Genomic DNA, 56,467 nt, shown 5'->3' on the forward strand with positions numbered 1-56,467 from the left:
GGGGTGGCGGCGTCGCTCGCCTGAGCGAACGCGGACACCGATGCGGATGCTGCAACCCCGGCGCATGCGAGCGCCGCGGCAACGACGATGAAACGTTTCTTCATGTCAGGCTCCAGTCTGGAATGAGGTCGTCGACGGCCGGCGAACGGCGCCGCCGCGGGCGCGCGTCGCCAGGCCCGCACATCGCATCAGTGCGCGGCCGCGTTGTAGAAAGTCACGAGGTCGGCTTTCTCCTGCGGACGCGACGTATCGTCGAGATAGACCATGTGTCCACCCTGATAGTCCTTGATCGTCAGGTTCGGTTGCGTGCCGAGCCGCGCGAGGTCGAGCTCGGTCTGGTAGAACGGCGTCGCGATGTCGTGATACCCGTTCAGCGACAGCACCTTCAGCGACGGATTCAGCGTCAGCGCAGCCGCGAGATCGGGAATCGTGTCGGGCATCGCGAGGCCGTCGTGCGTCCAGTCCCAGGTCTCGATCGCATTGCTGCTGAGCGAATACGCCGACTGCGCGCTGTACTTCAGCACGTTCGGCAGGTAGTTGCCGATCGTGTCGGTGAACGGCTTCGTGATGAACGTGCTCGACGGGTCCCCGTCCGCCGCGAGCGGGCTCGACGACGGCACGTTCACGCGTGCGTCGTAGCGGCCGATCAGCGTGCCCGGGATCAGCGCCACCTGGAAGCTGTTGTCGAAGAAGGTCGGGACCACGTTGAAGTCAGCATTCCACAGCGACTGCTTCACGCCGGTCGAATTCACCATCGTCGTGACGAGCGCAGGCGCAGGCGGCGTGTGGCTCGCGAGATAGGCGTTCACGGCGGGCGTGTAGCTGCCGGCCGTCAGCCGGCGCATCTGGTCCGCGTACTGCGGCAGGCTCGACGGGTTCGGATTGTCGAGCTGGTAGTACGCGCCGACGGTGCCGTAGGACGGCACGAAGCCCGCGCAGCTCACCGGGCTCGCCCCGTTGTTCGAGTTGCCGACATAGTCGCTCGCCATGTCGCAGTTCGCGTTGTAGTTCAGGATCGACGACTGCAGCACGATGCCGTCGAGCTTCACGCCGGCCGTCTCGAGCAGGTTCGCGAGCACGTCGGTGCGCGGCGTGCCGTACGACTCGCCGAACAGGTATTTCGGCGAATCGTTGCGCTGGTTCACGGCGATGTAGCGCATCACGAAGTCGCGGAACGCGCCGCCGTCCTGGTCGACACCCCAGAACGTCTGGTTCGTGTTCGGCGCGATCGCCTCCGAGAAGCCGGTCCCGATCGCATCGACGAACACGAGGTCGGTCGTATCGAGCAGGCTTTCCGCGTTGTCGACGAACGGGAACGTCGAGGTATTCGCGTTCGGGTCGCCCGTCTGGATCCGCTTCGGACCGAACGAGCCGAGATGCAGCCACACCGATGCGGAACCGGGGCCGCCGTTGTACAGGAACGTGACGGGCCGCTTCGCCGCGGGCTGGTTGTCCGCGGTGTACGCGATGTAGAAGAACGAGGCTTCGGGCGCGCCCGTCTGCGGATTGCGCGCGACGAGATGGCCGGCGGTGGCCGTGTAGCGAATCGTCTTGCCGTTCAGCGTGATCTGGTGATGGGTGACGGCGGCCTTTTCGACCGCGGCGGACGCGTCGAGCGACGCGCTCGCGCTCGATGAATAACTGTTGGGATCGTTGTACGGCCTGTCCACCTGAGCGGCGGGATCGGCTGAATTGTCGGTATCTGCTGCCGAGGACGGGGTCACGTCGTCGTTGCAGGCCGTCAGAATCAGCGAAGAGAACACAACTCCCAACAACAGCTTCGCTTTGCTCGCTGGCATCGTTGCTTTCCTTCTCTCGAATGTTTTTTTGTGTCGAGCAGCCGGGTGAGCCGCCCCCCGCCTCGATTGCGGCCGATAAGCCGAGGCGCCGGCCAATATACGCGAGCGGGTCGGCTTTGAAAAATTTGGAAATATTCGATCGATGGCCGGTGCAGTGCACACCTTTCAGGAATGCTTCGATTCGCGAACCGTCGCTTTTCAGTCGCCTTTCGATTGCTTTCGTGTTTACTCCGGAGCACTAAAAATCACGCGGATTTCGTGCCATATCGACAAACAAAATTCCGCGCGTGCGGGCATTGCTCAGCAAAGCGAAATAGACGAATTCGTCTAATGGATGCGGCCCGAAATGCGGGCATCACGAATGCGCTGCAGTGCACCAATGGCGCACCGGCGACGGAACGGACAATGCGACGGCGCGCGTGCGCCGCTCACTGCGATTGCGGAAGTTCGGCCGCGCCCATCCGGCGGGCAATGACGGCCGCGCGCTGCGCCTGGTAGGCCGAGCCGCGGTGCGCGTCGAACCAGCGCGGCTTCGGCAGCATCACCGCGAGGCGCGCCGACTGCCATGCGCCGAGCCGGCTCGCGGGAATCCTGTAGTAATAACGGGCGGCGGCCTCGGCGCCGTACACGCCGCGACCCCATTCGACCGAATTCAGGTAGATCTCGAAGATCCGCTCCTTGTCGAGCACCGTCTCGAGCATCCACGTGATGATCAGCTCCTGCCCCTTGCGGATGTAGCTCTTCTCGCGCGACAGGAACAGGTTGCGCGCGAGCTGCTGGGTGATCGTCGAACCGCCCGCGACGATCCGGCCGCGCGCCTTGTTCTTCTCCCATGCCTGCAGGATCGCGTCGACGTCGTAGCCGTTGTTGGTCGCGAAGGTCGAATCCTCCGACGCGATCAGCGCGCGCTTCAGGTTGCGCGAGATCTGGTCGTACGGCACCCACTGGTGCTGGATCCGCGCGGGCGGCTTGTCGCGCGACAGCCACCATGCGTCGGTCCGCATGAACGCGGTCGAACCGGGATTGATGAACGACCACGCGGCGATCTGCACGAGATAGAACAGCTGCGTCGCGAGCCATGCGCCCGCGAACACCGAACCCGCATAGACGAGCCAGCGCGTCGCGCCGACCGTGCGCGTGCGCTGCGTGCCGCTTACCGCCACCACGTGCCGCGCTCCGCTCAGGCAGCCGCGAGCGCCTGGCGCAGCGCGGCCAGCACCGGTGCGCCGTCCGGCCGCACGCCGCGCCAGATGAAGAACGATTCGGCCGCCTGCTCGACCAGCATCCCGAGCCCGTCGGCCGTGCGCGCGCCGAGCGACGCCGCATGCTGCATGAACACCGTCGGCTGCGCGCCGTACATCATGTCGTACGCGAGCGTGCCCGCGCCGAACGCGGCCGCGTCGCACGCCGGCAGCGCCGCATCGAGGCTGCCTGCCGTCGCGTTGACGATCACGTCGTACGGCTCGGCACGCACGGCGTCCGGGCCGCCGCCCGACAGTACGCAGCCCGCATCGTGCGCGGCCTGCGTGAACTGGCCGACGAGCGCCTCGGCCTTGCTCGCGGTGCGGTTCACGATCGTGATCGACAGCGGCGCGCGCTCGAGCATCGGCAGCACGACGCCACGCGCCGCGCCGCCCGCGCCGAGCAGCAGGATGCGCGCGCCCGCGAGCGACACGCCGAGATTCGATTCGATGTCGCGCACGAGGCCGACGCCGTCCGTGTTGTCGCCGTAGATGCCGCCGTCGGCATCGATGCGCAGCGTGTTCACCGCGCCCGCCGCCGCCGCGCGCGGCGACAGCGTGTCGGCGAGCGCGTGCGCGTCGAGCTTGAACGGCACCGTCACGTTCGCACCGCGTCCGCCTTCGGCGATGAACGCGCGCACGGCGGCCTCGAAGCCGTCGACCGGCGCGAGCCGGTGCTCGTAGACGATCGCCTCGCCCGTCTGCGCGGCGAACTGCGCGTGGATGAACGGCGACTTGCTGTGCGCCACCGGGTTGCCGAACACCACATAGCGGTCGGCGCCGCTCGTCGACGCGGCTGCGTTCACGATGCGCGCCCCTCTTCGCTATCTTGGCCGTTGGCGGTCGCGGCCTCGTCGCCCGCGGCCGTCGCGCCGTCCGCTTCGGCCAGTGCTTCAGCCTCGGCTTGCGCCGACGCGTCCTGCGCATCGACCAGCGTGTCGTCGCCGCCTTCGTTCTCGTCTTCGTCGTCGGACGCGTCGCCGCTCGTCACGGTCGGCGCGTCGAGCACGTTAAGCAGCCGCACCGACGCCTCGATCGTCAGCTCGTCGAGCGACATCACGTCGAGCAGCACGCGCGTGCCGCGCGCATGCACGCCGAGCCCCGGCACGTGCAGCAGCAGCGGAATTTCCTCGAGGCGCACCAGGTCGCCCTTCACGACGCTCGCGACGACCTGCTTCTTCTGCTCCTGCGCGAGCCAGCGCAGGCACCAGAAGTACTCCATCCGGCGCTGGTAGTCGGCGTACGCGGTATAGGTGTCGTCGAAGCCCTGCACGACCGCGTACAGGTCGGCGTCCTTCGGCTTGAACGGCGCGGCGAGCTTCGCGGTGACGCCGTGCTGCACGCATGCCAGCAGTTGCCACTGGTTCACGAGGTCGACGTAACGGCGCAGCGGCGACGTGCTCCACGCGTATTGCGCGACACCGAGGCCTTCGTGCGGCGCGGCCGTCGTCTGCATCCGCGTGCGCTTCGGGCCCGGCGCGCCGAAGCCGCGCTGCGAGCGATAGATGCCGGGCACCGTGTGATCGTGCAGGAACGCGCCCCACGTCGAGTTCGCGAGGATCGCGAGCTCCGACACGATCAGGTCGAGCGGCGAGCCGCGGCGGCGCGGCGTGATCGTCACGTGCTCGCCTTCGACGTAGAAGTTGTAGTCGGTGTTGCGCTGCACTTCGCGCTTCAGGCCGTAGCCCGCGCGCGCGACCTGGCGCTTCTCGAACAGCGCCTGCGCGAGCGGCCACAGCACGGCGATGTCGTCCTTGTGCGGATAGTCGCCGGTGCCGGCGGCGAGCGTCTCTTCGTTGACGAGCTCGTCGAGCGTGTTGTGGCGCAGGTTGTTCTTCACGAACACCAGTTCGGCGCGCGTCTCGTTCGCGACGATCTCCTGCGTCTCGCGGTTGACGATGATGTACAGCGACAGCGCCGGGCGGTAGTCGCCTTCCTTCAGCGTGAACACGTCGACCACGTCGTCCGGCAGCATCGTGATCTTGTCGCCCGGCATGTAGACGGTCGACAGGCGCGCGCGCGCGATCGCGTCGACTGCGTCGCCGCGCACGATGCCGAGCGCCGGCGCCGCGATGTGCACGCCGATCCGCACGCGACCGTCGGACAGGTGCTCGACCGAGAACGCGTCGTCGATTTCGGTCGTCGTGATGTCGTCGATCGAGAACGCCTCGACGTCCGCGCGCGGCAGGTCGTCCGGCAGCGGGCCGACCGTGACGGCCGGGAAGCCCGTGCCGTGCGGGAAGAATTCCGCGAGGAAGCGCGCCTCGTGCAGCGCACGCGGCGACGCGATGCCGCCGCAGTCGAGCATCAGCCGCGCCGGCGACACGCCGCGCGCGCCGGCCGCCGCTTCCATCGCCTTGTATTCGATCGCATTCTTGTCCGGCCGCGTGAGCAGCCCGAGCACCTTGCCCGCGAACGCTTCCGGCAGCTTGCCGGCCTTCAGCTCCTCTTCGTACTGCGCCTGGACGAGCGCCTGCTGGCGCTTGCGCTCGAGCGACGCGAGCGCCATCTTGAGCTGCTCTTCCGGCGCGCGCTGATACTGGCCGCGCCCCTTGCGGCGGAAGTAGACGGGCGAGCCGTGCAGCCGCAGCACCAGCGCCGCGCGCTCGACCGGGCCGTAGGTCGCGCCGAAGTATTCCGCGGCCAGCGCCGTATACGCGAATTCGTCGGCCGGCGCGCATTCCCACAGGAAATCCAGGTCGATCTGCTGCGCGGCCGTGTCGGCTTCCTGCATCAGCTCGCTCGCGGCCGGCTTCTCGAATTCGATCAGCACGTCTTTCGCGCGCACCTTCGCCCGCCGCCCGCCGGGCAACTCGACTTGAAACGCGTCGCCCTGGCGCGACAGCACGCTGCCCGCCTTGAAACTGCCCGATTCCTCGAAGAAAACGTTCACTCAGTACTCTCGTTCAGACTGCCGGGCGCCGCATCGGCGGCGCCGCATGATGATGGGAATTCGATCGGCATGACGCCGGGTTCATGACGTTCGGTCGTCGCAAAAAGCGAGAACGTCGTCGACATAGTCGGCAAATTCGCTGATTCCGTGGTCGCTGCCTTCGATCACGCGCGTTTTCGCGCCCGGGTAGTGGGCGAGCATCTCGCGGTAGTCCAGCACTTCGTCGCCCGTCGCCGCGAACAGATAGTAGCGTTCGGGCCGCGAAATCGCCGGCACGCGCAGCGCGTCGAGCTCCTGCAGGTGATGGCGTTCGACGACGATCGAGCCGCCGCCGTGCCACAGCGGCTGTTCGCCCAGATGCTGCTCGAGGTCGCGCTGCGGCACGATCGCCGGATTCAGCAGCACCGCCTTCCAGCCGTGCTTTTCGGCGAGCCAGGTCGCGTAGTAGCCGCCGAGCGAGCTGCCGATCACCGTCACGTCGCGCACCCCGGCCACCGCGGCTTCCGCGACGGCGATCGCCTCGAGCGGCGACACCGACAGCGACGGGCAGCGCCATTCGGGCGTGCGGCCGAGCTCGGCCATGCGCGCGGCGAGGAGCCGCGACTTCTGCGACTCCGGCGACGACCGGAACCCGTGCAGGTACAGGATCACGCGCGGCTCCCGAGCGCGTCGAGCAGCTTCTGGTGCACGCCGCCGAAGCCGCCGTTGCTCATCACGAGCACGTGGTCGCCCGGACGCGCGGCCTCGACGACCGACTTCACCAAGAGATGGAGATCGTCGAACGCGCGGGCCTTGTCGCCGAGCGGCGCGAGCGCGTCGCCGAGGTTCCAGCCGAGCGCGTCGCGCCCGGTCGGTGCGCCGTAGCCGAACACCAGGTCGGCGTCGGCGAGACTGGCCGGCAGTTGCGCCTTCATCACGCCGAGCTTCATCGTGTTCGAACGCGGCTCGAGCACGGCGAGAATACGGGAGTTTTGGCGGCCGATGCGTGCACGAAGGCCGGCGATCGTGGTTTCGATCGCGGTCGGATGGTGCGCGAAGTCGTCGTAGACGGTTACCCCATCCACGCTGCCGCGCACTTCCATGCGCCGCTTCACGTTGCGAAACGATGCGAGCGATTCGGCGGCCTGCGCGGGCGGCACGCCGACGTGGCGGGCGGCGGCGATCGCCGCGAGCGCGTTCATCCGGTTGTGGTCGCCCTGCACCTGCCACGCGACCTCACCGACACGCTCGGCCTGCGAATACACCGCGAAGCGCTCGTCGACCGGTACGCCGTCCTCGGCCGGCAGTGCCTGCCAGCCGCCATCGACGCCGAAGCGCTCGACCTCGCTCCAGCAGCCGCGCGCGAGCACGCGCTCGAGCGCGTCCGAGCGGCCGTTGGTCACGATCCGGCCGACGCCCGGCACGGTGCGCACGAGATGATGGAATTGCGTTTCGATCGCGGCGAGATCCGGGAAGATGTCGGCGTGATCGAATTCGAGATTGTTGAGCACCGCGGTGCGCGGCCGGTAATGGACGAACTTCGAGCGCTTGTCGAAGAACGCCGTGTCGTATTCGTCGGCCTCGATCACGAAGAAACTCGAATCGGTCAGCCGCGCCGACACGCCGAAGTTCAGCGGCACGCCGCCGATCAGGAAGCCCGGGTTCAGGCCGGCATCTTCCAGCAGCCACGCGAGCATCGACGACGTGGTCGTCTTGCCGTGCGTGCCCGCGACCGCCAGCACCCACTTGCCTGCCAGCACGTGTTCGCCGAGCCATTGTGGGCCGGATACATAAGGCAGGCCGCGATCGAGGATCGCCTCCATCAGCGGGTTGCCGCGCGTGACGACGTTGCCGATCACGAACAGGTCTGGCTTCAGGTCGATCTGCTCGGCGCCGTAGCCCTCGATCAGCGTGATGCCCTGCGCCTCGAGCTGCGTGCTCATCGGCGGATAGACGCCCGCGTCGCAACCCGTCACCGTGTGGCCGGCCTCGCGCGCGAGCACGGCGAGACCGCCCATGAAGGTGCCGCAGATGCCAAGAATGTGGATGTGCATAGATGAATGCTTTCGCGCCGCCGGGCGCCGTCGATTCGGAAAGATGGTCTGCGGCACGCCGGACAGGCCGCCCGGCCAACGACTTTCGCCGCGACACAAAGACCGTCATTGTAACTGACGGCCCGCCGTGCCCGGCGGCCCGAACGACGGATCCGGATGCCGCGCGGAACGGCGGACGACGCGCGGCCGCACCGCGTTCGGCCGCCGCGCGATCGAGTATGATTGCCGGATCATGTCTCGCAAACCTCTTGTCGACCCGCGGCGCGCCCGCGAGGAAATCGCCCAGTCCGCCGCCCGCCTGATCGCGGAGGACGGCCTCGATTACGCCAGCGCGAAGCGCAAGGCCGCGCGCCAGCTGTTCGGCGATACGCGCGTTGCCGGCGAATGGCTGCCGGATAACGACCTGATCGAGGAAGAACTGCGCGAGTACCTCGCCCTGTTCCAGAGCGACACGCAGCCGGACGAACTGCGCCGCCTGCGCGAGATCGCGCTCGACTGGATGCGCCGGCTCGCCGAGTTCAATCCGTACGTGACGGGCGCGGTGCTGAACGGCACCGCGAACGCGCATTCGGACATCCATTTGCAGATATTCACCGACAACCCGAAGGACGTCGCGATCTACCTGCTGAACCAGAACGTTCAGTACGACGTGTCCGAGACGCGGCATTTCGCCGGTCGCGCCGACGTCGAGACGCTCAGCTTCCTGTGGCGCCCGCGGCGCGACGTGGACGCGATCGGCATTCACGTCGCGCTCTACGCGAGCGACGACCTGCGCGGCGCGGTCAAGGCCGACGCGCGCGGCCGGGTCGCCCGCGCGGACGCCGCCGCATTGCGTGCGCTCGTCGAAGCCAGCAACGCCCCTTCCGAACCGGAATGATTCAACGATGATGATGAAACGCATGTTGCCGCTCGCGGTGGTCGCTGCCGCCGCCGTCGCCGGCGGGCTCGCCGCCGGCCACTGGTTCCGCGGCGGCAGCGCCGATGACGGCGTCGCCGTCGCCGCGCCCGCTGCGCAGGGCAGCCCGGTCGACCAGCTGTGGGCCGCGTCGCTGACCGGCGTCGACGGCAAGCCGGCGTCGCTCGCTTCCTTCAAGGGCCAGAAAGTCGTGGTCAATTTCTGGGCGTCGTGGTGCGGCCCGTGCGTCGAGGAGATGCCGGAGCTCGTCGCGCTGTCGCACCAATACAAGCAGAAAGGCATCCGCTTCATCGGGATCGGCGTCGATTCCGACCAGAACGTGAAGAACTTTCTGCAGAAGGTGAAGGTCGACTATCCGGTTTTCGTCAGCGGTTATGCGGGCGCCGATCTGGCCCGTAATTTCGGAAATACCGCCGGCGCGCTGCCGTTTACGGTCGTCATCGACGAAACCGGCAAGATTCGCGAGACAAAATTAGGACAAATCCAACCGGCCGAGCTGAAAAAGACCCTCGACGCGTTGTGATCGCCCTGAACGGCGGCCCGCACGTTGGCAGCGATTTGTACGTCGATCGCCGCAATTTCACGTGAATTCGCTGATACTTTGCAGCCGCACCGGTAATTCTTGCAGGTCCGGCGCGCCCGGCCGTTCGGCAAAACTAGACAAATTTCTCTAAATAGCGCTAAAGTTCGCGCAATTCCGCAGAAATAGAAGCGACCATGACACGATTGCTGGTGCTGCACGGCCCCAACCTGAACCTTCTCGGCACCCGGGAACCGGAGGTGTACGGCCGCGTCACGCTTGCGCAGATCGATCAGGCGCTTGCCGCGCGAGCCCAGGAAGCCGGCGCCGAACTGTCGTCGTTCCAGAGCAACCATGAAGGCGCGCTCGTCGACCGCATTCAGGCCGCGCGGGAGGAACAGACCGATTTCATCCTGATCAATCCCGCCGCGTATACGCACACGAGCGTCGCGATCCGGGACGCGATCGCCGGCGTCGGCATCCCGTTCGTCGAGGTTCATCTGTCGAACGTGCACCGCCGCGAAGCGTTCAGGCATCACTCCTACTTTTCCGACCAGGCCGAAGGCGTGATCTGCGGGCTCGGCTGGAAAGGTTATCTGTACGCGCTCGAGTACGCGCTGGACAAGCTGCAAGGCGCGTCGCGCGGCTGATTTCGCGATCTAGATTCAGCGCCGGTCCCACCGGCGCTTTCACGTATTGAAAGGGGAATTCCCGATGGATCTTCGTAAGCTGAAAACTCTGATCGACCTCGTTTCCGAATCCGGCATCTCCGAGCTGGAAGTCACGGAAGGCGAAGGCAAGGTGCGTATCGTCAAGAACGCGCCGCCGGTCTACGTGCAGCCGACGGCTGGGTATGCCCCGCAAGTCAGCGCGCCCGCTCCGTCGGTCGCGCTGCCGACCGAAGGCGCTGCCGCGCCGGCAGCAGGCGCCGCCGCCGCACCGGCCGCCCCGCAAGGCCACGTCGTGACGTCGCCGATGGTCGGCACGTTCTATCGCGCGCCGTCGCCGGGCGCGGACCCGTTCGTCCAGGTGGGCGACACGGTCAAGGAAGGCCAGACGATCTGCATCATCGAAGCGATGAAGCTGCTCAACGAGATCGAGTCGGACAAGGCCGGCGTGATCAAGGAAATCCTCGTCGAGAACGGCCAGGCCGTCGAATACGGCCAGCCGCTTTTCGTGATCGGCTAAGTCCGCCGCGCGGCCCGTCCGGCCGCGCGCCGCCGATGCTCGCCAGGCGCCGTTCGCGCGCCCCTCGAAGAGACGAATACTCGCTATGTTTGAAAAAATCCTCATTGCCAACCGCGGTGAAATCGCGCTGCGCATCCAGCGCGCGTGCCGCGAGCTCGGCGTCAAGACGGTGGTCGTCTACTCGGAAGCCGACAAGGAAGCCAAGTACGTGCGCCTCGCGGACGAAGCCGTCTGTATCGGCCCGGCCCCGTCGAACCTGAGCTACCTGAACATGCCGGCGCTGATCAGCGCCGCGGAAGTCACCGATGCCGAGGCGATCCACCCCGGCTACGGCTTCCTGTCCGAGAACGCCGATTTCGCCGAACGCGTCGAGCAGTCGGGCTTCACGTTCATCGGCCCGCGCCCGGAAACGATCCGGATGATGGGCGACAAGGTCACCGCGAAGCAGACGATGATCAAGACCGGCGTGCCGTGCGTGCCGGGCTCGGAAGGCGCGTTGCCGGACGATCCGAAGGAGATCGTGAAGATTGCGCGCGCGATCGGCTATCCGGTCATCATCAAGGCAGCGGGCGGCGGCGGCGGGCGCGGGATGCGCGTCGTGCACACCGAGGCCGCGCTCGTGAACGCGGTCAACATGACCCGCGAGGAAGCCGGCCGTGCGTTCGGCAACCCGCAGGTGTACATGGAGAAGTTCCTCGAGAACCCGCGCCACATCGAAATCCAGGTGCTGTCGGACGCGCACAAGAACGCGATCTGGCTCGGCGAGCGCGACTGCTCGATGCAGCGCCGTCACCAGAAGGTGATCGAGGAAGCGCCGGCGCCCGGCATTCCGCGCCGCCTGATCGAGCGCATCGGCGACCGCTGCGCGGACGCGTGCAAGAAGATGGGCTATCTCGGCGCGGGCACGTTCGAATTCCTGTACGAGAACAACGAGTTCTACTTCATCGAGATGAACACGCGCGTGCAGGTCGAGCACCCGGTGTCGGAGATGATCACGGGCGTCGACATCGTGCAGGAACAGATCCGCATCGCAGCGGGCGAGAAGCTCGCGCTGCGCCAGCGCGACATCGAGTTCCGCGGACATGCGATCGAATGCCGGATCAACGCGGAAGATCCGTTCAAGTTCACGCCGTCGCCGGGCCGGATCACGTCGTGGCATACGCCGGGCGGCCCCGGCGTGCGCGTCGACTCGCATGCGTACAATGGCTATTTCGTGCCGCCGAACTATGATTCGATGATCGGCAAGCTGATCACCTACGGCGCGACGCGCGACCAGGCGATCCGCCGGATGCGCATAGCGCTGTCGGAAATGGTCGTCGAAGGCATCCAGACCAACATCCCGCTGCACCGCGAGCTGATGATCGACTCGAAGTTCGTCGAAGGCGGCACCAGCATCCACTATCTCGAACACCGGCTCGCCCAGAAGCAGCAGGTCGCACCGGAAGAAGCGTAAGCATGAGCTATCGCGAACTCGTCGTCGAACTGGCCCGTGAGCATGCGGAGGCGCTGTCCGACGCGCTGCTCGACCTCGGCGCGCTGTCGGTGTCCGTCGAGGACGCCGACGCCGACACGCCCGACGAACAGCCGCTCTTCGGCGAGCCCGGCCTCGTTCCCGAACGCACCGCGTGGCAGCACTCGCGCGTGATCGCGCTGCTGTCGCCCGATCACGACCCGGCCGTGCTGCTCGCGGCGGCCGCGAACGAGATCGGCGTCGCCGAGACGCCGAAGTTCGACGTGCGCGAAGTCGAGGAACAGGACTGGGTGCGGCTCACGCAGTCGCAGTTCGAGCCGATTCCGATCGGCGAGCGGATCTGGGTCGTGCCGTCGTGGCACGACGCGCCGGACCCCGACGCGCTGATCCTCGAACTCGACCCCGGTCTCGCGTTCGGCACCGGCAGCCACCCGACCACCCGCCTGTGCATGGAATGGCTCGAACAGTCGGTGAAGCCCGGCCAGTCGGTGCTCGACTACGGCTGCGGCTCTGGCATTCTCGCGATCCTCGCGCGGAAATGCGGGGCGAACCCCGTGGTCGGCATCGACATCGATCCGCAGGCGGTCGAATCGGCGCGCCAGAACAGCGAACGCAACCATGCGGAAGTCACGTACGGGCTGCCCGATGCGTGCCCGGCCGGCGAATTCGACATCGTCGTCGCCAACATCCTGTCGAACCCGCTGAAACTGATGGCATCGATGCTCGCATCGAAGGTGAAACCGGGCGGGCGCATCGCGCTGTCGGGCGTGCTCGCGCGCCAGGCGGACGAAGTCGCGGCCGTCTATGCGCGCTACGTCGACATCTCGGTCTGGCGCGAACACGAAGGTTGGGTATGCCTCGCCGGAACGCGGCGGGAAAGCCATTAGAATAGCGCTGTCCTTCACTCTGGCCAGCAGGCCGCCCGGCTCGACATGCTTCTTGCGACGCGCTGCCCTCATTGCGAAACCGTCTTCCGGCTGCAGCAGGAACAGCTCGCGCTGCATGACGGGCTCGTGCGTTGCGGACACTGTCAGCAGGTCTTCAACGCATCGCAGTCGCTCGTACCCGATCCGGCACCGCCGGAATCCGCGCTGACCGAAGCGGCGCCGGTCGAGCCGGCCGCCGCCAACCCGCAACACGACGCCCCGCCCGCGCGGCTCTTCACCTCCGACGCACCGGTCGAACCGGCAGCGGGTTCCGATTACCAGCCGGAAGGCTGGGACATGTGGGCGCCGTGGCTCGATGGCGGCGTCGACCCGTCCCTGCAGCACAGTGTCGAGACCGTGCGCGCCGAGCCGCTGATCCCGCTTGCGCTGCCGTCGACGGAATCCGGTGTGGTTCACCTGTCCGGCACGCCGGCGCCGATCGCATCGCAGCCGGCCGAGTTGCACGCCGTCGCCGCGCGATCGGCCGGACCGGATGCAGTGCCGCCCGAAACCGACGAACCGCTCACGCCGCTCACGCCGCTCACCGAACCCGACCTGCGTGAACCGCGCTTCGTCGCGCCCACGCCGTCGATCGAACCCGCCGCAGCAGCGCCCGTCGAACCGGTCGGCAACGCGCGCTTCGCCGTGCCCGACGACGAGCACGCGCCACGCGAACCGCGCTTCGCGTTCAGGCCGGTACAAGCCGAGCCCGGACTCGAACCGAAATCCGAACCCGACACCCACGCCGAACGTGCCGCCGCACCGGCCGCAGCCGCCAGCGAACCCGGTGCCGAACCGGACGTACAACCGGCCGCCGAGCCGGTCGCCCAGCCGGCCGTCCCCTTCCCCGCCGCACTGTCCGACGACGACCGCCCGCCCTTCGCCGTGACGCGCGAGCCGCGCGCGCAGCAGCGACGTGGAACGCTCGGCGGCTTTTTCGGCGGCCTCGTCGCGGCCGTGCTCGCGGTGCTGCTCGTCGCGCAGCTCGCGTGGTGGCAGCGCGAACCCGTGATGATCTACTGGCCCGTCACGCAGGGCTGGTTCCGGCAGGCGTGCGCGCCGCTCGGCTGCAAGGTGACGCCGCCGCGCGCGATCGACGGCCTGCGGCTCGACGCGGCCGACCTGCGCCAGATCGACGGCCCGCGCGTGCTGGAGTTGAAGGTGCCGCTGACGAACCGCTACCGCGTCGCGCTCGCCTACCCGTCGCTCGAGCTGACGCTGCTCGACGACACGAATCACGTGACCGTGCGCCGCGTGCTCGCGCCGCGCGACTACGTGCGCCCGGGCATGCCGATCGACGCCGGGCTGCCGCCCGGCACGACGCAGACGATGGTCGTCCGTCTCGACACGAACGGCGCGCCCGCCTCGAATTTCCGCGTCCAGATCTTCTATCCGTGACGCCCCGCGGCGCGCGCATGCGCGCCGTCTCAACCCGCGCGCCGCTGCGGCGCGCTATTTCGGAGCACGAACATGAGCAAAGTTACGCTGGGTGGCAACCCGATCGATCTCGCCGGCACGTTCCCGGCCGTCGGCTCGCAAGCCCCCGACTTCAAGCTGGTCGGCAAGGACCTCGCCGACCTGTCGCTCGCCAGCTTCGCCGGCAAGCGCAAGGTGCTGAACATCGTCCCGAGCCTCGATACGCCCACCTGCGCGACGTCTACCCGCAAGTTCAACGAAGCCGCGTCGTCGCTCGACAACACGGTCGTGGTGGTCGTGTCCGGCGACCTGCCGTTCGCCGCCACGCGCTTCTGCACGACCGAAGGCCTCGCGAACGTCGTGACGGCTTCGACGTTCCGCGGCGGCCGCGCGTTCGCGAACGCATACGGCGTCGACGTGACGAGCGGCCCGCTGAACGGCCTGACGGCCCGCGCGGTCGTCGTGCTCGACGCGCAGGACAAGGTGCTCCACGCGGAACTCGTCGGCGAGATCAAGGACGAGCCGAACTACGACGCAGCGCTCGCCGCACTGAAGTAACCCGCAGCCGCCCGTCCCTGCCGCGCGAGGCCCGACGGCCTGCGCGCGCCGGCCGGGCAGCCGCCTCCCTTTGCTCTCTACAGGAACGCACGCCTTGACTACGCTGATTTGCGGCTCGCTCGCCTACGACAACATCATGACCTTCGAAGGCCGGTTTCGCGAGCACATCCTGCCCGACCAGGTTCACCTTCTGAACGTGAGCTTCCTCGTGCCGACGATGCGTCGCGAATTCGGCGGTTGCGCGGGGAACATCGCCTACGCGCTGCACATGCTCGGCGGCGACGCGCGTATCATGGCGACGGTCGGCGCGAACGACGCCGATCGCTATCTCGAGCGTCTCGACAGCCTCGGCCTGTCGAAGGCCAGCATACGCGTGGTGCCCGAAACGCACACCGCGCAGGCGATGATCACGACCGATCTCGAGAACAACCAGATCACCGCATTCCACCCGGGCGCGATGATGCAGTCGCACCTGAACCGCGCGGACGAAGTGTCGGGCGTGAAGCTCGGCATCGTCGCGCCGGACGGCTTCGACGGGATGGTCCAGCACGCCGAGCAATTCGCGAAGGCCGGCATCCCGTTCATCTTCGATCCGGGCCAGGGCCTGCCGCTGTTCGACGGTGCGACGCTGCGCCGCATCATTGAACTCGCCACCTTCGTTGCGGTCAACGACTACGAGGGCAAGCTCGTCAGCGACAAGACGGGCTGGTCCGAACAGGAAATCGCCAGCCGGGTTCAGGCGTTGATCATCACGCGCGGCGAGCGCGGCGCCACCATTCTTCACAAAAACGGCGAAGAACAGATTCCGGTCGTGCAAGCCGAGCGTGTCGTCGATCCGACCGGCTGCGGCGACGCCTTCCGGGGCGGCCTGCTGTACGGCATCGAGAATGGCCTCGACTGGGCAACCACGGGCCGCCTCGCGAGCCTGATGGGCTCGATCAAGATCGCCCACCAGGGGCCTCAAACTTACGCACTGACGCGCGCCGAAATCGACGCGCGCTTCGAGGCTGCCTTCGGGTACAGTCTCAAATGAATATTGTGGGAGAGCAAAGATGTTGACCAAGAAAACCCTCACGCTCGCTGCCATGCTGACGGCCACGCTGACGCTCGCCGGCTGCTTCACGGCGCCGGGCTCGGCAGATGTCTATAGCGTCGGCCAGGCGCAGCGCGAGCAAACCGTGCGCATGGGCACCGTCGAAAGCGTCCGTGCGGTGCGCATCCAGTCCGATGGCGGCGGCAGCGCGATCGGCACGCTCGGCGGCGGCGCGCTCGGCGCAGTCGCGGGCAGCGCGATCGGCGGCGGCAAGGGATCGATCCTGACGGCCATCGCGGGCGGTCTCGTCGGCGCGGTCGCAGGCAACGCGGTCGGCGAAAACCTCAGCACGGCGAACGGTGTCGAAATCACCGTGCGCCTCGACAACGGCGACCTGCGCTCGATCACGCAGGCGGCGAGCGGCGAAGTGTTCCGCGCCGGCGAACGGGTGCGACTGCTGTCGAGCGGCGGCGTCACGCGCGTCACGCACTAACGAGCATCCTCAGCACGCGGCGCAAGCCGCGGTCGAACGCATGTGCGAAGCTGCACATGCGTTTTTTTTCGTCCGTGCCCGGCAGCCGGCCGGCCCATCGATGCAGAGGGACGAAAAAAATCCCGCCACCTGAGCCAGATGGCGGGATCGATTGAGTAGCGCTACTCAACCCGCGGACACCGCGTGAGTGTCCGGGTAGTGCTGGTCAGCCGCGATTACGGACGGCTGCCGGTCGGGAACGGCCATGCCGCTGCCGGGTTGAGCGCGGTCTTCACGCCCGATGCCGGCGCGACCGATGCGGTCGACGCGGTGGTTGCCGGTGCAGCCTTCTTCACGACGGCCTTCTTCGGAGCAGCAGCCTTCTTCGGAGCAGCGGCCTTCTTCGCCGGTGCGGCAGCCTTCGGAACAGCGGCAGCCTTCGGTGCAGCAGCAGCCTTCGGTGCAGCGGCAGCCTTCTTCGCAGGGGCAGCCTTCTTGGCAGGCGCAGCCTTCTTCGCAGCAGCCTTCTTCGCAGGCGCAGCCTTCTTGGCGGCAGCCTTCTTCGCCGGCGCGGCCTTCTTGGCAGCGGCCTTCTTCGCCGGTGCTGCCTTCTTCGCAGCAACCTTCTTCACCGCGACTTTCTTGGCTGCAACCTTCTTCGCAGCGGCCTTCTTCGCCGGTGCTGCCTTCTTCGCGGCAACCTTCTTCACCGCGACTTTCTTCGCAGCAACCTTCTTCGTTGCGACCTTCTTTGCCGCGACCTTCTTCGCAGCAGCCTTCTTCGCCGGTGCTGCCTTCTTCGCGGCAACCTTCTTCACCGCGACCTTCTTCGCAGCAACCTTCTTCACCGCAGCGGCCTTCTTCGCCGGAGCAGCAGCCTTCTTCGCAACGGTCTTCTTGGCAGCAACCTTCTTAGCAGCCGGTTTCTTCTTGGCAGTAGCCATGTTGTTCTCCTTCAGGTTCAGATGAGAGTCAGTTCAAACTACACCCTTCGTCAAAACCCGCTTCCCGCGGACGCTGTTCAGGACGTGCGCTTCGAAGCGGGCTATTCATCGGCGTACGCGGATACCACGCGCTTACGCTAATGAATACGGTATGGCGCGCGTGACCCCATGGCCTCGCGCGCCAAATCAAGTCGGTAGCCGGCGCGCCTCGCGCCGCCACCCCTAATCGCTTGATCAAGCGGACCGCCACACGGCCGTCCGCTTTTTCCGGAGGGAAGTTTGCCCATCCCACTGAAGGGTTCGCAAAGTGCCGATCATGTCGTTGGGCCGTTAAGGCACCGGGCATGCTTTGCATCAGGCGTTCTTGCTCCTAAACCTTGGGCCGGGGCCGAGAGGCCGCCGGCTGCTCACATCATGTGACGGGTTCGCTGCTGCGGGTTATTCCCAGGACAGCGCGCCGCCCGTCTGATACTCGATCACACGCGTCTCGAAGAAGTTGCGTTCCTTCTTCAGGTCGATCATCTCGCTCATCCACGGGAACGGGTTTTCCTCGTTCGGGAACAGCGGGTCGAGGCCGATCTGCTGGCAACGGCGGTTGCTGATGAAGCGCAGATAGCTCTTGAACATCGACGCGTTCAGACCCAGCACGCCGCGCGGCATCGTGTCCTCGGCGTAGCGGTATTCGAGTTCGACAGCCTGCTTGAACAGCTCGCGGATCTCGGCGCGGAATTCCGCGGTCCAGAGATGCGGGTTCTCGAGCTTGATCTGGTTGATCAGGTCGATGCCGAAATTGCAGTGCATCGACTCGTCGCGCAGGATGTACTGATATTGCTCTGCAGCACCCGTCATCTTGTTCTGGCGGCCGAGCGCGAGAATCTGCGTGAAGCCGACATAGAAGAACAGGCCTTCCATGATGCAGGCGAACACGATCAGCGACTTCAGCAGCTTCTGATCCGCTTCGAGCGTGCCGGTCTTAAAGGCCGGGTCCGTCAGCGTGTGGATGAACGGGATCAGGAATTCGTCCTTCGCGCGGATCGACGTGACCTCGTGGTACGCGTTGAAGATCTCGCCTTCGTCGAGACCGAGCGATTCGACGATGTATTGGTACGCGTGCGTGTGGATCGCCTCTTCGAACGCCTGGCGCAGCAGGAACTGCCGGCACTCGGGCGCCGTGATGTGGCGGTACGTGCCGAGCACGATGTTGTTCGCGGCGAGCGAATCGGCCGTCACGAAGAAGCCGAGGTTGCGCTTGACGATGCGGCGCTCGTCCTCGGTCAGACCGTTCGGATCCTTCCACAGGGCGATGTCGCGGGACATGTTGATTTCCTGCGGCATCCAGTGGTTCGCGCAACCCGCCAGATACTTTTCCCACGCCCACTTGTACTTGAACGGCACCAGCTGATTGACGTCAGTCTGGCCGTTGATGATGCGCTTGTCTGCAACGTTGACCCGCGCTTCCGAACCGCCGGCGGGAACAGCCGATGCTTGCGGCGGCACCGCAAGATCGCCTTCGAAAATGTCGCGGACCTGATGGGCGGCAGGCGTTGCAGCCTGCATTCCGACAGCCATCCCTGCGGAGGTGCGCAACGCGTTTTGCTGCGCTCCGCTCGCGGGGGTTACGGCAGTCTTCTCGTCATCCCAGTTGAGCATAAATTCTCACCATCAATTTAGAACGGTTTGTACCATCTTTTCCTGAGCGATAAAAGGGCTCGCTCACGAAAAATCCTTTTTTCGATTCGCGTTGCGACCTCGATACAACACTTTGAGCAACGCATCGTCGTTCATGCAGCGCGCGACGTGTGTCGCACGTGTATCGCGAGGTGCGCTCGACGCATCGAACGCTGATCGAAACGCGACGTCGTCGGGGATGTTTCGATCGCTTGTCACTGCCTGCAACGCGAGTGCCGCGTTACAGATTCCTTATCATTTTTTTAGTTGAGAGCGGCGCACACTTCAACCTCGATCGGTTGTCGTGCGCGCCGCCCGAACCTTCTTCAGGTCATGCGCGCCGCGTTACTGGCAGGCTTCGCACTCGTCGAAGCCGGGATCGCCCGGGCGCATCGTGCATACCGGACCGTCCGCTTCAACCGGCGCGAGTGCCGGTGCCGCGTCGACTGCGCCCGACGACGACGCTGCGCCGCCCGCTGCACCGAAGCCGCCTGCCGCGCCTTGCGCGCCGCCGCTGCTCGAGCCGCCGCTCGTCGGCACCGCGTTCAGCGCGCCGTGTGCGACCGTCGACTTCTCGACGTGCGTCGCTGCCATCGTGCGGAGGTAGTAGGTCGTCTTCAGACCGCGCAGCCACGCGAGCTTGTAGACCTCGTCGAGCTTCTTGCCCGACGCGCCGCCCATGTAGATGTTCAGCGACTGCGCCTGGTCGATCCACTTCTGGCGACGCGATGCCGCTTCGACCAGCCACGTCGGGTCGACTTCGAACGCGGTCGCGTAGATCGCGCGCAGGTCGGCCGGGATACGGTCGATGCGCGACAGCATGCCGTCGAAGTACTTCAGGTCGGCGACCATCACTTCGTCCCACAGGCCGCGTTCCTTCAGGTCGCGGACGAGGTACTCGTTGACCACCGTGAATTCGCCCGACAGGTTCGACTTCACGTACAGGTTCTGGAAGGTCGGCTCGATGCATGCCGACACGCCGATGATGTTCGAGATCGTCGCCGTCGGCGCGATCGCGACGCAGTTCGAGTTGCGCATGCCGTGCGCGGCGATCCGCGAACGCAGCGTCGTCCAGTCGAGCGACTCGGACGTGTCGACCTCGACGTAGCCGCCGCGCGCTTCCGTCAGCAGCTTCAGCGTGTCCTGCGGGAGGATGCCGCGATCCCACAGCGAGCCGCGGTAGCTCGAGTAGCGGCCGCGTTCCTCGGCCAGCTCGGTCGACGCGTAGTACGCGTAGTAGCAGACCGCTTCCATCGAACGATCGGCGAACTCGACCGCCGCTTCCGACGCGTACGGCGTGCGCAGCAGGTGCAGGCAGTCCTGGAAGCCCATGATGCCCATGCCGACCGGACGGTGCTTCAGGTTCGAGTTACGCGCCTTCGGCACCGCGTAGTAGTTGATGTCGATCACGTTGTCGAGCATGCGCATCGCGACGCTGATCGTGCGCTTCAGCTTGTCGTGGTCGAGCGCGTAGCTGCCGTCGGCCTGCTTCACCAGGTGGGCGACGAGGTTCACGGAGCCCAGGTTGCACACCGCGATTTCGGTGTCGCTCGTGTTCAGCGTGATTTCCGTGCACAGGTTCGACGAGTGGACGACGCCGACGTGCTGCTGCGGCGAGCGCACGTTGCACGGATCCTTGAACGTGATCCACGGGTGGCCCGTTTCGAACAGCATGCCGAGCATCTTGCGCCAGAGCTGCTGCGCCGGAATCTTCTTGAACAGCTTGATCTCGCCGCGCGCGACCTTCTCTTCGTAAGCCGTGTAAGCCTTCTCGAAATCGGCGCCGAACTTGTCGTGCAGGTCCGGGCAGGTCGACGGCGAGAACAGCGTCCAGTCGGCGCCTTCCATCACGCGCTTCATGAACAGGTCGGGAATCCAGTTCGCCGTGTTCATGTCGTGCGTACGGCGGCGATCGTCGCCGGTGTTCTTGCGCAGCTCGAGGAACTCCTCGATGTCGAGGTGCCACGATTCGAGGTACGCGCAGACCGCGCCCTTGCGCTTGCCGCCCTGGTTGACCGCGACGGCCGTGTCGTTGACGACCTTCAGGAACGGGACCACGCCTTGCGACTTGCCGTTCGTGCCCTTGATATGCGAGCCGAGTGCGCGCACGCGGGTCCAGTCGTTGCCGAGACCGCCGGCGAACTTCGACAGCAGCGCGTTTTCCTTCAGCGCTTCATAGATGCCGTCGAGATCGTCCGCGACCGTCGTCAGGTAGCACGACGACAACTGCGAGCGGTGCGTGCCCGAGTTGAACAGCGTCGGCGTCGAGCTCATGAAGTCGAAGCTCGACAGCACGTTGTAGAACTCGATCGCGCGCGTTTCGCGGTCGATCTCGTTCAGCGACAGGCCCATCGCGACGCGCATGAAGAATGCCTGCGGCATTTCGATGCGGCTGCCGTCGACGTGCAGGAAGTAGCGGTCGTACAGCGTCTGCAGGCCGAGGTAGCCGAACTGCAGGTCGCGGTTCGCGTCGAGCGCTTCGCCGAGACGCTTCAGGTCGAACTGCAGCAGCTTGTCGTCGAGCAGGCCGGCGTCGACGCCGCGCTTCAGGAACTGCGGGAAGTATTCCGCGTAGCGGGCCGACATCTCGGCCTGGACCACTTCCTCGCCGAGGATCTCGCGACGGATCGTGTGCAGCAGGATGCGGGCCGTGACCTGGCTGTATGCCGGATCCTTTTCGATCATCGTGCGCGCAGCGAGGATCGCCGAGTCGTAGACCTGGCTCATCGGCACGCCGTCGTACAGGTTCTTCACCGTTTCCGCGACGATCGGGTCAGGGTTAACCGCAGCGCCGAGACCGTCGCATGCCGACACGATCAGCGCGCGCAGTGCGTTCAGGTCGAGCGGGCGCGTGACGCCGTTGTCGACGACGTTGATGCCGGTGCTCGACTCGCCGCCCGCTGCCGCTGCTTCCTCGCCCGCATGCTGGCGCTCGAGGTGACGCTTCTCGCGATACAGCACGTACGCACGCGCGACGTTGTGCTCGCCGCCGCGCATCAGCGCGAGTTCGACCTGGTCCTGGATGTCTTCGATATGGAACGTACCGCCGTTCGGACGGCTGCGCACGAGCGCGCGCACGACGTTGTGCGTGAGCTGCTCGACGAGTTCGCGTACGCGTGCCGATGCCGCGCCCTGCCCGCCATTGACGGCCAGGAAAGCCTTGGTCACCGCAATCGCGATCTTCGAAGGCTCGAACGACACCACGCTGCCGTTGCGGCGGATCACCTTGTAGTCGGCGAACGTGGCCTGCGGCGCGAGCGCCTGCGCGCCCTGTTCGGTCCCGCCGAGCGGACGGCTCGAGGCGCTCTCGTACTGGGACGTCGCGTTGTCGGTGGTTTGCATGTGCAAAGCTCCTGGTGTTGGATGGTGCGGAGAGAACCGCGGATTAAAACGAACGCTGCGCTATCGGATGCGCGAGCGGTAAGAGGCGAGCGATGCGTCGGGGAAGCCGGTTCGGTCGATGCGCGACAACCGATCCGGTCGTGTGCTTCGTCATGTGTACGCTGCCCCGTCGAAGTTCGCTGCGCTTGATTGCGACGCCCGGACCGCCCGGCCTGGCGCGCCGCACTGAGAACCCTGGCCGCCGGCGTTGCCCGCCGGCCGGTGCCGCTCGGGTTTCCCCTGCGACACACACTATATCTAGTACAGAACCGCTCAACTGGCACCAAGTATAGTGGACATTCCGGCGACATCAAAACGGAGAATTTTCGCCGGAGGTATTGACATCAACCCGGCCGCCCGGACGGGCAGACGCGACAAGGCATTGGTCGGAAAAAAAAATTTCGCCCGCTCAAAAACCCTGCGATCAGTGCTGACGGAAAGGAAAGTATTCGGCGGAAAACCCGGCATCGCTCGCGAAGCGTTGCCAATCGAAGTGCGGACCCGGGTCGGTCTTGCGGCCCGGCGCGACGTCGGAATGCCCGGCCACCGCATCGATCGGGTAGCGCGCGGCGAGCGTGCGTGCGAGCACCCCGAGCGTCGCGTACTGCGCCGCGTCGAACGGCACGTCGTCCGCACCTTCGAGTTCGATGCCGATCGAGAAGTCGTTGCAGCGCGGCCGGCCGAAGAACTCGGACGCGCCCGCATGCCATGCACGCTCGTCGCACGACACGAACTGCACGAGTTCGCCGTCGCGGCGGATCAGGAAGTGCGCGGACACGCGCACGTCGCGCAGGTGACGCTGGTAATAGGGGTGCGTATCGCAATCGAGGCGATTCAGGAACAGCGCCTCGATCGCATCGCCGCCGAACTCGCCGGGCGGCAGGCTGATGTTGTGGACGACGACGAGCGTCGGCACCGCGCCCGCGGGCCGCGCCTCGAAATTCGGCGACGGCGCGTGGCGCGCTTCGCGCACCCAGCCGTTCGCGTCGACCGACAGCAGCGCTGCGTCGCTCATCGGGCGTCGTGGCCGCTCGCGTGTGCGCCGTGGCGCTGCGCGTGCTCGGTGCTGCAGAAGTATTCGCCGCCCGCGGCGACGGCGTCGCCCTGCGGCGTATGCACGCCGCACTCGGCGCAACGCACCATCGGTTCGGGCAGCGAGCGCGCGTCGCCGTTCGGGCGTGCCGCCCCGGCGCCAGGACCCGGTGCGCCGTCGTTGCCGCCACCGCGGCCGGCGCGCGCCTGCGCGTGCTCCTGGGCCTGGCGCAGCTTGCGCGTGAGCCACGAACCAGCGAAGAAGAGAAGAATCAGGAGAAGAATCTGTCGCATCGGAAACCTGCGTTCAAACCACGGAGCGGTGCAGCAGCACCTCGAAAACGAACCGGCTGCCGACATACGCGAGCAGCAGCGCGGCAAACGACACGAGCACCCAGCGCGCGGCGCCGCGCCCGCGCCAGCCCGACGTCTTGTGCGCGACCAGCAGGCCGCCGAACATCAGCCACGACAGCACCGCGAACACGGTCTTGTGATCGAGCCGCAGCGCGCGTGCATCGACCTGCTCGCTGAACAGGATCCCCGACGCGAGCGTCAGCGTCAGCAGCACGAAGCCGGCGCCGATCAGACGGAACAGCAGCTTCTCGAGCGTGAGCAGCGGCGGCAGCGTTTCGAGCCAGCTCGCGATCCAGCCGGTCGAGCCGTCGCGCCCGCCGCTCCTCAGCGACTGCAGGCGCCGCTCGACCATCAGCATCAGGACCGCATGCAGCGCGGCGATCGCGAAAAGGCCGTACGCGATGTTCGCGATCAGGAAGTGCATCTTGAACAGCGGCGCTGCGGCATAAGGCAGCACCCGCACGCCACCGAACACGAGCGGCAGCAGCGACGCGCCGCACGCGAGCGGCAGCACGAGCAGGCGCAGGCTGTCGAGCGGGAAGAAGAAGCTCTCGATCCAGTAGATGCCGGCGCCGAGCCAGAACATCGCGGACAGCGCGAACGCGAAGCCGAAGACCATCGCGTCGTGCGGGAAGATCGTCGTGTGCAGCAGCACGCCGTGCGCGACGAGCGCCGCGAACAGCAGCGCGCGGCCGGCGCCGCTCATTCCCGACGCGGCGGACGCCGGCACCGGCACGGCCGGCACGCTCGCGACGAGCGGCGTCGCACCCTGGCGGTGCGTGCGCCAGCCTGCGACGGCGAGGCCGCCGTACAGGAATGCGGTGAGGGCATACAGTACAATATCCATGTTCGAAGTTTACACTAGGCCCCCTTCCCGCGACGGCTCCCTTTTGTACGGTTCCGTTGCGCCTTCGGGCCCCACTGTCCATCGCTCCCCATGCTCGACAATCTCACTCAACGGATGGCGCGCGTCGTCAAGACGCTGCGCGGCGAGGCCCGGCTTACCGAGGCGAACACCCAGGAGATGCTCCGCGAGGTGCGTCTCGCGCTGCTGGAAGCCGACGTCGCGCTGCCGGTCGTCCGCGAATTCATCGCCAAGGTCAAGGAAAAGGCGCTCGGCGAGGAAGTGATCAGCAGCCTGTCGCCGGGCCAGGCGCTCGTCGGCGTGGTCCAGAAGGAACTGACCGCCGTGATCGGCGGCGACTACGAAGGCAAGGCCGCCGAGCTGAACCTCGCGGTCACGCCGCCCGCCGTGATCCTGATGGCCGGCCTGCAGGGCGCCGGCAAGACCACGACCGCCGGCAAGCTCGCGAAACTCTTGCGCGAGAAGTACAAGAAGAAGGTGCTGACGGTGTCGTGCGACGTGTATCGCCCGGCCGCCATCATGCAGCTGAAAACGGTGAGCGAACAGGTCGGCGCCGATTTCTTCCCGTCGACGCCGGACCAGAAGCCCGTCGACATCGCACTCGCGGCCGTCGACTGGGCGAAGCGCCACTACCATGACGTGCTGATCGTCGACACGGCCGGCCGCCTCGGTATCGACGAGGCGATGATGCAGGAAATCGCCGCGCTGCACGGCACGCTCAAGCCGGCCGAAACGCTGTTCGTCGTCGACGCGATGCTCGGCCAGGACGCGGTCAACACCGCGAAGGCGTTCAACGACACGCTGCCGCTCACCGGCGTCGTGCTGACCAAGCTCGACGGCGATTCGCGCGGCGGTGCCGCGCTGTCGGTGCGCCACATCACGGGCAAGCCGATCAAGTTCGTCGGCGTCGCCGAGAAGCTCGACGGCCTCGAGGTGTTCCACCCGGACCGGATGGCGAACCGGATCCTCGGCATGGGCGACATCCTCGCGCTCGTCGAGGAAGCGCAGCGCGGCGTCGACGTGCAGGCCGCGCAGAAGCTCGCCGACAAGGTCAAGAAAGGCGGCGACTTCGACCTGAACGATTTCCGCGCGCAGATCTCGCAGATGAAGAACATGGGCGGCCTGTCGTCGCTGATGGACAAGCTGCCCGCGCAGTTCCAGCAGGCGGCGGCCGGCGCCGACATGGGCCAGGCCGAGAAGTCGATCCGCCGGATGGAAGGCATCATCAGCTCGATGACGCCCGCCGAGCGCGCCAAACCCGAAATCATCAAGGCGACGCGCAAGCGCCGCATTGCAGCCGGCGCGGGCGTGCCGGTGCAGGAAGTCAACCGGATGCTGAACCAGTACGACCAGATGCGTACGATGATGAAGAAGCTGAAGGGCGGCAACATGCAGAAGATGATGCGCGGCTTGAAGGGCATGATGCCCGGCATGCGCTGATTCCGCCCGTCGGCCGGCGCGCGGGTTTTTGCCGTAGCGCGCGCCAGCCGTTCTGCTTCATTCTTATTTGTATACCGACTGCCCGCCAGAACTCATGAACCGCGAAGAAGCCCTCCACATTTTCGAACACTCCGAAGAGATCGTCTCGGCGGACGCCGTCAACGCGTCGATCGCCCGGATGGCCGAAGCGATCCGCGCCGAGATCGGCGACGCGTTCCCGCTCGTCCTCTCGGTGATGGGCGGCGCCGCGGTGTTTACCGGGATGCTGCTGCCGCATCTCGATTTCCCGCTGGAATTCGACTACATCCACCTGACCCGCTACCGCAACACGACGCAGGGCAGCCCGGAGATGCACTGGCGCGTCGCGCCGCGCGAATCGGTGAAGGACCGCATCGTGCTCGTGCTCGACGACATCCTCGACGAAGGCGAGACGATGGCCGCGATCCGCGACCGCATCCTCGACATGGGCGCGAAGCGCTTCATGTCCGCGGTGCTGTGCGAGAAGACGCTCACGAAAGCGAAACCGCTGCATCCCGACTTCTGCGGCTTCTCGGTGCCCGACCGCTACGTGTTCGGCTGCGGGATGGACGCCAAGGGCTACTGGCGCAACCTGCCGACGATCCGTGCGCTGACCGCGAACGTCTGATCGCCGCCCTGCCCGCTATATAAATGGAAAGCGGCGCTCCGGTTACCCGGAGCGCCGCATTTTTTCGTCGGTACGCACCAACGCGTTACATCTGCAGCTGGTGCACGAACGCCTTGATGCCGGCGAGCAGCATCTCGACCGAGATCGCGACGAGCACGAGACCCATCAGCCGCTCGAACGCGGCGACGGTTCGCTCGCCGAGCCACTGCTGGATCCGTTCGGCCAGCACCAGCGTGATCGCGCAGACGATCATCGTGACCGTCAGCGCGCCGACCCACTCGAACATCTTGCCCGGCGCCTGCGACGTCAGCAGCATCACCGTCGCGAGCGCGGACGGCCCGGCGAGCGCGGGAATCGCGAGCGGCACGATGAACGGTTCACCGCCGGCGCGCGGATCGCTGCCGAGCGCGCCGTCCGGATGCGGGAAGATCATCCGCAGCGCGATCAGGAACAGCACGATCCCGCCGCCGAGCCGCAGCGACAGGTCGGTGAGGTTCATCATCCGCAGGAAGCGGTCGCCGACCACCATGAAGAACAGCAGGATCACGAACGCGATCCCGACTTCACGCAGGATCAGCTTCACGCGCCGCTCGCGCGGCACATCCCGCATCGCCGTGATGAACAGCGGGATGTTGCCGAGCGGATCCGTGATCAGCACGAGGAGCACGGTGGCCGACAGGAAGGTGTATTCCACCGTATCCTCCGGTCGAAGCGCTTAGCGCGCGAGCGCGGCGCGGATCTTCTCCGTCACCGTCGCCGCGGCCGCGTCGGCCGGCAGCAGCGTCGCCTCGGCGTCGCGGCGGCCCTGATACTCGATCTTGCCTTCCTTCAGGCCGCGCTCGCCGATCACCAGGCGATGCGGCACGCCGATCAATTCCCAGTCTGCAAACATCACGCCCGGGCGCTCGCCGCGATCGTCGAGGATCACGTCGATGCCGGCCGCGGCCAGTTCCGCGTACAGCTTGTCGGCGGCCTCGCGGACCATGTCGCTGCGATCGTAGCCCATCGGGCACAGCACGACTTCGAACGGCGCGATCGACTCGGGCCAGATGATGCCGCGCTCGTCGAAGTTCTGTTCGATCGCCGCGCCGAGAATGCGCGTGACGCCGACGCCGTAGCAGCCCATCAGCATCGGCTGCGGCTTGCCCGACTCGTCGAGGAACGTCGCGCCCATCGCTTCCGAGTACTTGGTGCCGAGCTGGAACACGTGGCCGACTTCGATGCCGCGGCAGATGTCGATCTCACCCTTGCCGTCCGGCGACGGATCGCCCTTCTTCACGTTGCGCACGTCGGCGACGTCCGGCTCCGGCAGGTCGCGGCCCCAGTTCACGCCGGCGATGTGATAGTCGACCTCGTTCGCGCCGACGACGAAGTCGCTCATGTTCGCGACCGTGCGATCGGCGATCACCTTCACCGGCTTCTTCGTGCCGACCGGGCCGAGGTAGCCCGGCGGCGTGCCGAACCACTCGACGATTTCCTGCTCGGTCGCGAAGCGGTGGTTCTTCAGCCCCGGCAGCTTCGACACCTTGATCTCGTTCAGGTCGTGGTCGCCGCGCAGCATCACGAGCCAGATGGTCGGCTCGGCGCCTTCGTTGTCGGTGGCGAGCACGATTGACTTGATCGTACGCTCGAGCGGGATCGACAGCAGTTCGGCGACGGCCTCGCACTTCGCCTTGCCGGGCGTCGCGACCTTTTCCATCGCTTCGGCGGGTGCCGCGCGTTCGGCGATCAGCGGCAGCGCTTCGGCCGCTTCGACGTTCGCCGCGAAGTCGGACGTCGGGCAGTAGGCGATCGCGTCCTCGCCGGTATCGGCGATCACGTGGAACTCGTGCGAGAAGTTGCCGCCGATCGAGCCGCTGTCGGCCGCAACCGCGCGGAACTCGAGGCCGAGGCGCGTGAAGATGCGCACGTATGCGTCGTACATCTTGCGATACGACTCGTTCAGGCCGGCCGCGTCCTTGTCGAACGAATACGCGTCCTTCATGATGAACTCGCGGCCGCGCATCACGCCGAAGCGCGGACGGATCTCGTCGCGGAACTTCGTCTGGATCTGGTAGAAGTTCACCGGCATCTGCCGGTAGCTCTTGATCTGGTTGCGCGCGATGTCGGTGATGACTTCCTCGTGCGTCGGCCCGATCACGAAGTCGTTGTCCTTGCGGTCCTTGAAGCGCAGCAGTTCGGGGCCGTACTGCTCCCAGCGGCCCGATTCCTGCCACAGCTCGGCCGGTTGCACGGCCGGCATCAGCAGCTCGATGGCGCCTGCCCGGTTCATTTCCTCGCGCACGATCGCCTCGACCTTGCGAATCGAACGCAGGCCGACCGGCAGGTAGTTGTAGATGCCGCCGGCGACGCGACGGATCATGCCGGCGCGCACCATCAGCTTGTGGCTGACGATCTCTGCGTCGGCCGGTGCTTCTTTGAGGGTGCCGATAAAGAAACGGGAAGCTTTCATGCGGACGGTTCCAAATACGGCGCCCCCAGGCGGGGCGCCCGAAAAAGTTTCAAGGTGAAAAAGCTGCGCGCGACGAACGACGATGGCGCAGATGACTTAGCAGACAAATCAGGGACAATTCAGCCGGTGTACCCCGCGCGGTTTCGCTCCGTCACGGTGCGCAGCGCCCGTTATCTGTTTATAATCAAAGCAATTTTAAAGGATTCGAAGGTGGTTGTATGCTGGATCGTGAAGGCTTTCGCCCGAACGTCGGCATCATCCTCTTGAACGCGCGCAACGAGGTGTTTTGGGGCAAGCGGCTCCGCGAGCATTCCTGGCAGTTTCCTCAAGGTGGGATCAAGTACGGCGAGACCCCCATGCAGGCGATGTACCGGGAGCTGCACGAGGAGACGGGCCTGCACCCGGAACACGTCAAGATAATCGGCCGCACTCGCGACTGGTTGCGTTACGAGGTGCCTGACAAGTTCATCAAGCGCGAAGTACGCGGACATTACCGCGGCCAGAAGCAGATCTGGTTCCTTCTGCGGATGGTCGGACGCGATTGCGACATTTGCTTGCGCGCGACCGACCACCCGGAGTTCGATGCGTGGCGCTGGAACGAGTACTGGGTGCCGCTCGATGCGGTGATCGAGTTCAAGCGGGATGTCTATCAGTTGGCGCTGACGGAACTGTCGCGCTTCCTGCGCCGCCCGGCGCAGCGAGCCGAAAAGCCGCGTGGGCCGCGTCTGTCGCGCTATCCGCGCGTCATCGGCGCGCAGGCCCAGCAGACGCTGACGATTGTCGACACATCGGTGGTCTGTTCCGAGATCGAAGTGGAGGCGAGCACGCTCGACGAGATGCCGCCCCGCGTGATCGTCGGCAAATGACGAGTCGGACTGCATGACCGGGCGCGACCTTGGTGTCGCGCCCTTTTTTTACGAGGAATGCATATTGAAAGCGATTGCTCTCGCGCTCGCATCGATCGTCGCGGCGGCCACGCTGGCCGGTTGCGCGAATTCGAAGACGCCGACCAACAAGGATGACAGCGAGTTCGTGTACCTGCTGGACCGCCAGGGCAACTGGAAGGAAAACCCGGTCGACACGCTGCCGCCGCTGCCGCAAGCGGGCGATCTGCTGCCGTTCAACGTGTCGCAGAACACGCCGCTCAAGTTCTCCGTCGATGCGAAGTCGCTCGCGGTCGGCAGCGACGGCGTCGTGCGCTACGCAGTCGTCATCACGAGCCCGGCCGGCGCGCGCAACGTGAACTACGAAGGCATCCGCTGCGACACCTACGAATGGCGTCAGTATGCAGGCCTGAATTCGGATCACGACGGCTGGGACCGCACGGTCGAGAACGACTGGCGTCGCATCGAGAACGGCGAGCTGAACGCGTACCACTCGGCGCTGTACCAGGACTATTTCTGCGCGAACAAGATGCCGCAGGGCACGACCCAGCAGATCCTCGAGAACATCAAGTTCCACCGCACCGCGATGAGCCAGCTGCGCTGACCGCGCAACCGAGGCCGGCTGCCCGGCCTCGTTTCGCTTCGTCACAACAAAAAGCCCGCGCGATGCGGGCTTTTTGCTGTCTCGCGACGCCTGGCCGAACGGTTACACGAGCACGAGGTTGTCGCGGTGAATCAGCTCCGGCTCCAGCATGTAGCCGAGCACCGTCTCGATCTCGCCGCTCGGCTTGCGGTGAATCAGCTTCGTTTCCGCGCTGCTGTAGTTCGTGAGGCCGCGCGCCACTTCACGCCCGTCGGGGCCGACACACGCGATCACCTCCCCGCGTGCGAACGCGCCCTGCACGCCAGTCACGCCGATCGGCAGCAGGCTCTTGCCGCCGGCCGTCAGCTTCTCGACCGCGCCCGCATCGATCACGACGTGCCCGCGCACCTGCAGGTGATCGGCCATCCATTGCTTGCGCGCGGCCATCCGCGCGGTGCGCGCGATCAACTGCGTGCCGATCGCCTCGCCCGCCGCCAGCCGCACCAGCACGTCGGCTTCGCGGCCGCTCGCGATCACGGTGTTCGCGCCGCTGTGCGCCGCGCGCTTCGCCGCGAGGATCTTCGTCAGCATCCCGCCGCGGCCGAGGCTCGAGCCTGCGCCGCCGGCCATCGCCTCGAGCTCCGGCGCGCCCGCGCTGGCTTCCGCGACCAGCGTCGCATTCGGATCCTTGCGCGGATCGGCGGTGAACAAGCCCGTCTGGTCGGTCAGGATGATCAGCGCATCGCCTTCGATCAGGTTCGCGACGAGCGCGCCGAGCGTGTCGTTGTCGCCGAACTTGATTTCGTCGGTGACGACCGTGTCGTTCTCGTTGATGATCGGCACGACGCCGAGCCGCAGCAGCGTCAGCAGCGTCGAGCGCGCATTCAGGTAGCGCTCGCGATCGGCCAGGTCGGCGTGCGTCAGCAGGATCTGCGCGGTGCGGATATCGTGCTCGGTAAAGCGGCTTTCATAAACTTGCGCGAGCCCCATCTGGCCGACCGCGGCGGCGGCCTGCAGCTCGTCGATCTCGCGCGGACGCTTGCTCCAGCCGAGCCGCTGCATCCCTTCGGCAATCGCGCCCGAACTGACGAGCACCACTTCCTTGCCCTGTGCGCGCAGCGCGGCGATCTGGGCCGCCCAGCGGCCGATTGCAGCATGATCGAGCCCCTTGCCGTCGTTGGTCACGAGGCTGGAGCCCACCTTCACCACCAATCGCTTGGAATCCGCGATGATCGAACGCATCGTGCGCCGTCTCCTGTATCTGATGCCTGCCCGGCCGGGCGCAATTGAATTCAGGCACCGGACGCGATGCCCGGTGCGTGTCGGGCCCGCTCAGGCGTCGTCGCCGGGCGTCGCGCCGCCATCGGCTTGCGGCGCATCGCGGAACCGCACGTCCGCGGCCAGATCTTCCTCTTCCGCCGCACGATGTGCGTCCGAATGCTCGGCGAGGTAATCGTAGATCGCGTAGCACAGCGCTTCGCAGCCCTGGCCCGTGAGCGCCGAAATCTCGAACACCGGGCCGTCCCAGCCGAAACGGTCGAGGAAATCGGCGACGCGCGCCTCGCGCTCGTCTTCCGGCACCATGTCGAGCTTGTTGAGGACGAGCCAGCGCGGCTTCTCGTACAGCGCCTCGTCGTATTTGCGCAGCTCGCCGACGATCGCGGTCGCTTCAGCGACCGGGTCGACGCTTTCGTCGAACGGAGCCAGATCGACGAGATGCAGCAGCACGCCGGTGCGCTGCAGGTGTCGCAGGAACTGGTGGCCGAGGCCCGCGCCTTCGGCGGCGCCCTCGATCAGCCCCGGAATATCGGCGATCACGAAGCTCTTGCTCGGGCCGACCCGCACGACGCCAAGGTTCGGCGCGAGCGTCGTGAACGGATAGTCGGCGATCTTCGGCTTCGCGTTCGACACCGACGAGATGAAGGTCGACTTGCCGGCGTTCGGCATGCCAAGCAGACCGACGTCGGCGAGCACCTTCAGCTCGAGCCGCAGCATGCGCCGTTCGCCGGGCTTGCCGTCGGTTTTCTGGCGTGGCGCGCGGTTCGTGCTCGACTTGAAATGCAGGTTGCCGAGACCGCCTGCGCCGCCCTTCGCGAGCATCACCTGCTGATCGTGCTCGGTCAGGTCGGCGATCAGCTCGCCCGTATCCATGTCGGTCACGACCGTGCCGACCGGCATGCGCAGCGTGACGTCGTCCCCGCCCTTGCCGTAGCAATCCGAGCCGCGACCGTTTTCGCCGTTGCGCGCCAGGTGCTTCTTCGCGTAACGGTAGTCGATCAGCGTGTTGATGTTGCGGTCGGCGATCGCGTAGACGTTGCCGCCCCGGCCGCCGTCGCCGCCGTCCGGCCCGCCGAACGGAACGAATTTCTCGCGGCGCATCGACGCGCTGCCATCGCCTCCGTCGCCGGCGATGACTTCGATTCGTGCTTCGTCAATGAACTTCATTCGTCACTCCGACCAGTATTTCCGCTATTGTGCCGCGCGCCGGCGCGCTTGAACAATCTGCCGTTCGGCCGATTGCCCGCCAGTGTCGCGACAGCCGCCGGCGCGCACATGCGCCCGGCGGCCAAATAAAAAAAGGCCCCGCGAAGACTGCGGGGCCTTTCGGCTACGAAGCCCGTGGGTGCCTGAACTTAGGCAGCCGCCGGGACAACGATGACCAGATGCTTCTTGTCCGCGCCCTTGGTCGCGAACTTGACGTGACCGTCGACCAGCGCGAACAGGGTGTGATCCTTGCCCATGCCGACGTTCTCGCCAGCGTGCATGCGCGTACCGCGCTGACGCACGATGATGCCGCCAGCGTTGATCGCCTGGCCGCCGTACACTTTCACGCCGAGACGTTTCGACTCGGAGTCGCGGCCGTTCCGGGAAGAGCCGCCTGCCTTTTTGTGTGCCATCTGATTGCTCCTTTACCGAGGCGCTTACGCGTTGATCGCGTCGATGCGCAGCTCAGTGTAGTTCTGGCGGTGGCCGCCGTGCTTTTGGTAGTGCTTCCGGCGACGCATCTTGAAGATGGTGACCTTGGCATGACGACCGTGCGACACAACGGTGGCCTTGACGGAAGCCCCACTGACCAGCGGCGTACCGAACTTAATCGATTCGCCTTCGCCCACTGCGAGAACCTGGTCGAGCGTGATTTCAGCGTCAATGTCAGCCGGTATCTGTTCTACTTTGAGTTTTTCGCCAACGGCAACCTTGTACTGCTTGCCGCCGGTTTTTATGACCGCGTACATTGAGAACCTCACTCTGGATCCAATTTTTCCGCACACCACGCGCGGAAAACACGTGATTATACATGGGCTTAGCACCCAAGTCAAAGCCGATCCACGATTGCCGCCCGCAAGCCCTGGCCGGACGGCCAAAATCACCGGGCAGACACGTCCGACAGACCGGCATATCGCGGATTCGACTTATAATCCGCGGCATCACCCATTTCGATCATCATGTCGTCGTCCACCGCCTCCCCCACCCTCAGCGCCGCCCACCTGCTCGCCCCGATCGCCAGCGACATGGAGCAGGTGAATCGCGTTATCCGGCAAAGCCTCGCGTCCGACGTGCTGCTGATCAACCAGATCGCCGAGTACATCATCGGCGCGGGCGGCAAGCGGCTGCGTCCGGCCCTGCTGCTGCTCGTCGCCGGCGCGCTCGGCGAGACGTCGCACCAGCGGCACGTGCTGGCCGCCGTCGTCGAGTTCATCCACACGGCCACGCTGCTGCATGACGACGTCGTCGACGAATCCGAACTGCGGCGAGGCCGCCAGACGGCCAACGCGCTGTTCGGCAACGCGGCGAGCGTGCTGGTCGGCGACTACCTCTATTCGCGTTCGTTCGAGATGATGGTCGGCGTCGGCAAGATGCGCGTGATGGAAATCCTGTCGGAAGCGACGACGATCATTTCCGAAGGCGAAGTGCTGCAGCTCCTGAACATGCACGACGCGGACGTCGACGAGACGCGCTACATGCAGGTGATCCGCTACAAGACGGCGAAGCTGTTCGAGGCATCGGCCCGCCTGGGCGCGGTGCTCGCCGGCGCCGATGCGCCGACCGAAGCCGCCGCCGCCGAATACGGCCGCCGGATCGGCACCGCATTCCAGATCATGGACGACTGGCTCGACTACGCGGGCACGGCCGAAGCGATGGGCAAGAATGCCGGCGACGACCTGCGCGAAGGCAAGCCGACACTGCCGCTCATCTATCTGATCGAACGCGGCACGCCCGAGCAATCGGCGCTCGCCCGCGAGGCGATCGAACAAGGCGGCACCGATCGCTTCGACACGATCTTCGACGCGATCACGCGTTCGGGCGCGCTCGACCATACGCTCGAATGCGCGCGCCAGGAAGCACAGGCCGCCGCGGCCGCGATCGCCGCGTTCCCGGATTCGATCTACAAGGAAAGCCTGCTCGCGCTGTGCTCGTACTCGACGTCGCGACAGTCGTAAGCGCGCGGCGACCACGACACGAACCGCTTTTCGAAAAATTTCTTCATCAAGGTATTCCCTTTTCGAAAAAACATCGTTATAGTTACGTTCTTGCTTGTGACGACGCAGCGATCTGAACGAAAGCGGCGAAGTCGGAAGAGCAAAAAATCGGGGTGTAGCTTAGCCTGGTAGAGCGCTACGTTCGGGACGTAGAGGCCGGAGGTTCGAATCCTCTCACCCCGACCAGATTTTGAAAAAACCGTGCACCGTGTGCACGGTTTTTTTTTGCCTTCTTCTGCCTGGTCTCGCGAGCGCGCGTGTCGCGCACGACACATCCCGGCCGCCGGCCTCTGCTATATTCCCTCCATCCCTGTCCTTCACTGCCCTTCTGACGCGTGGACCAAATTCCCTTATGGGCGCAAATCGGCGCCGTCTTCCTGCTTCTCCTCTGCTCCAGCTTCTTTTCCATTTCCGAGACCGCGATGATGGCGCTCAACCGCCATCGGCTGAAGCATCTCGCCGGCCAGGGCGTGCTCGGTGCGAAAACCACGCAGGGTCTCCTCACGCGCACCGACCTGCTGCTCAGCGTGATCCTGATCGGCAACAACCTGTTCAACACGATCATCCCGGTCCTGACGACGTCGCTCGCGCTGCACACGTTCGGCCGTAACAACCTGGCGCTGTCGATCGCGACCGGCATCGTCGCGTTCCTGATCATCGTGTTCGCGGAAATCGCGCCGAAGATCGTCGGCGCGACCTTTCCCGAACGCATCGCGCTGCCCGCCAGTCTCGTGATCGCGCCGCTGATGCGCGTGTTCAAGCCGGTCGTCTGGTTCGTCAATGAACTGGCGAACGGCGTGCTCTGGATGCTGCGCATCAATACGAAGAAGGGCCGCGACCAGCGGATGTCCGCCGACGAGCTGCGCGCGATCGTGCTCGAGTCGAGCAGCTTCATGCCGACCAAGCACCGCAGCATCCTGCTCAACCTGTTCGACCTCGAGAACATCACGGTCGACGACGTGATGGTGCCGCGCCGCCAGATCGAGTCGCTCAACTTCTACGCGCCGCTCGACGACATCCTGCATCAGCTCGAGACCTGCTATCACAACCGCCTCGTCGTCTACGAAGGCGACATCGACAAGGTGCTCGGCGTGCTGCACGTCCGCAAGACGCTCACCGGGCTGCACAACCAGGATTTCGACCGCGAAACGTTGCGCACGCTGCTCGCCGAGCCGTACTACGTGCCGTCGGGCACGCCGGTCGTCCAGCAGCTCCAGTATTTCCAGGAAAGCCGCCAGCGGACCGCGCTCGTCGTCAACGAGTACGGCGAACTCGAGGGGCTCGTCACGCCCGAGGACATCATCGAGGAACTGATCGGCGAATTCACGACGTCGATGCCGCGCGGCGAACGCGCGGGCGGCTGGAACGAGAACGGAGAATGCATCGTCGCCGCCAGCATGCCGCTGCGCGAACTGAACCGCTGGCTGCACCTGCAACTGCCGACCGACGGACCGAAGACGCTCAATGGCCTGATCCTCGAAATCCTCGAGGAAATCCCCGAAGGCGACGTGTGCCTGAAGATCCGCGACGTGATGCTCGAGGTCATGCGCAGCGACGACCAGGCCGTGCGCACCGTCAAGCTCTTCAAGCCGCGCAGCACGCGCGCACGCGGCGCGCGCTAGCCGAACGGCCGACTGTCGGCGCCGCGCACGATACGCGACCATTTGCCGGTCACGATCAACAGGCGGCCGAGCGCCGGCTCACATGCACTTCCCACTTCCCGGGGCGCCGCTGCACACGCAGCGGCCGCCTGTCTCCACCGCCGCATCGCCCGCCGAAACACCGCGGTCGCTCGATGCGGCGCAACTCGACGACTCGCCCGCCGTACGGCTGCTGACCGACACACTGCACGCCGCCCGCGTGCGCGACGCGTCCGACATCCACGTCGAACCGTTCGAAGCAGGCTGGCGCATCCGCCTGCGCATCGATGGCGTCCTGCATGAACACGCGCGGCCGCCCGCTCATCTGCGCGACGCGCTCGTGACGCGGATCAAGGTGCTCGCCCGCATGGACATCGCCGAGCGCCGGCTTCCGCAGGACGGCCGGCTGCGCATCGCGGTCGACGGCGGCACGCGCGGCGACTACCGGGTCAGCTCGCTGCCCACGCTGTTCGGCGAGAAGCTCGTGTTGCGCCGCCTCGAAACGCTGCCGCCCGACCTCACGCTCGCGCGTCTCGGCTTCGACGCGCGGCAGGCCGCGGCGATGGAAGCCGCGATACGCGCGCCGCACGGTCTCGTGCTCGTGACCGGGCCGACCGGCAGCGGCAAGACGCTGTCGCTCTACTGCGCGCTGCAGATGCTCGACCGCGATGCGCACAATGTGTGCACGGTCGAGGATCCGGCCGAGATCCAGCTCGACGGCATCAACCAGGTCGGCGTCGCCGAAAAAGCCGGGCTGACGTTCGCCACTGCGCTGCGCGCGCTGCTGCGTCAGGACCCGGACGTCATCATGGTCGGCGAGATTCGCGATGCGGAGACGGCCGACGTCGCGATCAAGGCCGCACAGACCGGGCACCTCGTGCTGTCCACGCTGCATACGAACGACGCGCCGGCAGCCGTCGCGCGACTGCTCGACATCGGCGTCGCGCCATACAACCTCGCCGCCGCGTTGCGCCTCGTCACCGCGCAACGCCTCGTGCGGCGCCTGTGCCTCACCTGCCGCGTGCGTTCGGACGCGTCGGTGCGCGCGCTGCGCGAAGCAGGCTGCAATCCGGCAGCACTGGAATCCGGGTGGCGCCCGTTCGTCGCGCGCGGCTGTGCCGCCTGTCACGGCATCGGTTATCGAGGCCGCATCGGCCTGCATCAGACGATGCCGGTTTCACCGGAGATGGCAGAACGCATCGTCGCGCGCGCAAGCGTCGGTGCGCTCGCGCAATGCGCGGCAGCCGAGGGCGTACGTAGTCTGCGCGACGCGGCACTCGCGCACGTTCGCGACGGTACGACGAGCGTCGCGGAAGCACTGGCCGCGACGCCCGACGCGTGATCGCGATGCCTGCACCGCCGCACGAGACGCGTTTCGCGTGGCGTGGCCGTCGTCGCGACGGCACGCCATGCCGCGGGAACGTCATCGCCTTCGATGCCGCCGCCGCACGTGCGGCGCTCGCGCGCGACGGCGTCACGGTGCTGTCGCTCGATGTCCGCGGCACGGCCCGCCCGCCGTCGGCCGGCGCGCGGGAAGTCACGCGCTTCACGCGTCAGCTCGCGAGCCTGCTGCAGGCCGGACTGCCGCTCGCACCGTCGCTCGAGATGCTCGCGCGCACCCGCACGCGCGACGGGCTGCCGCGCATCGCCGCCGGCCTCGCACGCGAGATCGTCGGCGGGCAGCGCTTCGCCGCCGCGCTCGCACGCTACCCGTCCCAGTTCGGCACGCTGTATCGCCAGTTGATCGAGGTAGGCGAAGCATCGGGCGCGCTCGGCACCATACTGACCCGCGTCGCGGAGCACCGCGAACGTGCCGACGCGCAATGGCGCAAGCTGCGTGCCGCGCTCGCCTACCCGGTCGCCGTCATCGTGTTCGCGCTCGCGATCTCGGCCGCGCTGATGGTGTGGGTCGTGCCGACGTTCCGGCAGATCTTCGACGGCTTCGGCGCGGCCTTGCCGGCGCCGACCCGAGCCCTGCTCGCCCTCTCGTCCGCGACCTCGGCCTGGGGCGGCACGTTCGTCGCCGGGGCAGCGGTGGCGGGGCTCGCCGCACGTCACGCGCTGCGGCGCTCGCCATCGCTGCGCTACACGGCCGCGCGGCACGTGCTGGATGCGCCGCTCGTCGGCGGCGCGCTCACGCGGTTCGCGACCGCGCGCTGGTGCCGCTCGCTCGCAACGCTGCTCGGTGCGGGCGTCCCGCTCGCCGATGCATTCTCCACGCTCGAACGCACCGCCGGCCATCCGGTGTTCGAGCAGGCCACCGCGCAGATCGCGACGCGCGTGCTGCGCGGCGCGCGTCTCGCCGATGCGATGCACGCGGCGGGCTGCTTCCCGGACGACGTCGTGCAGCCGATCGCCGTCGCCGAGGAAACCGGCGCGCTCGACACGATGCTCGCCGATATCGCCGCGCTATGCGAACGTCAGCTCGACGCACGCCTCGATGCGCTCGCCGCGCTCGGCGAGCCGCTGATCGTGATCGTCCTGGGTGCGCTCGTCGGCGGCCTCGTGATCGCGATGTATCTGCCCATCCTTCAGCTGGGCAACGTGGTGTAGCATCGCAACCGATTCTGTCGCCTTTTCAAGCCCGAACCCGAGCCCCATGACGCCCGCGCCCCTGACCACCGTTTTCGACTCGCCCGACAGCACGTTGCACGCGCTGGCGATGCTGCCGCTCGCGGTGCAGTATGCGTTCGCCGTCGTGCTCGGCCTGTGCGTCGGCAGCTTCGTGAACGTCGTCGTGCACCGGGTCCCGGTGATGATGCAGCGCGCGTGGCAGGCCGAAATCGCGGAAGCAACCGGCAGCGCAAGCTCGCCGCCGGACGACGGCTATCCGCCGCACTACGATCTGTGGCGCCCGCGCAGCGCCTGTCCGCATTGCGGTCACGTGCTGCGCGCGTGGGAAAACATCCCGCTCGTCAGCTACCTGCTGTTGCGCGGGCGCTGCCGTCAGTGCGGCCATGCGATCGGCGTGCGCTATCCGCTCGTCGAGCTCGCCGGTGCGCTGCTCGCCGCCGGTTCGCTCGCCGCGTTCGGCCCCACCGTTGCCGCACTCGCCGCGTTCGGACTGTGCGCCGCGCTGCTGGCGATGAGCGCGATCGATATCCAGACCGGCTACCTGCCCGATTCGATGACGCTGCCTCTGCTGTGGGCCGGGCTCGCACTGAATCTCGGCGGCACGTTCACGTCGCTGCGTTCGGCCGTGGTCGGCGCGATGGCCGGCTACCTGTTCCTGTGGTCGGTCTACTGGCTGTTCAAGTGGCTGCGCGGCATCGAGGGCATCGGCTTCGGCGACCTGAAGTTGCTCGCCGCGCTCGGCGCGTGGATGGGCTGGGCCGCGCTGCCGCAGGTCGTGCTGTTCGCCGCGGTGACGGGTGCGCTCGTCGGGCTCGTCGCGACCTGGCGCGGGCGCATGCGCTTCGAGGAGCCGATTCCGTTCGGCCCGTTCCTCGCGGCAGGCGGCGTCGCCACGCTGTTTTTCGGTACCCCTTTCTATTCGGCGCTCGGCGGCTGACATGACACGCTGCCGGCGTCCGCCATGTTCGCTGCGTCGCGGGGAGGCGCTTCGCTTCCGCGCGGCGGCCCGGCGGAGGCTCACATGTTTGCAATAGGACTGACCGGCGGCATCGGCAGCGGCAAGACGACCGTCGCCGACCTGTTCGCCGCACGCGGTGCATCGCTCGTCGACACCGACCTGATCGCGCACCGCATCACCGCACCGGCCGGTCTCGCGATGCCCGCGATCGAACACGCATTCGGACCGGACTTCGTCGCGGCCGACGGCTCGCTCGATCGCGCGAAGATGCGCGCACTCATTTTCAGCGACGACGACGCACGCCGGCGCCTCGAGGCGATCACGCATCCGCTGATCCGCGCCGAAACCGATCGCGAAGCCCGCGCAGCGCAAGGCCCTTACGTGATCTTCGTCGTGCCGCTGCTCGTGGAGTCAGGTAACTGGAAGGCGCGCAGCGATCGTGTGCTCGTGGTCGACTGTCCGGTCGAAACGCAGATCGCACGTGTGATGCGACGCAATGATTTCACGCGCGAACAGGTCGAAGCGATCATCGCGAGACAGGCAACGCGCGAGGCGCGTCTCGCAGCGGCCGACGACGTGATCGTCAACGACGCGACGACACCCGATGCGCTCGCCGCGCAGGTCGATGCACTGCACCAACGCTATCTCGCATTGGCGGCTGCCGCGCACTGATCGCGGCGTGCGATCGTGATGGTGTACGAAATTGGTGCGTTGCTAGGGTAGACAGTGAGCATTAGAATGTCCTGCATTGTTTCAATCCCTACCCTAGAGGCGAGCGCGCTTGATTCTTTACGAGTATCCGTTCAACGAGCGAATTCGCACGCTGTTGCGCCTCGAAGACCTGTTCGAGCGCTTCGCGTTCTTTTTGGCTCAGGAGGACCCGCGTGAGCATCACGTCGCGCTGACGACGCTGTTCGAAATCGCCGAGGTCACGGGCCGCGCGGACCTGAAATCGGATCTGATGAAAGAGCTCGAACGTCAACGCCAGACGCTCGCCCCCTTTCGCGGCAATCCGGGCATCGAACAGAATGCGCTCGAGTCCGTGCTCGGTGAAATCGAGCAGACGCTCGCCAATCTTGCGCAGATGCAGGGCAAGACCGGGCAGCATCTGGTCGACAACGAGTGGCTCGCCAGCATCCGCAGCCGCGCGGTGATTCCCGGCGGCACGTGCAAGTTCGACCTTCCGTCGTACTACGCGTGGCAGCAATGGCCCGCGGAACAGCGGCGCCAGGACATCGCGAAATGGATCCTGCCGCTGCTGCCGCTGCGCGATGCCGCGGCGATCGTGCTGCGGCTCGCTCGCGAATCGGGCCAGGCGTCGAAGGTGATGGCGATGCAGGGCAGCTACCAGCAGATGCTGTCGGGGCGCACCTATCAGCTGATGCAGGTGCGCGTGCCGCCGGAGCTGCGCGTGATTCCCGAAGCGAGCGCCAACAAATACATGTTGTGGGTACGGTTCACCATGCAGGACGGCGACGTGCGGCCGCGCGCGGTGGACATCGACGTGCCGTTCCATCTGACACTGTGCAATCTGTAACGGCCGTGTGCCGGTTCGACGCTTTCGTATGACTACCGTTGTGAAATGTCCTTCGTGCGGCGCAGAAGTGCGCTGGACGCCTGAAAACAAGTTCCGTCCCTTCTGTTCGGCCCGCTGCAAGCAGCTCGACCTCGGTGCATGGGCCGCGGAAAAGTACCGGATCGGCGGGTCCTCCGACGAGGGTCCGTCGTCGGAGGAAGACGGCACCGACGGCCGCCGCGACAGCTGAGCGGCGCACGGCACCGCCCATGGGCGGATACGGCCCGCCTTCCAGGCGAGCCGTCACGGCGTCATTGCGACGCCGCTTCCTTCTCGAGCAGTTCCAGCACCGGCAGCGCCGCCGGCAACAGCGGCGCGACCTCGACCGGCAGTTGCTGCCATACGAACGCCTGCCCTTCCTTGCTGTGCGGCTCACCCGTCCAGCCCGTCACCTTGCAGAAATAAAGCCGCACGTACGCGTGCGGATAATCGTGCTCGAGCGTATGCCAGCGGTGGCTGGCCGTGACTTCGATGCCGAGTTCCTCGTGCAGCTCGCGCGCCAGCGCGTCCTCGACGCTCTCCCCGGCCTCCAGCTTGCCGCCCGGAAACTCCCAATAGCCTTCATACGGCTTGCCCTGCAGCCGCTGCGCGAGCAGGTAGCGACCGTCTGGCTGCACCATCACGCCGACCGCGACTTCCGTCACCTTCCGGCCGTCGGGCGCGCGCACGGCGCTCGTTACGGAATCCGTGCTCATGCCTGCTCCTTGCGGCCCGACCAGTCGCGCGCAAACTGCCATGCGACACGCCCCGAACGCGAACCGCGCTCGAGCGCCCAGACGAGCGCATCGCCGCGTGCCGTCTCGATCTCGGCGTCCGCGCAACCGAAATGGCGCAGCCAGTGCGCGACGATGTCGAGGTAGTCGTCCTGCTTGAACGGGTAGAAGCTGACCCACAGGCCGAAGCGCTCCGACAGCGAGATCTTTTCCTCGACGACTTCGCCGGGGTGGATCTCGCCGTCCGGCAGATGCTTGTACGACTCGTTGTCGCTCATGTACTCGGGCAGCAGATGGCGGCGATTCGACGTCGCGTAGATCAGCACGTTGTCGGACTGCGCGGCGATCGAGCCGTCGAGCGCGACCTTCAGCGCCTTGTAGCCCGATTCGCCGTCCTCGAACGACAGGTCGTCGCAGAACACGATGAACCGCTCCGGACGCTGCGAGATCACCTCGACGATGTCGCCGAGATCGTGCAGATCGTCCTTGTCGACTTCGATCAGGCGCAGCCCGTCCTTCGCATAGGCGTTCAGGCACGCCTTGATCAGCGACGACTTGCCGGTGCCGCGGGCACCGGTCAGCAGCACATTGTTCGCCGGCTTGCACTGCACGAACTGTCGCGTGTTCTGCTCGATCAGCCCTTTCTGCCGATCGATGTTGTGCAGGTCGTCGAGCGTGATCGTCGACGCTGCCGGCACCGGTTGCAGATAGCCGCGCCCCTGGCGCTTGCGCCAGCGGAACGCGGTGGCGGCGTTCCAGTCGACGGCCGCCGGCGCCGGGGGGAGCATCCCCTCGAGGCGGCCGAGCAGCGCTTCCGCGCGCGTCAGAAACTGTTCGAGCTTGTCCATGTCGTTCGAGCGCTCCCGATCAGGAGCGGTAGTCCGCGTTGATGCTCACGTAATCGTGCGACAGGTCGCACGTCCAGACCGTTGCCTGCGCGTCGCCGCGACCGAGCAGCACGCGAATCGTGATTTCGCTCTGCTTCATCACGCGCTGGCCGTCCTCTTCCTGATAAGCCGGGTTGCGGCCACCGGCCTTCGCGACGAGCACGTCGTCGAGATAGAGATCGATCTTGCCGACGTCGAGATCCGTGACGCCCGCGTAGCCGATCGCCGCGAGAATCCGGCCCAGGTTGGGGTCGGATGCATAGAAGGCCGTCTTCACCAGCGGCGAATGCCCGATCGCATACGCGATCTGGCGGCACTCGGCGACGCTCTTGCCGCCCTCGACCTGCACCGTCATGAATTTCGTCGCGCCTTCGCCGTCGCGCACGATCAGCTGCGACAGCTGCTGGGCAACCTGCGTCACTGCATCGCGCAGCGCCGCATAAGCCGGCGAATCGGTCGACGTGATCGCGGGCAGCGTGCTCTTGCCCGACGCGATCAGGATGAACGAGTCGTTCGTCGACGTGTCGCCGTCGATCGTGATGCAGTTGAACGAGCGGTCGGCCACTTCCTTCACGAGCGTGTCGAGTACCGGCTGCGCGACGTTCGCATCGAACGCGAGGAAGCCGAGCATCGTCGCCATGTTCGGCTTGATCATGCCCGCGCCCTTGCTGATGCCCGTCAGCGTGACCGTATGGCCGTCGATCGTCACCTGGCGCGACGTGGCCTTCGGCAGCGTGTCGGTCGTCATGATCGCCTGCGCGGCGTCGTACCAGTTCGCGGCCTTGCGGTTCGCGAGCGCGGCCGGCAGCCCGGCCTTCAGGCGGTCGATCGGCAGCGGCTCGAGAATCACGCCGGTCGAGAACGGCAGCACCTGTGCGGCGTCGAGGCCCGCGAGACGCGCGAGTTCCGCGCAGGTTTCGCGGGTGTTCGCGAGGCCCGGCTCGCCGGTGCCCGCATTCGCGTTGCCCGTGTTCACGACGAGCGCGCGGATGCCCGCGCCGCCCGCGCGCACCTTCGCGAGATGCTCGCGGCACACGATCACGGGCGCGGCGCAGAAGCGGTTCTCGGTGAATACGCCAGCGACCGTCGCCCCTTCGTCGACGGAGATGACCAGCACGTCCTTGCGATTCGGCTTGCGGATGTTCGCTTCCGCCCAGCCGAGCGTGACGCCGGCGACGGGATGGAGTTGGGCGGGATCGATCGACGGAAAATTGACAGCCATGGGGCACACCTGCCGGATGGAAAATGCCGGCACGCGCCGGCATCGATTGGAAGAACCGGCGGCCGCACGCGCGGGCCGCCGCAACTCACGTCACTGACTCGAAGCTGCGAACGAAGCGGCACGCGGATGCGCGCCGCCGCCGATCATGACAGCTTCCCGTGACATTGCTTGTACTTCTTGCCGCTGCCGCACGGGCACGGGTCGTTGCGGCCGACCTTCGGCATCTCGCCGCCGGGGCCGCTGTGGGTCATCGCACTGCCGACCATGTCGGCCGTCGCCGTGGCCGCGGTGGCGGCCGCGACGTTCGCGACCGGCGCGCCGGATTCCGCGTAGTCGGCGTGCTGAAACTCGACGTTTTCGAGATGGCCGCCGCGCTCCTCGATCTGCTCGGCGGCTTCCTCGAGCTGCTCAGGCGACTGGATCTGCACGTTCATCACGATGCGCGTGACTTCCTGTTTGATCGCGTCGAGCATCGCGGCGAACAGCTCGAACGCTTCGCGCTTGTATTCCTGCTTCGGGTTCTTCTGCGCATAGCCGCGCAGGTGGATGCCCTGGCGCAGGTGGTCGAGCGCCGCGAGGTGCTCGCGCCACAGCCGGTCGACCGTCTGCAGCATCACCGAACGCTCGAACGCGCTGAACGATTCGCGGCCGACCAGCGCGACCTTCGCCTCGTACTGCTCGTCGGCGGCGGTCGTCACGGCTTCGAGAATCTCCTCGGCCGTGATCGACGACGACTCGTTCACCATTTCCTGGATCGCGAGGTCGAGCTGCCAGTCGTTGCGCAGCGCTTCCTCGAGCTCGGGCACGTCCCACTGTTCCTCGATGCTGCCTTCCGGCACGAACTGGCGGACGACTTCGGTGATCACGCCGTGACGCATCGCCGAGATCGTCTCGGTGATGTCGTGCGCTTCGAGCAATTCGTTGCGCTGCTGGTAGATCACCTTGCGCTGGTCGTTCGACACGTCGTCGTATTCGAGCAGCTGCTTGCGGATGTCGAAGTTGCGCGCTTCGACCTTGCGCTGCGCCGATTCGATCGAACGCGTGACGATGCCGGCCTCGATCGCCTCGCCTTCCGGCATCTTCAGGCGATCCATGATCGAGCGCACGCGGTCGCCCGCGAAGATGCGCAGCAGCGGATCGTCGAGCGACAGATAGAAGCGCGACGAGCCCGGATCGCCCTGGCGGCCCGCACGGCCGCGCAGCTGGTTGTCGATCCGGCGCGATTCATGGCGCTCGGTGCCGATGATGTGGAGGCCGCCCGCGGCCTTCACCTGCTCGTGCAGCGTTTCCCACTCGTCGTGCAACTGCTTGATGCGGCGCGCCTTTTCGTCGGCCGGGATCGCTTCGTCGGCTTCGATGAATGCGGCCTGCTTCTCGGCGTTGCCGCCGAGCACGATGTCGGTACCGCGACCGGCCATGTTGGTCGCGATCGTGATGCGCTTCGGACGGCCGGCTTCCGCGACGATCGCCGCTTCACGCTCGTGCTGCTTCGCGTTCAGCACCTCGTGCGGCAGCCCGGCCTGCTTCAGCAGGTGCGACAGCAGTTCCGAGTTCTCGATCGAGGTCGTGCCGACCAGCACCGGCTGACCGCGCTCGTAGCACTCGCGAATGTCGCGGATCACCGCGTCGTAGCGCTCCTTGGCCGTCTTGTAGATCTGGTCCTGCTTGTCGATCCGCTTCGGCGGACGGTTGGTCGGGATCACGACCGTCTCGAGGCCGTAGATCTCGTTGAATTCGTACGCTTCGGTGTCCGCCGTGCCCGTCATGCCCGCGAGCTTTGCGTACATCCGGAAGTAGTTCTGGAACGTGATCGAGGCGAGCGTCTGGTTCTCGCTCTGGATCTTCACGTGCTCCTTCGCCTCGACCGCCTGGTGCAGGCCGTCGGACCAGCGGCGGCCCGCCATCAGGCGGCCCGTGAATTCGTCGACGATCACCACTTCGCCGTTCTGCACGACGTAGTGCTGATCCTTGTGGAACAGCGTGTGGGCGCGCAGCGCCGCGTACACGTGGTGCATCAGCGTGATGTTCTGCGGTGCGTACAGGCTCTCGCCCTCGCCGATCAGGCCCCACTCGGCGAGCAGCCGCTCGGCCTTCTCGTGGCCCGACTCCGTCAGGAACACCTGGCGCGACTTCTCGTCGAGCGTGTAGTCGCCCGGCTTCTCGACGCCCGTGCCATCGGCCTTCTCCTCGCCGATCTGGCGCTCGAGCAGCGGCGGCAGCGCGTTCATCCGCACGTACAGCTCGGTGTGGTCTTCCGCCTGGCCCGAGATGATCAGCGGCGTACGCGCCTCGTCGATCAGGATCGAGTCCACTTCGTCGACGACCGCGAAGTTCAGGGCCCGCTGCACGCGCGCGTCGGTCTCGTAGACCATGTTGTCGCGCAGGTAGTCGAAGCCGAACTCGTTGTTCGTGCCGTAGGTGATGTCCGACGCGTAGGCCTGCTGCTTCTGGTCGTGCTCCATGCCGGACAGGTTGATGCCGACCGACAGACCGAGGAAGTTGTAGAGGCGCGCCATCCATTCGGCGTCGCGCTGCGCGAGGTAGTCGTTGACCGTCACCACGTGCACGCCACGGCCGGCCAGCGCATTCAGGTACACGGGCAGCGTCGCGACGAGCGTCTTGCCCTCGCCGGTGCGCATTTCCGCGATCTTGCCGTAGTGGAGCACCATGCCGCCGATCAGCTGCACGTCAAAATGGCGCATCTTCAGCACGCGGCGGCTCGCCTCCCGGCAGACTGCGAACGCCTCGGGCAGCAGCTTGTCGAGCGACTCGCCGCCCGCGATCCGCTGGCGGAACTCATCCGTCTTACCGCGCAACTGGTCGTCCGTCAGCTTCTCGATCTGCGTTTCGAGCGCATTGATCGTCGCGACGGTCTTTTGGTATTGCTTGACGAGCCGCTGGTTGCGGCTGCCAAAAATTTTCTGGAGAAAACCGGTTGTCATCGGATCGGATCCTGCGTCGCAGCACCGGCGCCCGGCGCGTGTTGCGCGCCCCGACGCCCGAGCCTCGGCGGCTTAGCGAATTAGTGGAATCAAACGAGGAATTTTAGCACGCGAGGAAGCATGCGCCGGTGTCCCGGCCCGACCCACGCCGCACGCCGAACCCGTGCAGGCAACCGGGCGCACGGCCCGAAAGCCGCCCGTGCGGGAGCCGGCGCGGGTACAATCGGCGTCAACGCCCGCGCCCGTGCGCGCCCGAAGAATGCCTCGATGAACCGATTTTCCAAGCGTTTCGGCCCGCTCCCCGCATATCGCCCGCAACCCGTGTCCGAAGTGCTCAACCGCACCGACGCGTTCGCGGCGCTGCGCGCCGGCGTCGAACAGGTCGCGTCGCTGCAGCGCGACCTCGCGGCGCTCCTGCCCGACTATCTTGCGAATCATGTCGAACCGGGCTCCATCAAGGACGGCACCCTGACCCTCTTTGCCGCGCACAATGCGCTCGCGGCCCGCCTGCGGCAGGTCGAGCCGCGCCTGCTCGCCGATCTCCAGAAGCGCGGCTGGCCGGTCTCGGCGCTGCGCGTACGCGTGCGGCCGAAGGACGCGCCGGAACCGCCGCACGTGAAGCAGGCGCGCATGACGACCGTCGGCGCCGCCGCGTTGCGCGAGCTCGCCGATCACCTCGAGCCGTCGCCGCTGCAGGCCGCGCTCGCGCGGATGGCCGCACGGCACGGCGCGAAGTCGTCGCGCTGAACGCGCGCCGCCGCCCGTGCGGGCCGGCCGCCCAATAAAAAAGCGACCCGAGGGTCGCTTTTTTTATCGCGGGGCGCCGGACGCCGATCAGGCGAAGGCCGTCTGCGCGTCGAACGCGAAGCCCTTCGGCGCAGCCTGCGGGTCGTCGAACGTGACGATCTCGTACGCGTCTTCGTGCGCGAGCAGTTCGCGCAGCAGCGCGTTGTTCAGCCCGTGCCCCGACTTGTACGCGGTGTACGACGCCAGCAGCGGATGGCCGACCACGTACAGGTCGCCGATCGCATCGAGCATCTTGTGCTTCACGAACTCGTCGTCGTAACGCAGCCCGTCGTTGTTCAGGATCCGGTACTCGTCGAGCACGATCGCGTTGTCCATGCTGCCGCCGCGCGCGAGACCCAGCTCGCGCATCATTTCGACTTCATGGGCAAAACCGAACGTGCGCGCACGCGCGATCTCGCGCACGTACGACGTATTCGCGAAATCGACCTCGAGTTCCTGGCCAGTCTTGTCGACGGCCGGGTGACGAAAGTCGATCGTGAACTTCAGCTTGAAGCCGAAATACGGATCGAGACGCGCGAACTTGTCGCCGTCGCGGATTTCGACCGGCTTCTTCACCTTGATGAAGCGCTTCGGCGCGTTCTGCTCCTCGATGCCCGCGGACTGGATCAGGAACACGAAGGACGCGGCGCTGCCGTCCATGATCGGGATTTCCTCGGCCGTCACGTCGACATAGAGGTTGTCGATGCCGAGGCCGGCGCACGCCGACATCAGGTGCTCGACGGTCGACACGCGCGCTCCATCCTTCTGCAGCACCGACGCGAGCCGCGTGTCGCCGATCGACATCGCGGATGCCGGAATGTCGACAGGCGTGGGCAGGTCGACGCGCGAGAATACGATCCCCGTACCCGGCGCGGCCGGGCGGAGCGTCAGTTCGACCTTGCGGCCCGAGTGGAGACCGATGCCCACGGTCTTCACGATCGATTTGATGGTGCGCTGCTTCAACATGGTGTTCTTCGTCTTGATTGAGAATATCAATCAGGAGTTATATTCGATAGGTGAGATTATAGCGTAATTCCCTATTCGACGCTGTTTGAAACTGCGTATCAATCTGTTTCGACTGGTTACCCGCGCCGATACGGGACGGGCCGATGCCCGGAACGGAGGCGTTTCCGGTCATCGGCCCGTGTTACAACTGCCCTGAGGCCGGTGAGCAGCGTTGCCGGCAGGCAACGGCGCACCGCAGGATCAGGACTTCAACGTCGCGAGCACACTCGCCGCATCGCTCACTTCGAACTTGCCCGGCGCTTCGACGGCCAGCGTCTTGACCACACCGTCGTCGACCACCATCGCGTAGCGCAGGGAACGGATTCCCATGCCACGCGCGGACAAATCCTGCGTCAGCCCCAGCGCATGAGTGAAAGCAGCGCTGCCGTCCGCCATCATGCGCACCTTGCCCGCGGTGTGCAGATCACGTCCCCATGCGCCCATCACGAATGCGTCGTTGACGGACACGCACCAGAGCTCGTCGATGCCCGCCGAGCGCAGTTGCTCGGCGTGCTCGACATAGCCCGGCACATGCCGCGCCGAGCAGGTCGGCGTGAAAGCTCCCGGCAATCCGAAGATCACCACCCGCTTTCCCGCAACCTGGTCGCGCACGCTGAAGGCATTCGACCCCAGCGTGCAGCCTTCGCGCGCGTCGTCGATGAACTCGAACAGTTGCGCGTCGGGCAGCGCGTCGCCCACTTGAATCATGGCTGGTCCCTCATAGCGATACGGTTTTTCAGCGTGTTGCGGACAGCACGGCCCATCCCGCCTCGCTCGAGCGAAGAGGGCACGTTTCCCGGCCCGGCGTCGCATCCGACGCGGCCTGTCGTGGTCCGTGGCATCCGTCACGCCGGCGTTACCGCGGCAAACTTGCCGCGGCTTCGCCTGTGTGCGTCGTCAGTCAGCCTGCTTGCGCAGGAAAGCCGGGATGTCGTACGTGTCGACACCCTTCTCCTGCAGCGCCTGCACGTGCGATGCCGCGGTTTCGCGCGAGTTGCGCCACACCGCCGGCGTATCGAGCGCGCCGTAGTCGGCCGTGCTGACGTGCTGCGGCTGCGCATAGCCGTGCGAGACGCTCACCGGCTGGTTGTCGGTGCCGGTGCGCAGCAGCGTCATCGGAGCCGATTGCTGCTTCTTCGCCGCACGGCCCAGACCCGTCGCCACGACCGTCACGCGCAGCGCATCGCCCATCGCGTCGTCGTACACCGCACCGAAGATCACCGTGGCATCTTCCGCCGCGTAACTCTTGATCGTGTTCATCACTTCGCGCGTTTCCGACAGGCGCAGCGAACGGCTCGACGTGATGTTGACCAGCACGCCGCGCGCGCCCGACAGATCGACGCCTTCGAGCAGCGGGCTCGCCACGGCCTGTTCGGCCGCGAGGCGTGCGCGATCGACGCCGGCGACCGTCGCCGTGCCCATCATCGCCTTGCCCTGCTCGCCCATCACCGTCTTCACGTCTTCGAAGTCGACGTTCACGAGGCCATCGACATTGATGATTTCGGCAATGCCCGCAACCGCGTTGTTCAACACGTCGTCCGCGCACTGGAAGCACTTGTCCATCTCGGCGTCATCGCCCATCACGTCGAACAGCTTGTCGTTCAGGACGACGATCAGCGAGTCGACGTGATCCTCCAGTTGCTGCGAGCCTGCTTCCGCGACGCGCATGCGCTTGCCGCCTTCGAATTCGAACGGCTTGCTGACGACACCAACCGTCAGGATGCCCATCTCCTTCGCGATCTGCGCGACCACCGGCGCCGCGCCCGTGCCCGTGCCGCCACCCATGCCGGCCGTGATGAACACCATGTGCGCGCCACGCAGCGCGTCGGCGATGCGCTCGCGCGCCTCTTCCGCCGCCGCCTTGCCCATTTCCGGCTTCGCGCCGGCGCCGAGGCCCGTGTTGCCGAGCTGGATCACGGACGGTGCGCGCGCACGCGACAGCGCCTGTGCGTCGGTGTTCATCACGATGAAGTCGACGCCCTGCACGCCACGGTTGATCATGTGCTGAACGGCATTGCCGCCAGCGCCGCCAACGCCGACCACCTTGATGATGGTGCCGTTGGTTTCGGTTTCCAGCATTTCGAATTCCATTGTTGCCTCCGTCAAGAAAATAGAACTACTCGGCCGTTATTCGGCAGGAGATCGGGCAACCCCCTGTCGCGCGCCAGCCGCCGGCACCGGCGCGAATTTCGATTCGGTATGTCAAAAGTTGCTCAGGAACCATTCCTTCATCCGCGAGAAGATCTGCCCCGCGTTGCCGGACTGCACGGCGACCTTGCGACCGCGCATGCGCTGTGCACTGCCTTCGACCAGCAGGCCCATCGCCGTCGAGTAGCGCGGGTTGCGCACCACGTCGGCGAGGCCGCCTGCGTATTCCGGCGCGCCGATGCGCACCGGCTTCAGGAAAATGTCTTCGCCGAGCTCGACCATGCCCGGCATCATCGAAGCCCCGCCGGTAATGACCACGCCGGAGCTCAGCAGTTCTTCGTAACCCGACTCGCGCACGACCTGCTGCACGAGCGAGAACAGTTCCTCGACGCGCGGTTCGATCACGGCGGCAAGTGCCTGGCGCGACAGCGTGCGCGGACCGCGTTCGCCGAGGCCCGGCACTTCGACCATCTCGTCCGGATCGGCGAGCGCCTGCTTCGCGATCCCGTAGCCGACCTTGATGTCTTCCGCGTCCGGCGTCGGCGTGCGCAGCGCCATCGCGATGTCGCTCGTGATCTGGTCGCCGGCGATCGGAATCACCGCGGTGTGGCGGATCGCGCCTTCGGCGAAGATCGCGATGTCGGTCGTGCCGCCGCCGACGTCGACCAGCACCACGCCGAGATCCTTCTCGTCTTCAGTCAGCACGGCCAGCGACGACGCGAGCGGCTGCAGGATCAGGTCGTTCACTTCCAGCCCGCAGCGGCGCACGCACTTGACGATGTTCTGCGCGGCGCTGACCGCACCGGTCACGATGTGCACCTTCACCTCGAGGCGGATCCCGCTCATGCCGATCGGCTCGCGCACGTCTTCCTGGCCGTCGATGATGAATTCCTGCGTGAGGATGTGCAGCACCTGCTGGTCGGTCGGGATGTTGATCGCCTTCGCGGTCTCGATCACGCGCGCGACGTCGGTCTGCGTGACTTCCTTGTCCTTGATCGCGACCATCCCGCTCGAGTTGAAGCTGCGGATGTGGCTGCCGGCGATCCCCGTGAACACGTTGGTGATCTTGCAGTCGGCCATCAGCTCGGCTTCCTCGAGCGCGCGCTGGATCGACTGCACGGTGGCCTCGATGTTGACCACCACGCCCTTCTTCAGACCTTTCGACTCGCTCTGGCCGAGGCCGATCACCTCGTAATGGCCTTCGCCCTTCAGCTCGGCGACGATGGCCACCACCTTCGACGTGCCGATGTCGAGGGAAACCAGCAGATCCTTGTAGTCTTTGCTCATAAAGTGCTCTTGCGTGTGATCTCTCGTTACTTCTTGCGCTTGTCGGTATCGGTCAGGAACCGCATGCCTGCCGCACGAATCGCGAATCCGTTCGGATAACGCAGGTCCGCGTACTCGATGTCGTTGCCCCAACGCTCCGTGACGGCCGGCCACGCGGCGACGAGGCGCTGGCTCCGGTCATGCAGCGACTCGCTGTTGCGTTCCTTGCCCAGCTCGACCTGCATGCCGTTCGACAGCTTCACCGTCCACGCGTAGCGCGCCGACAGCGTCACTTCTTCCGGCGCCGCCTTCAGCGGCGCAAACCAGTTCGCGAAGTCGTGATACCGCGTGACGACTTCCTTCGCACTGCCCTCCGGGCCGTCGAACGCGGGCAATTCCTGATCCAGTTCGCCCTGGTTCGCGGTGAACAGCTCGCCGTCGACGCTCACGAGCTGCGCACTGCCCCAGGTCCCGAGCGGTTTGTACTCCTCGAGCGTGACAGCCAGCGCATTCGGCCACACCCGGCGCACGCTCGCGTGGCGCACCCACGGCATCTGCTCGAACGCCGCCCGCGCCGCGTCGAGATCGACCGTGAAGAAATTGCCCTTCAGCCGGCCGACCACGCCTGCACGCACCGTCGGCGAGTTGATGTGCTCGGTGTCGCCATCGATCCGGATTTCGCGCAGCGCGAACGTCGGACGCTGGATCAGCCAGTAGCAGCCGGCCGCCGCCAACACGAGCAGCAACAGCGCGTACAGCGCGCTGGCGGCAAGGTTGAGTTGGCGAACGTTGTTCCACATACGTCGTTCCGTTCCTGCGTCAGTCGTTGAGCGTAAGCGACAGCACCTTCACGACCAGCTCCGAATAGCTGATGCCGATCGAGCGCGCGGCCTTCGGCGGCAGCGAGTGGTCGGTCATCCCGGGGGCCGTGTTCACTTCCAGGAAATACGCGTTGCCGGCGGCGTCGAGCATGAAGTCCGCCCGGCCCCAGTCGGTGCAGCCGAGCACGTCGAACGCGCGGCGCGCGATGCGCTTCAGTTCCGCTTCCTGTTCGGCGGGCAGCCCGCACGGAATCAGGTATTGCGTGTCGTCGGCGACATACTTCGCGTGGTAGTCGTAGAACTCGCCGGCCGGCACGATCTTGATCAGCGGCAGGTCGAGATCGCCGGCGATGCACGCGGTGTATTCGCCGCCGCCTTCGATGCTCTTCTCGACGATCACGATCTTGTCGTGCGTCGCCGCTTCCGACAGTGCGGCGGGCAACGCGTCGGCCGTCTTCACCTTCAGCACCGCGACGCTCGAGCCTTCGCTCGCCGGCTTCACGAACAGCGGCAGGCCGAGCTTCGCGACGATGTCCGCCGCGCGCGCCGCGTAGTCGTCGCCGCGCATCACCGTCTCGAACGGCGGCGTCGGCACGCCCGTCTGCTGCCACACGAGCTTCGTGCGGAACTTGTCGAGGCCGAGCGCCGAGCCGAGCACGCCGCTGCCCGTGTAGCGGATCCCGTAGAAATCGAGTGCGCCCTGGATCTGGCCGTTCTCGCCGTAGCCGCCGTGCAGCGCGTTGAACGCGCGCACGAAGCCTTCGTCCTTCAGCGCCGACAGCGGCCGCTCGGCCGGGTCGAACGGATGCGCGTCGACGCCCGCGTCGCGCAGGCCCTGCAGCACGAGGCGGCCCGAGGTGAGCGACACCTCGCGCTCGGCGGATTCGCCGCCGAACAACACCGCCACCTTGCCGAAACGTTTCGGATCGATCCCGCTCATGTCATGCCTTCTGTTGAGTATGTTGCACGAGCTTCGCCGGCACGCCGCCGATCGAACCCGCGCCCATCGTGATCACCACGTCGCCGTTCTGCGCGACCTTCGCCAATGCATCCGGCACGTCGTCGACCGTCGCGACGAACACCGGGTCAACCTTCCCCACCGCGCGCAGCGCACGCGACAGCGCATCGCCGTTGGCCGTCGCGATCGCCGCTTCGCCCGCGGCATAAACTTCCGTCAGCACCAGCGCGTCGACCGTCGACAGTACGTTGACGAAATCGTCGAAGCAGTCGCGCGTGCGCGTGTAGCGGTGCGGCTGGAACGCCAGCACGAGGCGGCGGCCCGGGAACGCGCCGCGCGCGGCCGCGATCGTCGCGGCCATCTCGACCGGGTGGTGGCCGTAATCGTCGATCAGCGTGTACTGGCCGCCGTCCGCGCTCGGCACCTCGCCGTAGCGCTGGAAGCGCCGGCCGACGCCGTTGAATTCCGCGAGCGCCAGCTGGATCGCGTCGTCCGCCACGCCGAGATCGGTCGCGATCGCGATCGCCGCGAGCGCGTTCTGCACGTTGTGCAGGCCCGGCAGGTTCAGCACCACCGCGAGCGGCGCACGGCCTTCGCGGATCACCGTGAAGTGCATGCGGCCGTCGCGCGCGTCGATGTCTTCCGCGCGCACCTGCGCGTCCGGCGACAGCCCGTAGCGCACGACCGGCTTCGAGATGAACGGGATGATCTGCCGCACGTTCGGATCGTCGACGCACACCACCGCGCTGCCGTAGAACGGCAGGCGCTGCGTGAACTCGATGAACGCCTGCTTGAGCCGCGCGAAATCGTGGCCGTAAGTGTCCATGTGATCGGCGTCGATGTTCGTGATGACTTCGATCACCGGATACAGGTTCAGGAACGACGCGTCCGACTCGTCGGCCTCGGCGACGATGAAGTCGCCCGTGCCGAGCCGCGCGTTCGCGCCGGCGCTGATCAGCCGGCCGCCGATCACGAAGGTCGGGTCGAGGCCGCCTGCCGCGAGCACGCTCGCGACGAGGCTCGTCGTCGTGGTCTTGCCGTGCGTGCCGGCGATCGCGATGCCCTGCTTCAGGCGCATCAGTTCCGCGAGCATCACCGCGCGCTGCACGATCGGCACGCGCTGGCTACGCGCGGCCAGCACCTCGGGGTTGTCCGAGCGCACGGCCGTCGATACGACGACCGCGTTCGCGCCCTCGATGTTCGCCGCGTCGTGGCCGATCGCGATCCGCGCGCCGAGCGCCTCGAGACGGTCGGTCACCGCGTTGCGCGACAGGTCGGAGCCGCTGACCTCGTAGCCGAGGTTGACGAGCACTTCGGCGATGCCGCTCATGCCCGCGCCGCCGATCCCGACGAAATGAATGTGTTTGACGATGTGTTTCATTGCAGTTTTTCCAGGTTCGCGCCGGCCGCCTTCGCGCAGACACGCGCGACTTCGTCGGTGGCCTCGGGCTTCGCCAGCGAGCGCGAACGCTCCGCCATGTCCGCGAGCGACGCCCGCGACTGGCCGCGCAGCCAGTCGGCGAGCAGTTCCGCCGACAGGTCGCGTTGTTGCACCAGCACGGCCGCGCCCGCATCGGCGAGGAACGCGGCGTTGGTCGTCTGGTGGTCGTCGACCGCGTACGGGAACGGCACGAACAGCGCCGCCACGCCCACCGCCGCGATCTCCGACACCGTCATCGCGCCGGAACGGCAGATCACGAGATCCGCCGCCGCGTACGCGCTCGCCATGTCGTCGATGAACGGCACGAGCCGCACGTCTTCGCCGGCCGCGAAACCGG

55 protein-coding genes and 1 tRNA gene (2 of these 56 only partly in view) are annotated in these 56,467 nt (G+C 66.4%); 24 read left to right on the forward strand and 32 right to left on the reverse strand.

From position 1 onward, the window contains the following. The 7 genes from DIE12_RS22830 to mpl all read right to left on the reverse strand — a co-directional run. Positions 1 to 104: the 5' portion of a hypothetical protein gene (locus DIE12_RS22830; RefSeq protein ID WP_044844191.1), read on the reverse strand. 301 nt of this gene lie to the left of the window's left edge; the window shows 104 of its 405 coding nt (coding positions 1-104); the start codon lies at positions 102 to 104; its stop codon lies beyond the left edge, outside the window. A gap of 84 nt (positions 105 to 188) precedes the next feature. Continuing rightward, the gene (locus tag DIE12_RS22835; protein ID WP_124520268.1) at positions 189 to 1,799 is read right to left on the reverse strand and encodes a S10 family peptidase; all 1,611 of its coding nucleotides are present in this window, start codon (positions 1,797 to 1,799) and stop codon (positions 189 to 191) included. A gap of 428 nt (positions 1,800 to 2,227) precedes the next feature. Continuing rightward, on the reverse strand, positions 2,228 to 2,965 hold the full coding sequence (gene mtgA / locus DIE12_RS22840; RefSeq protein ID WP_124520003.1) for a monofunctional biosynthetic peptidoglycan transglycosylase: 738 nt from the start codon (positions 2,963 to 2,965) through the stop codon (positions 2,228 to 2,230). Between the two features lie 14 nt (positions 2,966 to 2,979). Beyond that, positions 2,980 to 3,846: a shikimate dehydrogenase gene (gene aroE, locus DIE12_RS22845; RefSeq protein ID WP_124488241.1), complete on the reverse strand. Its 867-nt coding sequence runs from the start codon at positions 3,844 to 3,846 to the stop codon at positions 2,980 to 2,982. Then, entirely contained in the window at positions 3,843 to 5,933 is a 2,091-nt protein-coding gene (locus tag DIE12_RS22850) for an RNB domain-containing ribonuclease (protein ID WP_124520005.1), read from the reverse strand. The genes aroE and DIE12_RS22850 overlap by 4 nt, the downstream gene beginning before the upstream one ends. A gap of 81 nt (positions 5,934 to 6,014) precedes the next feature. Continuing rightward, positions 6,015 to 6,584: a YqiA/YcfP family alpha/beta fold hydrolase gene (locus DIE12_RS22855; RefSeq protein ID WP_044844196.1), complete on the reverse strand. Its 570-nt coding sequence runs from the start codon at positions 6,582 to 6,584 to the stop codon at positions 6,015 to 6,017. Next, on the reverse strand, positions 6,581 to 7,966 hold the full coding sequence (gene mpl / locus DIE12_RS22860; protein ID WP_059689100.1) for a UDP-N-acetylmuramate:L-alanyl-gamma-D-glutamyl-meso-diaminopimelate ligase: 1,386 nt from the start codon (positions 7,964 to 7,966) through the stop codon (positions 6,581 to 6,583). The genes DIE12_RS22855 and mpl overlap by 4 nt, the downstream gene beginning before the upstream one ends. 232 nt (positions 7,967 to 8,198) lie before the next feature. Between mpl and DIE12_RS22865 the strand changes: the two genes are divergently transcribed. The 10 genes from DIE12_RS22865 to DIE12_RS22910 all read left to right on the forward strand — a co-directional run bounded on the left by DIE12_RS22865 (position 8,199) and on the right by DIE12_RS22910 (position 16,487). Beyond that, a complete protein-coding gene (locus tag DIE12_RS22865) occupies positions 8,199 to 8,843 on the forward strand; it encodes a UDP-N-acetylmuramate--alanine ligase (RefSeq protein WP_124488239.1) in 645 nt (214 codons plus the stop codon). Between the two features lie 7 nt (positions 8,844 to 8,850). Beyond that, positions 8,851 to 9,405 carry a TlpA disulfide reductase family protein gene (locus DIE12_RS22870; protein WP_124488238.1) on the forward strand — a complete coding sequence of 185 codons (555 nt, stop codon included), beginning with the start codon at positions 8,851 to 8,853 and terminating at the stop codon, positions 9,403 to 9,405. 194 nt (positions 9,406 to 9,599) lie between these two features. Beyond that, positions 9,600 to 10,052, forward strand: a complete 453-nt coding sequence (gene aroQ, locus DIE12_RS22875) for a type II 3-dehydroquinate dehydratase (RefSeq protein ID WP_040143361.1) — start codon at positions 9,600 to 9,602, stop codon at positions 10,050 to 10,052. A 64-nt stretch (positions 10,053 to 10,116) separates the two neighbouring features. After that, positions 10,117 to 10,590, forward strand: a complete 474-nt coding sequence (gene accB, locus DIE12_RS22880) for an acetyl-CoA carboxylase biotin carboxyl carrier protein (protein WP_044844199.1) — start codon at positions 10,117 to 10,119, stop codon at positions 10,588 to 10,590. Between the two features lie 85 nt (positions 10,591 to 10,675). Then, on the forward strand, positions 10,676 to 12,043 hold the full coding sequence (gene accC, locus DIE12_RS22885; RefSeq protein ID WP_044844200.1) for an acetyl-CoA carboxylase biotin carboxylase subunit: 1,368 nt from the start codon (positions 10,676 to 10,678) through the stop codon (positions 12,041 to 12,043). Positions 12,044 to 12,045: 2 nt separating this feature from the next. Beyond that, complete coding sequence (gene prmA, locus DIE12_RS22890; protein ID WP_124488236.1) at positions 12,046 to 12,948, forward strand: 50S ribosomal protein L11 methyltransferase; 903 nt, start codon at positions 12,046 to 12,048, stop codon at positions 12,946 to 12,948. Between the two features lie 45 nt (positions 12,949 to 12,993). Then, the gene (locus tag DIE12_RS22895) at positions 12,994 to 14,385 is read left to right on the forward strand and encodes a DUF3426 domain-containing protein (protein WP_124520007.1); all 1,392 of its coding nucleotides are present in this window, start codon (positions 12,994 to 12,996) and stop codon (positions 14,383 to 14,385) included. 72 nt (positions 14,386 to 14,457) lie between these two features. After that, positions 14,458 to 14,961: a thiol peroxidase gene (gene tpx / locus DIE12_RS22900; RefSeq protein WP_044844203.1), complete on the forward strand. Its 504-nt coding sequence runs from the start codon at positions 14,458 to 14,460 to the stop codon at positions 14,959 to 14,961. 94 nt (positions 14,962 to 15,055) lie between these two features. Further along, entirely contained in the window at positions 15,056 to 15,994 is a 939-nt protein-coding gene (locus DIE12_RS22905; protein WP_044844204.1) for a carbohydrate kinase family protein, read from the forward strand. A gap of 19 nt (positions 15,995 to 16,013) precedes the next feature. Beyond that, positions 16,014 to 16,487 carry a glycine zipper 2TM domain-containing protein gene (locus DIE12_RS22910; protein WP_011883213.1) on the forward strand — a complete coding sequence of 158 codons (474 nt, stop codon included), beginning with the start codon at positions 16,014 to 16,016 and terminating at the stop codon, positions 16,485 to 16,487. Between the two features lie 215 nt (positions 16,488 to 16,702). Here the strand turns inward: DIE12_RS22910 and DIE12_RS22920 are convergent, their stop codons facing one another. The 7 genes from DIE12_RS22920 to DIE12_RS22960 form a co-directional block, all read right to left on the reverse strand. Next, positions 16,703 to 17,410 (reverse strand): histone H1-like DNA-binding protein, encoded by a 708-nt coding sequence (locus DIE12_RS22920; protein ID WP_124520267.1) that lies wholly within the window; start codon positions 17,408 to 17,410, stop codon positions 16,703 to 16,705. A gap of 28 nt (positions 17,411 to 17,438) precedes the next feature. After that, on the reverse strand, positions 17,439 to 17,765 hold the full coding sequence (locus DIE12_RS22925; RefSeq protein ID WP_082088468.1) for a hypothetical protein: 327 nt from the start codon (positions 17,763 to 17,765) through the stop codon (positions 17,439 to 17,441). An 83-nt stretch (positions 17,766 to 17,848) separates the two neighbouring features. Further along, positions 17,849 to 19,060, reverse strand: a complete 1,212-nt coding sequence (locus tag DIE12_RS22930) for a ribonucleotide-diphosphate reductase subunit beta (RefSeq protein WP_044844206.1) — start codon at positions 19,058 to 19,060, stop codon at positions 17,849 to 17,851. A 363-nt stretch (positions 19,061 to 19,423) separates the two neighbouring features. Further along, positions 19,424 to 22,420, reverse strand: a complete 2,997-nt coding sequence (locus DIE12_RS22940; RefSeq protein WP_124520011.1) for a ribonucleoside-diphosphate reductase subunit alpha — start codon at positions 22,418 to 22,420, stop codon at positions 19,424 to 19,426. Positions 22,421 to 22,883: 463 nt separating this feature from the next. Then, positions 22,884 to 23,474 carry a 1,6-anhydro-N-acetylmuramyl-L-alanine amidase AmpD gene (ampD, locus tag DIE12_RS22950; RefSeq protein WP_124488232.1) on the reverse strand — a complete coding sequence of 197 codons (591 nt, stop codon included), beginning with the start codon at positions 23,472 to 23,474 and terminating at the stop codon, positions 22,884 to 22,886. Next, complete coding sequence (locus DIE12_RS22955; protein ID WP_124488231.1) at positions 23,471 to 23,785, reverse strand: PP0621 family protein; 315 nt, start codon at positions 23,783 to 23,785, stop codon at positions 23,471 to 23,473. The genes ampD and DIE12_RS22955 overlap by 4 nt, the downstream gene beginning before the upstream one ends. 13 nt (positions 23,786 to 23,798) lie before the next feature. Further along, a complete protein-coding gene (locus tag DIE12_RS22960; protein ID WP_124488230.1) occupies positions 23,799 to 24,692 on the reverse strand; it encodes an inner membrane protein YpjD in 894 nt (297 codons plus the stop codon). 90 nt (positions 24,693 to 24,782) lie between these two features. Between DIE12_RS22960 and ffh the strand changes: the two genes are divergently transcribed. After that, complete coding sequence (ffh, locus tag DIE12_RS22965) at positions 24,783 to 26,150, forward strand: signal recognition particle protein (protein WP_039317379.1); 1,368 nt, start codon at positions 24,783 to 24,785, stop codon at positions 26,148 to 26,150. Positions 26,151 to 26,244: 94 nt separating this feature from the next. Then, positions 26,245 to 26,796: a hypoxanthine-guanine phosphoribosyltransferase gene (locus DIE12_RS22970; protein ID WP_044844211.1), complete on the forward strand. Its 552-nt coding sequence runs from the start codon at positions 26,245 to 26,247 to the stop codon at positions 26,794 to 26,796. 85 nt (positions 26,797 to 26,881) lie between these two features. Here DIE12_RS22970 and DIE12_RS22975 read toward each other — a convergent pair whose 3' ends face one another. Both DIE12_RS22975 and DIE12_RS22980 read right to left on the reverse strand, forming a co-directional pair. Further along, positions 26,882 to 27,490: a MarC family protein gene (locus tag DIE12_RS22975; protein WP_044844212.1), complete on the reverse strand. Its 609-nt coding sequence runs from the start codon at positions 27,488 to 27,490 to the stop codon at positions 26,882 to 26,884. 21 nt (positions 27,491 to 27,511) lie between these two features. Continuing rightward, a complete protein-coding gene (locus tag DIE12_RS22980) occupies positions 27,512 to 29,248 on the reverse strand; it encodes a proline--tRNA ligase (protein WP_044844213.1) in 1,737 nt (578 codons plus the stop codon). Positions 29,249 to 29,466: 218 nt separating this feature from the next. Between DIE12_RS22980 and DIE12_RS22990 the strand changes: the two genes are divergently transcribed. Together DIE12_RS22990 and DIE12_RS22995 are read left to right on the forward strand one after the other, a co-directional pair. Then, a complete protein-coding gene (locus DIE12_RS22990) occupies positions 29,467 to 30,114 on the forward strand; it encodes an RNA pyrophosphohydrolase (protein WP_044844214.1) in 648 nt (215 codons plus the stop codon). 13 nt (positions 30,115 to 30,127) lie between these two features. Beyond that, positions 30,128 to 30,736, forward strand: coding sequence for a CNP1-like family protein (locus DIE12_RS22995; protein WP_044844215.1), 609 nt, complete (start codon positions 30,128 to 30,130; stop codon positions 30,734 to 30,736). A 102-nt stretch (positions 30,737 to 30,838) separates the two neighbouring features. Here the strand turns inward: DIE12_RS22995 and proB are convergent, their stop codons facing one another. The 4 genes from proB to rplU form a co-directional block, all read right to left on the reverse strand. Next, a complete protein-coding gene (proB, locus tag DIE12_RS23000) occupies positions 30,839 to 31,957 on the reverse strand; it encodes a glutamate 5-kinase (RefSeq protein ID WP_044844216.1) in 1,119 nt (372 codons plus the stop codon). Between the two features lie 90 nt (positions 31,958 to 32,047). After that, on the reverse strand, positions 32,048 to 33,160 hold the full coding sequence (gene cgtA / locus DIE12_RS23005) for an Obg family GTPase CgtA (protein WP_044844217.1): 1,113 nt from the start codon (positions 33,158 to 33,160) through the stop codon (positions 32,048 to 32,050). A 188-nt stretch (positions 33,161 to 33,348) separates the two neighbouring features. Further along, the gene (gene rpmA, locus DIE12_RS23010) at positions 33,349 to 33,612 is read right to left on the reverse strand and encodes a 50S ribosomal protein L27 (protein ID WP_006476999.1); all 264 of its coding nucleotides are present in this window, start codon (positions 33,610 to 33,612) and stop codon (positions 33,349 to 33,351) included. A 24-nt stretch (positions 33,613 to 33,636) separates the two neighbouring features. After that, the gene (rplU, locus tag DIE12_RS23015; protein WP_006025184.1) at positions 33,637 to 33,948 is read right to left on the reverse strand and encodes a 50S ribosomal protein L21; all 312 of its coding nucleotides are present in this window, start codon (positions 33,946 to 33,948) and stop codon (positions 33,637 to 33,639) included. A gap of 210 nt (positions 33,949 to 34,158) precedes the next feature. On the opposite strand from rplU, the gene DIE12_RS23020 reads away from it, so the two are divergent. The 9 genes from DIE12_RS23020 (at position 34,159) to DIE12_RS23060 (ending at position 42,131) form a co-directional block, all read left to right on the forward strand. Further along, a complete protein-coding gene (locus tag DIE12_RS23020; protein WP_044844218.1) occupies positions 34,159 to 35,154 on the forward strand; it encodes a polyprenyl synthetase family protein in 996 nt (331 codons plus the stop codon). 148 nt (positions 35,155 to 35,302) lie between these two features. Then, positions 35,303 to 35,379 (forward strand) — tRNA-Pro (locus tag DIE12_RS23025). Positions 35,380 to 35,528: 149 nt separating this feature from the next. After that, on the forward strand, positions 35,529 to 36,815 hold the full coding sequence (locus tag DIE12_RS23030) for an HlyC/CorC family transporter (RefSeq protein WP_082088470.1): 1,287 nt from the start codon (positions 35,529 to 35,531) through the stop codon (positions 36,813 to 36,815). 82 nt (positions 36,816 to 36,897) lie between these two features. Then, complete coding sequence (locus DIE12_RS23035) at positions 36,898 to 38,175, forward strand: GspE/PulE family protein (protein WP_124520013.1); 1,278 nt, start codon at positions 36,898 to 36,900, stop codon at positions 38,173 to 38,175. 5 nt (positions 38,176 to 38,180) lie between these two features. Beyond that, on the forward strand, positions 38,181 to 39,386 hold the full coding sequence (locus tag DIE12_RS23040; RefSeq protein ID WP_124520015.1) for a type II secretion system F family protein: 1,206 nt from the start codon (positions 38,181 to 38,183) through the stop codon (positions 39,384 to 39,386). Positions 39,387 to 39,432: 46 nt separating this feature from the next. Further along, positions 39,433 to 40,344, forward strand: coding sequence for an A24 family peptidase (locus DIE12_RS23045; protein WP_124488226.1), 912 nt, complete (start codon positions 39,433 to 39,435; stop codon positions 40,342 to 40,344). Positions 40,345 to 40,428: 84 nt separating this feature from the next. Beyond that, on the forward strand, positions 40,429 to 41,037 hold the full coding sequence (gene coaE, locus DIE12_RS23050) for a dephospho-CoA kinase (RefSeq protein ID WP_124488225.1): 609 nt from the start codon (positions 40,429 to 40,431) through the stop codon (positions 41,035 to 41,037). A gap of 109 nt (positions 41,038 to 41,146) precedes the next feature. Next, positions 41,147 to 41,902: a cell division protein ZapD gene (gene zapD, locus DIE12_RS23055; RefSeq protein ID WP_044844223.1), complete on the forward strand. Its 756-nt coding sequence runs from the start codon at positions 41,147 to 41,149 to the stop codon at positions 41,900 to 41,902. A 28-nt stretch (positions 41,903 to 41,930) separates the two neighbouring features. Continuing rightward, positions 41,931 to 42,131, forward strand: a complete 201-nt coding sequence (locus DIE12_RS23060; protein ID WP_039317342.1) for a DNA gyrase inhibitor YacG — start codon at positions 41,931 to 41,933, stop codon at positions 42,129 to 42,131. 61 nt (positions 42,132 to 42,192) lie between these two features. Here the strand turns inward: DIE12_RS23060 and DIE12_RS23065 are convergent, their stop codons facing one another. From DIE12_RS23065 to secA, 4 genes are all read right to left on the reverse strand, one after another. After that, on the reverse strand, positions 42,193 to 42,636 hold the full coding sequence (locus DIE12_RS23065; RefSeq protein ID WP_044844224.1) for an NUDIX domain-containing protein: 444 nt from the start codon (positions 42,634 to 42,636) through the stop codon (positions 42,193 to 42,195). Beyond that, positions 42,633 to 43,502, reverse strand: a complete 870-nt coding sequence (locus DIE12_RS23070) for an ATP-binding protein (protein ID WP_044844225.1) — start codon at positions 43,500 to 43,502, stop codon at positions 42,633 to 42,635. Before DIE12_RS23070 ends, DIE12_RS23065 begins: the two co-directional genes overlap by 4 nt. Before the next feature lie 19 nt (positions 43,503 to 43,521). After that, on the reverse strand, positions 43,522 to 44,763 hold the full coding sequence (gene argJ, locus DIE12_RS23075; RefSeq protein WP_124488224.1) for a bifunctional glutamate N-acetyltransferase/amino-acid acetyltransferase ArgJ: 1,242 nt from the start codon (positions 44,761 to 44,763) through the stop codon (positions 43,522 to 43,524). A gap of 143 nt (positions 44,764 to 44,906) precedes the next feature. Continuing rightward, the gene (gene secA / locus DIE12_RS23080) at positions 44,907 to 47,705 is read right to left on the reverse strand and encodes a preprotein translocase subunit SecA (RefSeq protein ID WP_124488223.1); all 2,799 of its coding nucleotides are present in this window, start codon (positions 47,703 to 47,705) and stop codon (positions 44,907 to 44,909) included. Positions 47,706 to 47,972: 267 nt separating this feature from the next. On the opposite strand from secA, the gene DIE12_RS23085 reads away from it, so the two are divergent. Next, positions 47,973 to 48,452, forward strand: coding sequence for a DUF721 domain-containing protein (locus tag DIE12_RS23085; protein ID WP_124500207.1), 480 nt, complete (start codon positions 47,973 to 47,975; stop codon positions 48,450 to 48,452). Positions 48,453 to 48,539: 87 nt separating this feature from the next. Here DIE12_RS23085 and lpxC read toward each other — a convergent pair whose 3' ends face one another. From lpxC to murG, 8 genes are all read right to left on the reverse strand, one after another. Continuing rightward, positions 48,540 to 49,457, reverse strand: coding sequence for a UDP-3-O-acyl-N-acetylglucosamine deacetylase (gene lpxC / locus DIE12_RS23090; protein WP_044844229.1), 918 nt, complete (start codon positions 49,455 to 49,457; stop codon positions 48,540 to 48,542). A gap of 240 nt (positions 49,458 to 49,697) precedes the next feature. Further along, positions 49,698 to 50,204 carry a peroxiredoxin gene (locus tag DIE12_RS23095; RefSeq protein WP_124520017.1) on the reverse strand — a complete coding sequence of 169 codons (507 nt, stop codon included), beginning with the start codon at positions 50,202 to 50,204 and terminating at the stop codon, positions 49,698 to 49,700. 189 nt (positions 50,205 to 50,393) lie between these two features. Then, positions 50,394 to 51,587, reverse strand: a complete 1,194-nt coding sequence (gene ftsZ, locus DIE12_RS23100; protein ID WP_124520019.1) for a cell division protein FtsZ — start codon at positions 51,585 to 51,587, stop codon at positions 50,394 to 50,396. Positions 51,588 to 51,698: 111 nt separating this feature from the next. Next, positions 51,699 to 52,931, reverse strand: coding sequence for a cell division protein FtsA (gene ftsA, locus DIE12_RS23110; protein WP_044844232.1), 1,233 nt, complete (start codon positions 52,929 to 52,931; stop codon positions 51,699 to 51,701). A 26-nt stretch (positions 52,932 to 52,957) separates the two neighbouring features. After that, on the reverse strand, positions 52,958 to 53,710 hold the full coding sequence (locus DIE12_RS23115) for a cell division protein FtsQ/DivIB (RefSeq protein WP_124520021.1): 753 nt from the start codon (positions 53,708 to 53,710) through the stop codon (positions 52,958 to 52,960). A 19-nt stretch (positions 53,711 to 53,729) separates the two neighbouring features. Then, entirely contained in the window at positions 53,730 to 54,671 is a 942-nt protein-coding gene (locus DIE12_RS23120; protein WP_059535171.1) for a D-alanine--D-alanine ligase, read from the reverse strand. A 1-nt stretch (position 54,672) separates the two neighbouring features. Further along, positions 54,673 to 56,070, reverse strand: coding sequence for a UDP-N-acetylmuramate--L-alanine ligase (gene murC, locus DIE12_RS23125; RefSeq protein WP_044844234.1), 1,398 nt, complete (start codon positions 56,068 to 56,070; stop codon positions 54,673 to 54,675). Further along, on the reverse strand, positions 56,067 to 56,467 hold the 3' end of the coding sequence (murG, locus tag DIE12_RS23130; protein WP_124520023.1) for an undecaprenyldiphospho-muramoylpentapeptide beta-N-acetylglucosaminyltransferase. The gene runs 703 nt beyond the window's last position; the window shows 401 of its 1,104 coding nt (coding positions 704-1,104); its start codon lies beyond the right edge, outside the window; its stop codon occupies positions 56,067 to 56,069. Before murG ends, murC begins: the two co-directional genes overlap by 4 nt.

Source organism: Burkholderia sp. Bp9015 (genome assembly GCF_003853505.1).
Lineage (GTDB): Bacteria > Pseudomonadota > Gammaproteobacteria > Burkholderiales > Burkholderiaceae > Burkholderia.

Bases quoted from the DNA above. Each gene is read 5' to 3' on its own strand.
- DIE12_RS22835 (WP_124520268.1), bottom strand. From the start codon at position 1,799: ATGCCAGCGAGCAAAGCGAAGCTGTTGTTGGGAGTTGTGTTCTCTTCG.
- mpl (WP_059689100.1), bottom strand. From the start codon at position 7,966: ATGCACATCCACATTCTTGGCATCTGCGGCACCTTCATGGGCGGTCTC.
- DIE12_RS22865 (WP_124488239.1), top strand. From the start codon at position 8,199: ATGTCTCGCAAACCTCTTGTCGACCCGCGGCGCGCCCGCGAGGAAATC.
- DIE12_RS22870 (WP_124488238.1), top strand. From the start codon at position 8,851: ATGATGATGAAACGCATGTTGCCGCTCGCGGTGGTCGCTGCCGCCGCC.
- aroQ (WP_040143361.1), top strand. From the start codon at position 9,600: ATGACACGATTGCTGGTGCTGCACGGCCCCAACCTGAACCTTCTCGGC.
- accB (WP_044844199.1), top strand. From the start codon at position 10,117: ATGGATCTTCGTAAGCTGAAAACTCTGATCGACCTCGTTTCCGAATCC.
- accC (WP_044844200.1), top strand. From the start codon at position 10,676: ATGTTTGAAAAAATCCTCATTGCCAACCGCGGTGAAATCGCGCTGCGC.
- prmA (WP_124488236.1), top strand. From the start codon at position 12,046: ATGAGCTATCGCGAACTCGTCGTCGAACTGGCCCGTGAGCATGCGGAG.
- DIE12_RS22895 (WP_124520007.1), top strand. From the start codon at position 12,994: ATGCTTCTTGCGACGCGCTGCCCTCATTGCGAAACCGTCTTCCGGCTG.
- tpx (WP_044844203.1), top strand. From the start codon at position 14,458: ATGAGCAAAGTTACGCTGGGTGGCAACCCGATCGATCTCGCCGGCACG.
- DIE12_RS22910 (WP_011883213.1), top strand. From the start codon at position 16,014: ATGTTGACCAAGAAAACCCTCACGCTCGCTGCCATGCTGACGGCCACG.
- DIE12_RS22920 (WP_124520267.1), bottom strand. From the start codon at position 17,410: ATGGCTACTGCCAAGAAGAAACCGGCTGCTAAGAAGGTTGCTGCCAAG.
- DIE12_RS22925 (WP_082088468.1), bottom strand. From the start codon at position 17,765: ATGCAAAGCATGCCCGGTGCCTTAACGGCCCAACGACATGATCGGCAC.
- DIE12_RS22930 (WP_044844206.1), bottom strand. From the start codon at position 19,060: ATGCTCAACTGGGATGACGAGAAGACTGCCGTAACCCCCGCGAGCGGA.
- DIE12_RS22940 (WP_124520011.1), bottom strand. From the start codon at position 22,420: ATGCAAACCACCGACAACGCGACGTCCCAGTACGAGAGCGCCTCGAGC.
- ampD (WP_124488232.1), bottom strand. From the start codon at position 23,474: ATGAGCGACGCAGCGCTGCTGTCGGTCGACGCGAACGGCTGGGTGCGC.
- DIE12_RS22955 (WP_124488231.1), bottom strand. From the start codon at position 23,785: ATGCGACAGATTCTTCTCCTGATTCTTCTCTTCTTCGCTGGTTCGTGG.
- DIE12_RS22960 (WP_124488230.1), bottom strand. From the start codon at position 24,692: ATGGATATTGTACTGTATGCCCTCACCGCATTCCTGTACGGCGGCCTC.
- ffh (WP_039317379.1), top strand. From the start codon at position 24,783: ATGCTCGACAATCTCACTCAACGGATGGCGCGCGTCGTCAAGACGCTG.
- DIE12_RS22970 (WP_044844211.1), top strand. From the start codon at position 26,245: ATGAACCGCGAAGAAGCCCTCCACATTTTCGAACACTCCGAAGAGATC.
- DIE12_RS22980 (WP_044844213.1), bottom strand. From the start codon at position 29,248: ATGAAAGCTTCCCGTTTCTTTATCGGCACCCTCAAAGAAGCACCGGCC.
- DIE12_RS22990 (WP_044844214.1), top strand. From the start codon at position 29,467: ATGCTGGATCGTGAAGGCTTTCGCCCGAACGTCGGCATCATCCTCTTG.
- DIE12_RS22995 (WP_044844215.1), top strand. From the start codon at position 30,128: ATGACCGGGCGCGACCTTGGTGTCGCGCCCTTTTTTTACGAGGAATGC.
- proB (WP_044844216.1), bottom strand. From the start codon at position 31,957: ATGCGTTCGATCATCGCGGATTCCAAGCGATTGGTGGTGAAGGTGGGC.
- cgtA (WP_044844217.1), bottom strand. From the start codon at position 33,160: ATGAAGTTCATTGACGAAGCACGAATCGAAGTCATCGCCGGCGACGGA.
- rpmA (WP_006476999.1), bottom strand. From the start codon at position 33,612: ATGGCACACAAAAAGGCAGGCGGCTCTTCCCGGAACGGCCGCGACTCC.
- rplU (WP_006025184.1), bottom strand. From the start codon at position 33,948: ATGTACGCGGTCATAAAAACCGGCGGCAAGCAGTACAAGGTTGCCGTT.
- DIE12_RS23020 (WP_044844218.1), top strand. From the start codon at position 34,159: ATGTCGTCGTCCACCGCCTCCCCCACCCTCAGCGCCGCCCACCTGCTC.
- DIE12_RS23035 (WP_124520013.1), top strand. From the start codon at position 36,898: ATGCACTTCCCACTTCCCGGGGCGCCGCTGCACACGCAGCGGCCGCCT.
- DIE12_RS23040 (WP_124520015.1), top strand. From the start codon at position 38,181: ATGCCTGCACCGCCGCACGAGACGCGTTTCGCGTGGCGTGGCCGTCGT.
- DIE12_RS23045 (WP_124488226.1), top strand. From the start codon at position 39,433: ATGACGCCCGCGCCCCTGACCACCGTTTTCGACTCGCCCGACAGCACG.
- coaE (WP_124488225.1), top strand. From the start codon at position 40,429: ATGTTTGCAATAGGACTGACCGGCGGCATCGGCAGCGGCAAGACGACC.
- DIE12_RS23060 (WP_039317342.1), top strand. From the start codon at position 41,931: ATGACTACCGTTGTGAAATGTCCTTCGTGCGGCGCAGAAGTGCGCTGG.
- DIE12_RS23065 (WP_044844224.1), bottom strand. From the start codon at position 42,636: ATGAGCACGGATTCCGTAACGAGCGCCGTGCGCGCGCCCGACGGCCGG.
- DIE12_RS23070 (WP_044844225.1), bottom strand. From the start codon at position 43,502: ATGGACAAGCTCGAACAGTTTCTGACGCGCGCGGAAGCGCTGCTCGGC.
- argJ (WP_124488224.1), bottom strand. From the start codon at position 44,763: ATGGCTGTCAATTTTCCGTCGATCGATCCCGCCCAACTCCATCCCGTC.
- secA (WP_124488223.1), bottom strand. From the start codon at position 47,705: ATGACAACCGGTTTTCTCCAGAAAATTTTTGGCAGCCGCAACCAGCGG.
- DIE12_RS23085 (WP_124500207.1), top strand. From the start codon at position 47,973: ATGAACCGATTTTCCAAGCGTTTCGGCCCGCTCCCCGCATATCGCCCG.
- lpxC (WP_044844229.1), bottom strand. From the start codon at position 49,457: ATGTTGAAGCAGCGCACCATCAAATCGATCGTGAAGACCGTGGGCATC.
- DIE12_RS23095 (WP_124520017.1), bottom strand. From the start codon at position 50,204: ATGATTCAAGTGGGCGACGCGCTGCCCGACGCGCAACTGTTCGAGTTC.
- ftsZ (WP_124520019.1), bottom strand. From the start codon at position 51,587: ATGGAATTCGAAATGCTGGAAACCGAAACCAACGGCACCATCATCAAG.
- ftsA (WP_044844232.1), bottom strand. From the start codon at position 52,931: ATGAGCAAAGACTACAAGGATCTGCTGGTTTCCCTCGACATCGGCACG.
- DIE12_RS23115 (WP_124520021.1), bottom strand. From the start codon at position 53,710: ATGTGGAACAACGTTCGCCAACTCAACCTTGCCGCCAGCGCGCTGTAC.
- DIE12_RS23120 (WP_059535171.1), bottom strand. From the start codon at position 54,671: ATGAGCGGGATCGATCCGAAACGTTTCGGCAAGGTGGCGGTGTTGTTC.
- murC (WP_044844234.1), bottom strand. From the start codon at position 56,070: ATGAAACACATCGTCAAACACATTCATTTCGTCGGGATCGGCGGCGCG.